The sequence below is a fragment of the Leptospira terpstrae serovar Hualin str. LT 11-33 = ATCC 700639 genome (assembly GCF_000332495.1).
Classification (GTDB): domain Bacteria; phylum Spirochaetota; class Leptospiria; order Leptospirales; family Leptospiraceae; genus Leptospira_A; species Leptospira_A terpstrae.
Genome location: NZ_AOGW02000004.1, coordinates 57,672 through 99,999, shown reverse-complemented (window position 1 = coordinate 99,999; position 42,328 = coordinate 57,672). Strand labels below are relative to the sequence as shown.

Here is a 42,328-nt window from a genome sequence, read left to right as displayed (position 1 = left end):
AGAGACACAACAAAAAGCATTTCGAGATTTTCAGAAAGAATTCAATTACCTAAGACCACATGAAGGAATTCAAAATTCTTTTCCTGCTAACCATTACCAAAAGTCGAAAAGGAAATTCCCAAAACGGATTGTAAAAGCTTCTTATCCAACAAACATCATGATTGGAGAAATCAATGACATAGGGAATCTTCATATTGAAGGCCATCGGATCTTTCTATCTTCCGCGTTAGCAGATGAAGAAGTTGGTTTAGAGGAAATCTCGGACAGGCATGTAAAGATTCATTTTTATGGAGTTAGCCTTGGTGTGATCGATTTGTATACGGGAAAGTTGTTGCATTTTAAAAATCCAATGCAATCCTCATTACCGTCTGAATCAGGATTTTAATGCATCTTTATGTAAAGTATGTATTGAGACAAAACTGTAAAGGATGTACGAGTACACTCACCCGACGAAAGGTAATCGAAAATAAATAAATTCCATTTTCCGAGACTATGAAGTTCAGATACTGCTGTTGCCATGGGAATGTTTAATTGATAAATCAAAAGTCCTAGAGCAAAAAATCCACCAAAGATATAAATAAACCATTGGAGCACATCGGTAAATACAATGGCACGGAATCCACCTACCACAGAGTAGATGATGGTGACAATACTGAGTGTTGTGAGTGCGATCATTCCCAAAATATCAGAAGAAAGATTGAATCCCATCCTTTCCAATAGAAAGGCAATGGGTAAAGAACTGACATATAAGCGAATTCCATCTCCCAATAATCTTGAGATAGTAAATACTAAAGAGATTGTCTTTTGAGGAGATTTGCCAAATCGATTTCCAACATACTCGTAGACGGAAATGGTATTTCCAGAAAAATAAGAGGGTAATAAATAAAAGGCCACAATGGTTCTACCGATCACATACCCGAGGGCAATTTCCAAAAACCGGTAGTCCCCTTTAAAAGATAGGGATGGTATACTTAAAAACGTTAAACTTGAAGTCTCTGTTGCAACTAAGGACAACAATAAAAAGATCCAATGAATTTCTTTTTTAGCAAGATAGAAGTCTTCTTCTTTCTGGTTGTTCTTTGCGAAATGAAATCCAAAATAAAAAACGATGAGAAAATAAAAAATAAGAACTAATAAATCCCAGACCATACAACTCCCTTAAGCAATGATATTCAGATTTGGATACTTAAGTAACAAACGAAGTAAATCCGACCTTGTGACCATACCAATAGGTTGATTATCGTCATTTACCACTGGAATACATCCAATTCTTTCTTCTAAAAGAACTTGGGTGACACCTCTAATTTCCGATCCAGGTGAACCAACTAATACGCGTTTGATCATAATATCGGAAACAGGCCAATCTCTTTCGTAAGATTTGCTTTTTTCTAAGATATCGCGATCGGAAACAAAACCGACAAGGATTCCCGATTCATTGGTAATCGGGAGGTGGCGGATTTGTTTTTCCAACATAAAATCCAAGCAAGTTTCAATGGTTTCCGTGGACTTTTGCATTAGGGCAGGAGTGGACATGATTTCGTGGAGGAAGTAGACCGTTTTTTCTGTCTGGCCAGCGGATTCTTCGTAAACATCCGAAGGAGAACGGTGTAAAAAAGAAGCTGTGTTAGTACTTTTGGTTTCCTCACCTTCCCCAGTAATAGGGGCTGATTTCCCCCCTGGATGGATTTTGTGAACCCGATCTGCGTAAGTGGGGGGCGGATTCGGTAAAATGCGCCCATCATGTATCCAAAAGAACATAGTTATGCCCTACCTTTCCGAAAAGTTTGTCAAAAAGAAGAAAAAACTTGCAAAAAACGAACAGTGGTTTTTTATCCATCCTACATTTCTGTAAAGAATCCATACGAAAAGGCAAACCCCATGATCCTAAACTACGAAAACCTCTACCAAGCATTGGCTCACGTCGCAGAAACTCTACCGAACAAAGTCTCCTTTCGGAAAAGAAAATCGGCCACGGAATTCCCTGGGATCAGTTTTGGAGATTTGAAACAGTTTGTCGACCACTTGACTTTGGGTTTTATCGATCTCGGTGTTGAAGTGGGAGATCGTATTGGTTTTTTTTGTGATGCCACAGTCAATTGGCTTCGCACTGACATTGCTATCTTGACTGCGGGTGCCGTTGTGGTCCCTCGGGGAACAGACATTGTCCGAGAAGAGATACTCTATATTTTGAATCATTCGGAAGCCAAATACCTTGTGGTGCAAAAACCAAAAGATAAAAAACGCATCGATGATCTTTTAGGTGAGCTCACCCATTTAAAACAAATTTTTATTTTAGAAACTGACCAAGGCGAATTGTATGAAGGTGAAAATTCCATCCTTTCCATTGTAAAAAGAGGAAAGGACAGGTGGAATCAAAACGGCAAACAAATGTTAGAAGCTAGAATCAAACAAACCGATCCTGATTCTCTCGCCACTCTGATTTATACATCAGGCACCACTGGTAGTCCGAAAGGAGTTATGTTATCTCAAAAAGGTTGGATCACTGCCATTCAAAATACAATTTCCAGACTGGATATGAATTCTAATGACAACGCTGTGAGTTTACTTCCTCCTTGGCATGCGTTTGAAAGAGCCATTGAATACGCAGGAATTTTTCTAGGTATCGACTTTTTAGTATCGAATATGTCATCCCTTAAAGATGACCTAAGAGATTTTCGACCTACTATATTTCCTTCGGTACCGCGTATTTGGGAATCGGTTTATAATGGAATCATTGCCAAAGTAGCCAAAGAAGGCGGATTTAAAGAAAAATTATTTCATTTCTTTTTGAAAGTAGGATCTACATGGGCTCATTATTATGCCATGTGTTTTGGGTTTGAATTCGAAATCAAAAAACCAAATCTTTTAGTCTCTATTGTAAAAAGAACCTATGCTTTTTTGATTTTGACCTTACTTTCTCCTTTGAAACTTTTAAGCATAAAAATATTTTCGGCAATCCATAAAGCGTTAGGTGGTAGAATTCGCATTTGTATTTCGGCAGGTTCTGCCCTTCCTAGTGTTGTGGATGGATTTTTGTCTGCTATTGGACTCAAAGTTTTAGAAGGTTACGGGATGACAGAAACTTCTGCTGTGGTTTCTATTCGTTCCAACACAAAACCAACCAAAGGTACTGTTGGCATTCCCATTGATGGTTACCAAATCCGTTTGAAAGATGACACAGGAAAGGTGGTGACTACTGTCGGTGCTAAAGGAACTCTTTGGATCAAGTCCAAACAAATCCTAAAAGGGTATTACAAACGTCCGGAACTTAACCAAGTTGTTTTTGATACGGAAGGTTTCTTTGATACGGGAGATCTAATGATGATTTCTCACAGAAATGAATTGGTTTTTGCAGGTCGCTCTAAAGATACGATTGCGCTCATCGGGGGAGAAAACGTAGAGCCAATTCCGATTGAAGACAAACTCCTTACTTCTCCTTTCATTGACCAAGTGATGGTAGTTGGTCATGATAAAAAAACTCTTGGAGCACTGATTGTTCCTAACTTCGAAGCAGTAGAAACAAAAATTTCAGGAATTTCCAAGGAAAAAGCTGGGGAATGGAATCTCCACCCCAAAGTTCGGGAATTGTATCGAGCTGAAATCTCACGCATTATTTCTCGCGAAAACGGATTCAAAGGTTTCGAGATGATACCGGCTAACAATTTTTATGTGGCAGCTCGTCCCTTTGATCCCGATACCGAAATGACACGGACTTTAAAAATGAAGAGAAATGTCATTTCGGAAGTATTCTCAAAACAAATTGAAGGAATTTACCAATGATACATCCGAAACTGAATCCCTATCTGAACGAGGAGGAAAGAAGTTTTTATAATACAGTATTCCAATTTTCGGAAGAAAAAGTGTTTCCATCAGCTGAAGAAAGGGATGAAAAAGAAATTTGGTCAGACGAATTATGGAAAGAGTTTAGCAAAGCGGGACTCACAGGACTCACGATTCCTTCTGAATATGGTGGAGAAGGCGCCAGTTGTTTGCAATGTTCGATAGCCACAGATGCTTTTGCATCGGGATGTTTAGATGGAGGAATGGGACTTTCTTGGGTGGCACATTTAGTCATTGGCACTATGCCCATTATTTTTCAAGGAACGAAGGAACAAAAATCCAAATACCTACCTAAACTTTCTACAGGAGAATGGATGGCTGGTTTTGCTTTAACAGAACCTGCTTCTGGATCCGATGCAGCCTCTCTTTTAACGAAAGCCGAAGAAGTAGAAGGTGGCTGGAAATTAAACGGAACCAAAATGTACATTACAAATGGTCCCGTAGGACAGGTGTTTGTTGTTATGGCGAGAACTTCCGAAAAAGGAAGAGGACCCATGGGGATTTCAGCTTTCATCGTAGAAAGTAATACCCCTGGATTTAAAGTTAGTAAAGTGTTAAAAAAATTGGGTCACCATACTTCTATGACCGCCGAACTTGTGTTTGAAGACATGGTCATTCCCAAAGAAAATTTACTTGGGCCTCTGAATACTGGCTTTATGAGAATTGGAAAAGAAACATTGGAATGGGAACGGACAGTATTTGTTGCCGGTCTTGCAGGTGCCATGGAGTTCTGTTTTCGAAAAGGACTTCGTTATGCTAATGAAAGAATACAATTCGGAAAACCAATTTCTAGTTTTTATGGAATGCGTGATATTCTTATTCGAAACTGGGTGTACATCCAAGCGGCGAGAAGATTAATTTATTGGGTGGCAGAAAGAAAGGATCGTGGAGTTCCTTCACCTTTGGAAAGTAGTTTGGGAAAACTCATTACCTCAGAAATTGCCGAAGATGTAGCCAAGGATTCTGTACAGTTGTTTGGCGGATACGGATACATGAAGGAATACTCGGTCGAACGTTTTTACCGAGATGTGAAGTTAGGGACAATTGGTGGAGGAACAAGCGAAATCCAACGTTCGATTATCTCTTCTTTATATTCAGGAAAAGAAAAGTTTCAGAAAGAATTCTCTAAATTGGAAAAAGAGTCAACACTCACTGACAAAATTCAAAATGTACTCTTCGATATCATCATTTCCATGGATGCAGAACCGAACCGTAAAAAGTTACAATCGGTTGAATTTGCCTTTGCGGATGTATTATCTATTTTTGTGATTCTTTCTTTGTCAGAAATTGACATACATAAATCGACGGAATACTATTCTCCTGATGAAAAATTGATGGATCGAAAGTTACTTTCGTATTATCTTGTGGGGAAGTATCTTATGTCATTCACTAGACTTTCAAACTATGTTCCAGGAGAACTCGGCCAATTGTGGGAACACTATTCCCAATTGGGGAATTCTATTGAGGATACTGTGCAAACTCGTTTCCAATCACTTCAGGAACTATTGTAGTCAATGAAAGCAGCGGGCCGGATAGCATTTTTCTATTTGTTATTCGGCTACGTTTGGATTTATTTTTCAGATTATACAATTTCTCTTATATTTGAATCTACAGAAGACATTCGAGAAATCCAGAGCCTAAAGGGTTGGGGATTTGTCACTGTATCTGCGGTGATTATCTTTGTCCTTTTGGTTCGAGAATTACAAAGACAAAAACGAGTGTTATTTGAAAAAATCGAGTCTGACCAACTTTTCCAAGTAATTTTAGAGCGAATCGAAGATGCTGTCATCGTATTCAATTTAGATACTTGGAAAATTGATTTTTTGAGTGAACAAGTCTCTAGACTTTTTGATATTCCAACTAAAGAAATTCTAAACCATCCTGAACTTCTGATCGAACGAGTACATGAATCCGATAGGGAACGGATGTCCCAAATTTGGATGAACCAATTAAGGGAAAACCATACGGGTCTTTTGTATCGCATTCGTATGTTAGATGGGAAAATTAATTGGGCATTAGAACATAGACTCTTTATCCCTACTAAAGAAGGAAGTGCCAATAAGGCAGTAGCTGTCATAACTGATATGACGAGTTATATGGAAAATCAATCCAAACTCGAAAGGTCTTTACGAGAAAATGAAACTTTACTTACCGAAGTCCACCACCGAGTTAAAAATAATTTAGCAGTCATAATTTCGTTTTTACAATTGCAAGTTTATTCCTCTCCACCTGAAACGGCTGATATTTTGGAACAAAGTATTGTTCGTATCAAGGCTATTGCTTTAGTTCATGAAAAGTTATATAGTAGTAAAAATCTATCTGGCCTTAGCTCTATAGATTATATCACAAGTCTTGTTGAAAATATAAAACTCATGTACATGAGAACAGATATCCTCATTGAATTGGATGTCCAACAACTAGAGTTTAACATTGTAGATGCCATTCCCATGGGTCTTATGATTACAGAGTTGTTAACCAATAGTTTTCGACATGCTTTTACCAATGGCAAATCCGATGCTTTGATTAAAATAGATTTTATCGTTACAGATAAATACAATTATGAATTAAAATACAGAGATAATGGAGTTGGATTCCCTCCAGGACTAAACTACAAAAAAGCAGAGTCAATTGGTTTATCTGTAATTTTTTCCTTATGTAGTCAGATGAATGGACGTGAGGTAGAATGCTCCTCTTCGCCTAACAAAGGTGTGTTCTATCATTTTGCCTTCTCCCCAAAAAAAGTAATTCCTAAGGATGATTCGAATGTATCAAAAAGGTAAAAGTTTTTTAGAAATCCAAGTTGGGGATTCTGCATCCTTTACAAAAACAATCACAGAAACAGATGTGTATTTATTTGCAGGAATTAGTGGGGATTTTAATCCTTTGCATGTAGACGAAGAATATGCAAAAACAACTAGTTTTGGAACAAGGATAGCTCACGGAGGTCTCGCTGCATCCTTACTGGCACCAGTTCTTGGAATGAAATTACCGGGTCTTGGAACTGTCGCATTAGAAACTACTACCAAATTTAGGAAACCTGTGTATTTTGGGGACACGATCACTTGTTTGGTGGAAGTTGTGGAAAAAGTAGAAAGGCTGAAAGCAGTAAAAATGAAAATTGTTTGGACCAATCAAAAATCAGAAGTGGTTAGTAAAGGGGAAACTCTTGTCATTCCTCCCGGTTAAGAAATTGTCCTAAGAGTCCAATTTCATCTTCGACATATTCACGTATTTCTTCTAATTCGTCCTCATCTAAGATCTCTTCTAAAATTTCTTCTCCAGACTCGTCTTGTCCAATCCGCATTACGATATAACCTGGTACATCAGAATCCGGATCATCCATTTCTACATTTACAAACTGGAATTCTTGCTCTGTAGCTGGAAGAAAAACAAGGTAATCATTTCCCATTTGGGAAAAGGAATAAAACACTTCCCATTGATAACTGTTTCCCTTTTCATCTACGAGATCGATTTCTTCGGTGGCACGACTAGGGAGAAAGTCATCCCCCTGGAATCCTAAGTCTTTCATGTCCATTAGGTAAAGAACTCCTTCTCAAAAGGAAGGCTATGTTTTTTTTTGAAATTACATTCTTTGCAAGCTGGAACCAAATTTGCTTTTACAGATTTTCCTCCTCGGATAAGAGGAATTAGGTGGTCCATTGTGATTTCTTCCACTTTGAATTTTTTTCCACAATAATGGCAAATTCCAGAAGATCGTTTGTTCTTCCACCAGGCACTGTTTTTTAGTTCTTTGGCTTTCCTTCTTTCCCGAGCGATTTCTTCATCGCTAACGTCGGAAAAAAATGATTCGGAGGGAGTTTCCGTCATAGTTTAAAAAAATCTGTTTTTTTCCCTTCGTCAAGAAAAAGATGGAGGAATGGGAAGACTGGTTTACCTAGACAATTTAAGATCCTTTGCACTTTTACTCGGAATTATTTTCCATGCGGCCATTGTTTATGCCTCAGACATTAAATACGCCATTCAGGACGAAGACCGGAGTGATGTTCTATCCTATTTTTGTTATTGGATTCATAGTTATCGGATGCCTATGTTTTATATGATTTCAGGTTTTTTCTCAGCAATGGTTTGGGAAAAAAAAGGAAGAAGTTTTTATTTGGAAGCTCGGTTCAAACGAGTTCTTATCCCAACTATTTTTGGACTTCTATTCCTTGCGCCCATCCAATATTATCTTACCGAACGAATCAAAACCCCAAAGTTAGATCTTTTATCTTTTCTGGAATATTTTTTTACAAAGGATCATTTCCAACACTCACACATCTGGTTTTTAGTAGATTTGTTTTGTTTTAGTATCTTATACAGTTTGATTCCTAAATCTTTTTTTACTACAAAACTTTGGAATCTAATTCCCAAGTGGATTTCGAAGTACATAGTGCTTGTTAGTTTTTGTTTTCTTGTTGTTTTTTTATTCCATACACAAATTTCAAAAGGAGAATCCTATTATGGCATTTTTAAGTTAACCTTTATATTTCAGTTTTCCTTTTTTCTTTCAGGTGTATTTTGTTTTCACTGGAGAAGTATTCTTTTACCGAAATCCCATTCTTTTATGAAAATCATGGCAGTTTTTGTCTGGGGAGTTTTGGTTTACCTTGTCTTTAAGGAATTGGAAATTGAAGATCCACTCTGGATCTATTTTCAGTATGTGAATGGATGGGTGAGAGCATCCCATGTTTTTTTATGGGTTCTTGCTCCGTTTTTATGGACTAGTTTTCTTGTTTCGATTTTCCAATCCTATGGAAATCAAGAAGGTAAGTTGGGAACTTATTTAATTGAGGCAAGCCTTCCCATTTATTTAGTCCACCACCCCATATCTTTATTTTTTGCCTATTGGGTAAAGGATATGGAATGGGGATTATGGTTAAAATTTATCTTCCATATCTTTGTTGTACTGGCAGCAAGTTTTATCTTGTACGAATTTTTAATCCGGAAGACGAAACCACTTCGGTTTCTCTTCGGACTAAAAAGTAAATAAACTATGTTTTGCTTATAGCTTGGATTGCGGAGGCAACTGCAGAATCCATACTTCCCGTATGAAATGCTAAATGTTCTCCTGCAAAAAAAACTCTTTCGAAAGGTTCTGCCCAGACATCTTTAATTCCAAAACTACCCGGAGGGAATAAGGAAACAAAGCCTGCGCGACCCGTTGTTTTTTGGAAACTATGAAAAACAAAAGGAGATTCTAGGATCAATTCCAAATCACCAACTTCTTCCAAAGAAGATGTCATCAGATTTTTTTTCTGACGTTCACTTCCTTTTTCAAATAAAGAAGCTCTATCTCCCGTTGAAATGGAGGTAACGGCCGTTATATTTGTGCCAACAGCAGATTCTGAAACATATAAAGTTTCTGCGGCAGTATTTGTTGATAGAAAAAATTTTGATAATGATTCTTTAGATTTTACTAAACTCAAATTTTTAGAGATTTTACCTGTTTGCATCCTTAAAGCGGAGTAAATTAAATCTTTAGGAAGGCCCGGTGTCCATTTGATATCAAGAACTGCGGCAGCAGGTAGGGAACAAATAACCAAACTTCCTTTGATTGATCTTCCTGAAGATAAATCTACCGTAACTTGATTTTTTTGTTGGGAAACTTTTGTTACAGTTTCTCCTAAAAGTATCTCCTGGTTACGAAGAGAGTTTGCGAGTTCTTTTATGATTCGTTCAGCTCCTCCTCGGACTTGGTATTTCGGTTTAAGTGCCGATTGTAATGCGGAAAGATCATCTAATACCGATTCGCTTGAGATTTGGTTTAGGTCGGCCCCAAGGATCACTCGGTATAAATCGTTCATAGAACGAATTTCTTCTTCCGTTAACCCTTGGTAACGGGCGTAAGACGAAAAGTTGATTTTGTCTAAACCTTGTTTTTGTGTGTTACCTAAAGATTTATGTAGATCGATTACTTTGTCCAATGTGTCAATAGAGGTGGGCGATATTTTTAATTGGTCGCTGTTCGATTTTTGAAGTGAAAAACGATCAGAAATATTGGAAGATACTAAATCTAAATTTAATTGTTTTACCAAACTTTTGATATCAGTTTGTCCTTCGCCAATCCATTCACCACCTAAATCTTGTAAGATTCCTAGTTCAGGATTTTCATAAGTGGAAATCCTACCTCCTAGTTTGTCCCCACGTTCAATGACCGTGACATCATATCCTGTTTGTTTTAAAAGGTAAGCTGAGTAGAGACCCGAAAGCCCTCCACCGAGGACAATCGCCTTTTTTCCACCGCTAGACTTTGGTTTGGTTTCGGCACTCGTAATTGTTGTGGATTGTCCGAATGATTTTTTAGGAAGTACTAACCCTGCCCCTAAGGTAACAGCGCTCATCTTTTGTAGGAAACTTTTTCGATTCATAGAACTTTCCCCTATTTTAACATTAGAAACAAAAAAGGCTAGAAAAATTAGAAAAATACAATCTAGTAACTTTGTCTTTTTAAGCGAATTGGGAGATCACTACCTTTGTTTTTCCACCATGTAAAATATTTTTTTCTTATCCTACTCTTGGTTTTGCCTGGAATTTTGTTTTCGGAGTCTGCCATCCCACTGAGTTCCGAAATCGTTGGAAAACCCATCTGGCAGGAAGTAATGGTTTTGGAAGACAAAGACCAATCAATAAAAGAAGAAGGTATCACGAATGGATCTTTGGATTCAAAATTTCAAAAAATAACCTCTCCCAATTTAGGTTTTTCTAAATCTACGTTTTGGATTCGCATCCAAATTAAAAATCCTACTGCAAATTTAATCCGTTGGAATTTGGTTTTTGATTTCCCACTACTGGATGAAATCCAAATTTACGGAAATTCTCTGCCAAAAAATTTGATCCATACATTAGGGGACCGCCATCCTTTTTCCGAAAGAAATTTAGATTATAGAAATCCTGCATATCCCTTAGAAACTCCTGCTGGTGTTTCTGCGACATATTATTTAAGAGTTCAATCTGAATCCACTATTCCTTTAACGCTCGCTATATGGACTGAGCGTGAATTTTATGATCAGTTGAACAAAGAACAAATGATCTTTGGTTTATTTTACGGAATTTTATTTGTTATGGTAGCATATAACTTTTTTATCTATATCTTTACTTACGAAAAAAGTTACCTTTTTTATTTGTTTTTTATTAGTTCCATCTTTTTCTTTCATTTAATCAATAACGGTTTTGCCTTTCAGTATCTTTGGCCCAATTGGATTTTTTGGGCTAATTATTCGCTTCCATTCTTTATTTCTGTTTCTTGTATTACTGGAATTTCATTCACAAACAATTACCTTAGTTTAAAAAAACATTTGCCGAAGATATCCCGATTGATGTGGATTTGGGTGGGATTTTTGTTTATGTTCTCCGTGATCACATTTTTTTTAAGTTACCGGACAGCCATGGTGATCTCCATTTTACTAACGGTTCCTACAGCTCTTATTATGGTATTTAGTGGGACTTCTACATACCTTACCAATGTACGTCCTGCACGTTATTATTTGATTTCTTGGTCCTTTTTTCTTTTGGGTGTATTATTGTATTCTTTAAAGAGTTTGGGTTTTTTGCCAGACAACCAAATCACTCGTTGGACCATCCAAATTGGTACTGCCTTACAAACCATTTTGTTGTCTCTAGGACTTGCAGACAGAATCAACTTTCTCACACGAAGCCTTAGAGAACATATTAGAGAATTATCTCATGCTAAATTAAAAATCGAAGAGTCTGAAAAGAGGTTTAGAGAAATTTTCCAAGGTTCTGATGAAGTAATTTTGATGATGAATGAAAACTTCGAAGTGATCAATGCAAACCGTGCGTTATCGAAACATATGGGTTTTCGATTGGATGATCTAAGAGGAAAAAAAATCACCGAATTTTTATACACTGGCAGAGACAAAAAATCTGATTATAATGTAATGTATGTGAATGATAAACTCACTGATTTGAAAATGACTGGTTCCATCATTAATTTCAAAACAGAATTTGAACAAAAATATGTAAAAGAACCTAAAGAGATGTATTGTCGATTGCAATACATTGACTTCGATGAAACAAGAGAAATCCTTGCCACTATGTCTTCTCAATTTGAAGACACAATCATTCAACTCATAGAATCCGAAAAGATTGAACTTTCTATGAATAATTATTTAAGAAATGCTGAACTTGTATCTCAAAAAATTACCTCTCAACTTTCTAAGTATCTTTCCAATGTAGAACAAACGGAAGTGAGATCTTCTGTCCGTGAAATTATTATTAATGCGGTAGAACATGGAAATTTAAACATCAGTTTTGATGAAAAATCCAAGGCCCTTATCGAAGGGAATTATTTGGAGTTTTTACAAAAACGACAAGAGGATCCAAGATATAGTCAAAAGAGGGTAAAAATCGAATATTCTTTCACAAGAGAATTTGTGGCCTATCGAATCACTGATGAAGGTAGAGGGTTTGATCATAAGAAACATATGGAAAAATCGATTGAGGAAATGAATGAAGCTCACATTCAACATGGCCGAGGAATTCTTATGACTAAATCTGTATTTGATCGAATTGAATACAATGATCGTGGTAACCAGGTGAGCCTGATAAAGTATTTGAATAAGGACTAATTACGTAACCAGTCCAAAACCCACCACTCATTCCATTCTTTAGAATAAAGGAGTTTTCCTGGTAAATGGCTTTGTAATAATCCAAGAAACTGGTCTTTTTTGTCTGTGATGATTCCAGAAAAAATAATTCTAGGGGCTTCGATTTTTGCCAAGTGACGGATGTTTTGCGATAAAACTGCGTAAGTGATATTGGCAATGGCTAAATCATATTTTGTATTGGATAACTTAGGATTGTCAATTCCTGATTCTTCTACACTGAATTGAAATCCTTTTGGATATTCATTTTCAGTCCAATTGGACCAAGCGGCCTTCACTGCATTGGGATCAATATCCAAAGCAAAAATTTTGGAGACACCGAATTTCGCAAGTCCGATGGAAAGAATACCTGAACCTGTGCCCACATCGCAAGCTGATAAAAATGGGAATTTACCTCTATCATACAATTCATCCAAATGTTCTAATATCAGTTTGGTGGTTTCATGATGACCTGTTCCAAAAGCAACACCTGGATTGATAAAGAGTGGTATTCCGCCATTTGGTTTCCAAAGTTGGATAGTCTCCGGTTCATTTTTTTCCCAAGTAGGGATCACCCAAATTTTTTTCCCAATGGAGAATGGTTTGTAATATTCTTTATAAGCTTCTTCGTAATCACGAGTTTCAATATTGCGTGATTCCGTATTGGAATTGCTCGGTGCATGAATCTTTAAAAAAATAAGAATTTTTAGTTCTTTATCAATTTCATCAGTCTGTAAATAGATTCGAATGTTTGTATTGTCTCTGATGAGACCTTGGTCTTTTTCTTTGGGTGCTTCCCCATCAAAGAGAATTTCGTAATAACCTGCACATTGGAGTGTATCCAACAGTTCGTAAAAACTGTCAGATAATTCTTTAGGTAGATTGACTTTGAGTTCTCTGTATTCCAATCTTAACCTATTTCGTCCGTATAATCCATAACCAAGTACATTAAAGTTTCTTGGTCTGTTGGATTGGAATACTCATGCGAAACATCAGCTTTAAAAAATACAGAATCTTTTGGTTCAAGTTCTACAACTTTTTCACCAACGCGTAACCGCAGTTTGCCGGAAACAACAACCAGATTTTCTGTGGTTCCTGTTTTGTGGGGTTCGGCAACTTCATGTCCACCTGGTTTTAGTATCAGTTCATAGAATTCCGTTTTGCGGTTTCCAAGAAAAGGGAAAAGGGCGCGACTGGCAAAGACTTTGGAATTGGAGTAAAGAACTTTGGAGTTTTCTACTTTGAGGATATGGATTCCATCTTGGTTTTTTTCTTTGAGCAGTTCTGAAAAGGGAACATTGAGTCCGTTTGCAATTTTCCACAAAACGGAGATCGTGGGAACGGACTTCCCTTGTTCAATTTGCGATAACATCGCTCGGCTCACACCACATCGGTTTGCGAGTTTGTCCAAAGAAAAACCTTTCGTATGACGGATGAGTTTCAGATTCTCTTTGACGACATCTGTTATATAATCGCCAGATTCTGAAATTAATTGGTCTATTCCGTCAGTCGGTTGCTCTACTTTACTTACCATTGTCCAAGCGTCCAATATAACAGAGGTACTGTCAACAAACTAACGTTTCGACCTTTCTTTTTTCTCTTCAATGACAAAGACCGGAGGGAGTTTTAGGCCAGGGGGAAACTTTTTGTGTATTTCTTTGGCCAAACCACGATAGCTCGTTTCGCTTGCCATCGAGATTCCGAGGGCGAGGTAGATTTGGCGGTCTCCCGGTAGGATTTTTGCTAAGGTTTCTAGGCAGTGTTTGGCCCGGTATGCTGTCTCATAGAAGGCGATGGTTATGCCGAGTCCTATGTATTGTTTGAGTGTCCTCTCCCTTTCTTTTTCTTCTCTGGGTAAAAATCCCAAAAAAAGAAAGGGAGAAGTGGCAAACCCAGAACTTGTGAGTGCTGCAATGAGGGCAGTGGGGCCAGGTGCAGATCTCACTTCGATACCCATTTCCCAAGCCAAGGGAACAAGCCATTTGCCGGGATCTTCCAGGCCAGGGCTTCCTGAATCTGATATCAGACAGGTCCGTTTGGTGGTCGCTAGTTTCATAGCGATTTCATCCATATCTTTACGGGAGGAATGTTCATTCAAAAGATCAAAGGGTTTTGTGATTCCTAACTTTTTTAAAAATGTAGAAGTAGTTCTTTGTTCTTCGCCCAAGATCCAGTCCGCTTCCTCTAACAAGGTTTTGGTGCGTGGTGGGATATCGGCATCGTTTCCAATTGAATTGGATACTAAATAAAGTCGGTTCATCTTGGTACTGGTTGGTAAGTAAAGTAGGGTTGGATAAAAATTCCTTTTGCAGAACAGGCAGAGGCAAATTCTGGATTGTCTCTGTTAATGGCAACAGCCATTTGTGTTGCCCGACAAAGCATAGGATAATCATTAAAAGAATCTCCAAACGCAAGGTCTGGATAAACTCCGATTCTTTCTTCGATGGCTTTGACTTTCCCTTCTCCATAAGTATACGGTTCAATCAATCGGTGAGTAAACTTCCCATCTCCACCTAACTCCTGTCTCATTCCAATGACCTTGGATTCCTCAACGGGAAATAGGTGGGCAATGGCAGCAATTCCCGGCTCTGGAGATGCGGTCACAATGTACACAGTCCAATCATGATGGTTTAAGTAGGCAATTAAGTCTTTCATTTCTACTTGGGGAAACACACCGGAATCTCTATCAAGTATATTGACTCTCTCCCAAGCACGACGGGAAACTTCGTAGTATTCCTCTTTGTTCATACCTTGGAAAATAAAACTCGTCCAACGGTATCCTCTTTCAATTCCGTATTCTTTTAGCTGGTAGGAATACTCTTCCCAAATCAGACGTTCTTTTTCTGTTGTTTGAATTGCGGTATGGTCTTTCCAAAGCTCTTTATCGCGAAAAAAATCGGATAAATCTTTTGGCACAAACTTTAGTCCCTCATGAAGGAGTTCTTCCATGATTTTTTCACCAAAGTCGTTGCGAATGAGAGTGTTATCAAAATCAAAACAAACAATGCCTGGTTTTTCTGGTATGATGGTAGTCAGACGGTCGTAAATTTGATCCGTCCAACTGTTCTTTGTCAGGTTAGTCACTAATACTTAGTCTGCAAATCCGACTATGCTTGTGGCAACTCCTTCTTCGTAGGGAGTGAGAAAGTTTTCAGGATTTAAATACACATTATGAAATCGGACTTCGAAATGAACATGAGGTCCTGTCGACTTTCCAGTGTTTCCAGAAAAAGCAATGATTTGCCCTTTTCTTACCACATCTCCTGGCTTTACGAGTAACTCTTGGTTGTGTCCGTAAACGGTATGGAAGTGGTTCATGTCGTGGTGGTAAATTTTGACCGCAAGACCATAGTCACCACCTCGGCCCGCTTCTTCCACTACGCCATCAGCTGCGGCAAGAACGATGGAATTTTTAGGAATAGCGATGTCGAGACCTGTGTGCCAGGTGTTCCAGCGCCTTCCAATCCGGGAAGAAATTCTAGATTTATGATTCGGTAGTACTGGCCAAATGAATTGGTCAATGGGTGACTCGACAGTTTCGCGAAAGAGTTCCTTTTCTTGGAGCCCTCGCATGTATTCTGCAGAATAAGGAAAGAAAATGGAGCGTTTCAAACGGCCAAGATCGGATTCTTTCAGTTGGTTGATCTCCATCACCTCTTGGGCTAGGATTCCAAACTCAGAAGCCTTCTCAAGAAGGCTTTTTTTCTCGGCATTTAGGTCTACCCAAAGACCCCACTGTTCATTGTAACGTTGGAAGACATGGTTGTCCAAAAAAACAGGACCATTTTTTTGCTTCTGGTAGGCCGCAAAGGCGGAGTAGGTCACTACAAACAGGATTAGGACTAGAATGATATAGTAACTTCGGTTTCGCTTCATCTCATTTCGCCTCAAAAACTCTGGTGCAATGCCAAATTCTCACGGGACCTCGTCCGGTCAAGGGGAACGATCGGGGAATCTGCCCCATTCATGGCATTTATGTGACATAACACTGAGAATGGTTTTCAGGTCATCCGTTTTTCTTTTGGTAAAATCATTAGAGAACAGGGTTTAGTGGGAAGAGAGAAGACCTACTAGAAGGATTCTAGTAGGTCCATGGGATTTGCTTAGGCAAATTCGTCGTAATTTCGGTTTAGACTACTTGCGTTTTTTGGCCATTCGTGCGGTAGAGGTAGATTCCGGCGACGAGTAGGCAAACAATTCCTATCGCATAGTAAGCCCAACCTACATCAAAGTAAGCGATCACTAGAAAACCAAAGAGAAGTCGCCCGATTTCCATCGCACCCGCCCAGGACTTTCCTTCAATGAGGGCATTGATTGCTAATAGAGAAAATGTCACCCAAAGTGTCACGAGGACTTGGGAAATGAGAGAGAACTTTGCCACAAATAGGAGGAAGGAAAAAGACAAAAGGAGAACCAAAACAAACCAAGTGGTAGTATACGTTCTCACTTCTGGTTGGGGTTTGGGATCATACTTATGGAAGGTCTCTGGACGCACTTCCGGGATGGGTAAAAATCCAGCTGGTTTGGAACCTTCTCTAGGATACCATCCGGGTGGTTTAAAAAAGACCCGAATTTTATCTAAGAAATAGGGAGCATTCGCGGCCTGTTTCAAAAGTTCCCAATAATAATGGAAATTGGCATACACAGGATTGAAACTACGGAGGGGTTTGACTGTTCCATAAACACAAGGTTCTGTTTCTTCTCGGAAAGTTCCAAACATCCGGTCAAAGAGGATAAAGATTCCGCCATGGTTTTTATCAATGTAGATAGGATTGATCGCATGGTGTACTCTGTGGTGGGAGGGAGTAGATAATATGTATTCTCCAATCTTTCCAATTTTCCCTACCGCTTTGGTATGCACCCAAAATTGGTAGACCAGGTTGATTTGTCCACTGGCCAGATACATCCAAGGATGAAATCCCACTAGAGCCAAAGGAACATAGAAGATCCAAGTCACAATTCCTCCGAGTCCGGTTTGTCTCAGAGCCACTACCAAATTGTATTCTTCACTGTGGTGGTGGATGACATGTCCTGCCCAAAGGATATTCACTTCATGGGCAAGTCGATGTGACCAGTAGTAACAAAAGTCTTGGCCCACGATGCAAAGGATCCAAGCCCAAGGGTTTGTCATCGCAAATTCAAAAAATCGAAAGTGTTCGTAAATATAGAAATAAGCAAAGAGTCCAATTCCCTTCTGGAAGAGGCCCCAAATTTGCGAAATGATTCCCGTACTTAGGTCGGCAATGGAATCGTTTAGCCTGTAGAGGGCTTTATTTTTACGGTAACCAATGTAGACTTCGATTCCAATGAGAAGGAAGAATACAGGGATGGCATAGGTGACAATGGGCGGAGGTGTAAAATTCTCGAACATGGCGGAATAAATTTGACATCATTTTGACAAATAGTCAAGTAAATGTTGACCCAAAGTCAGAAATTGTTCTCGGTTCAATTCTTCTGGTCTGGCCGTAGGGGGAACCCCCGCCGATTGGATGGCCTTGCCCAAAGCTTCCCGAAATTCTGGATCCTCTGAAAAGGGAGATTCTCTGAGGCTTACTTGGATTTGTTTTCGTTTTCCCCAAAATAGTGTACGTAACATCCGAGACCAAAGCTCCACTTCCATGTCGGTTTTCAGTTTCCACCGGTTTGGAGTTTCCTTTTTGGGACTCAGCAAGATGAGAGCGGAATGGATTTTGGGGATGGGAAAAAAACAGTTTTTATGGACGGTTTTTAAATACTTCACTTCACAAAAAGCAGAGAGAAAGACAGATAAGGAGGAAGTTTCTTTTACAAGTCTTTCGGCAAATTCCTTTTGCACCATAAAAATTCCCCCTTGGAAATTTCTACAATGAATGACTAAGGTGTTAATGATTTCTGTAGTTAGGTGGTAAGGCAAATTTCCATATACAAATACATTTTCATTATAGATATGGAATAAATTTTCTAAGGCATCTCCTTCCAAGAGAACGGCCTTTGGAAACTTTGGTAAAATTTCTTCTTTCGTCAGTTCGATGTAGGCATTATCGATTTCGAAAAGATAGGTCTTTTTGTCTAAACTAAGGACGGGGTAGGTTAAGGTACCAAGACCAATCCCAATTTCTGCAAGGACAATAGATTTATCAATTAACAAAGGTTCTGTGGAATTTACGATAAAGTTGACTATGTTTTGGTCGATAAGGAAGTTTTGGCCAAATTTCTTCTGAGCTCGAATCCCTTTGGCTTCAAAGAAGGTTTGTATGTTGGAGATAGTCGCGTAAGGGGATTTCAAAAGTTTCCTCAACGAGTATCATTTTCCAGGCAGTAGAAATCCCAAGTAGTTTTTGGTATTGGATCCATTCTTTCGCTTCCTTTTTTTTCCAAGGGGGAAAGTCCAAAAGAAGGATTCCCTTCCATCGGGAGTTGATTCTGGACTTGTCTGCCTGTTTTGACCGTTGTAAAAACCATTCTACCTCATTAGGATTCCCATCAAATCGAATGATGGAAAATAGTGGATTCATACCCGCACCTAAAATCTCTGTTTCTTTGGATTTTATGGGAAGTTTGAATTTTGAAATCCAATTTAGAGAATTTTTTGTCCCATGCCAATAAACATCTGTTATTTGGTATTTTTTCATTGAGGCTAATATTCCTTTAAGACAGGATTCCGATTCAAAGGAAATTGATTTTGGTGGGGGAAGGCCTGGTGTGAGCTCAGTCATTCCTTTCGAATCACAAGATCCGAATAAATACAGATGATCGCCGTGCCAAATAGATAGATTTCTTTTTCGGACTTTGGTTTGTAAAAAAGGAAAGCTAGGCATTGGGAAACAATAGGAAACAATCAAAAAGAAAGTTGGTAGAATGTAGAGAGGAAATTTTATATAGGGAAATTTCAACAAACGAAGTTTTGGATAAAAGGTGAAAAGAATGGTTATTAGAATTGAAACTATGAAAAATTCTACCGGAGTGCTGACCCAAGTTTTATAACCCCGACCCATATTTCCTAATTCATGAAATAATTTTAGAAAAATAGACAATTCAAAAGAAGCGGGAAGCCAAATCCACGAGGAGAGTGTGGTCATTAAAAACTTTGGAACAAGGGATTGGAGAAAGAAACTAAGGTAGAGAGTGGGAAGAAGGATTCCTGCCATAGGAACCAAAAGAAAATTGATCCAAATTCCGCCAAAAGAAAAAGAACGGAAGTAATAAACTAAAACCGGGAAACTGCAGATAGAACAAGCAAGTGTTAAGTGGAAGTTTTCTTTTATAAAAGATTTTGATTTGGGAAGAAGGATTTGGTCAAAACTTGGTTTTAGAAAAAAAATACCATACACTGCTCCAAAAGATAATAAAAATCCGATGCTTAAAAAATCATAGAAGAGAAAAAAAGCAATACAACCCGAAGAGATTGCAAGTAAATCAGAAGGCCCAATCTTTCTATAAAATAGAGAGGCTACGAGGGATAAAAAAACAAAGAGATAGGCTCGTAAAAAAGAAACTGGAAAGTCTAGTGCGACCAAGTAGAGAAAACCAACACCTAACGAAAGTAAAAGTGAAATCCATTTCCTTTTTCGAAAACAGAGGTTCCCAAAACATTGTAAGGAACCAATAAAAATTCCTAAATGGAGACCCGAGGCTGCAAATAGATGCAGGATTCCTGATTCCTTAGCTATGTCTTTGAAATTTCCAGGAATTTCTTTTGTGGATCCCGTGACAAAACCCATAACAATTCTAGATTCAAATTTTGTGAGCGGCGAATGTTTCAATTGAGTTTCTAAGTAAGAACGAAAGAGGGGATGGATGGTTTTCTTGCGAGGGCCCGAATGAACATTGGCAAATAATAAAAATAGAATCGATGCCGAAAGAGAGAAATAGAGCCTTTTATCGATGTTACGCGGTATGGTTTTGGGAAGGAAGGAATAGAGAATCAGTAAAAGGAGTGAGAATAAAATAAGAATCGAGTGAAACCCGGGAACTTTGAGTCCCAGTTTTAGAAGGAAGGCAGTTCCGCAAATTCCCAAACAGAACCAACTGAAGTCAGCTCTAGGGAGAAGAAAGATCTCCTGTTTCATACAGGATTAGGTAGAAAATCGTGAACTTTGGTTCTTTAGAAATTAAAAAGGATAGATCCCTAAGATTTTTCGGATATCCTCGATTTTTTTCTGTGCCACTGCTTTTGCCTTTTCTTTACCTTCTTTTAGAACTTGGTGCACATAATCTATGTTTTGTGTCAGTTCTTCTCTTTTGGCCCGGTAAGGTGCAAAATGACCTAGGATGGAATCCAAAAGATCTTTTTTTAAATCTCCGTATCCAGACCCACCTTTTTTGTATTTTTCGATTTGTGCGGACTTTTCATCAGCAGATAAAAATAACGAATGGATTTGGAAGATAACAGATGTTTCTGGGTCTTTTGGTTCTTCTACTGCCCGAGAATCACTCACAATAGACATTACTTTTTTTTTGATCTCTTTTTCCGTTCCAAAGAAGTCAATTGTGTTCTTGTAAGATTTGGACATCTTAGCCCCGTCCACTCCAGGAACTGTGGCTGTGTTTTCATCGATATCTGGTTCTGGAATGGTAAGAGCCGGTCCAAATTGAGCATTGAATCTTTCGGCAATGTCTCGTGCAAATTCCAAATGTTGTTTTTGGTCTTTTCCAACGGGGACTTTTTCTGCTGAAAAAAGTAGGATGTCACTGGCCATAAGCACAGGATAAGTAAAAAGTCCAGCCCCAGGAACAAATCCTTTGGCAACTTTGTCTTTAAAGGAATGAGCCAGTTGTAATTGAGATACAGTGATGGATTGTGATAAATACCAAGTGAGCTCTGTAACTTCGGGAACATCACTTTGAACCCAAAAAACGGATTTTTTGGGATCTACACCTAGCGCTAATAAGTCGATCGCGCATTCTATAGTAAAATCTTTTAATTCTTCTTTAGATCGAAAGGTGGTGAGAGCATGTAGGTTTGCAATGAACAGAAACAAGTCTTCTGTAGATTGGTAGTCCAAGATTTTTTTGATCGCAGAAAAGTAATTACCTAAGTGGAGTTTACCTGAGGGTTGTAAACCAGTAAGGACTCTCATGATTCTCCTTCTGTATCTGAAAGATCAATAGGATCTGAAGTATTTTGATTTTCGGAGGATTCAGAATTTTCACTATTACTTCCTGTTTCTTTATGAAAGGTAGAATAGGTGAGTCTTTCGTATTCTTTGTTTAATTTGATCAGTTCTTGTTCGATTTTACGGTGTGCCGTAAGTTTAGACGTGGTAGCTGGATCTTTAAAAATGACTGCGTAGTTATAAAGGTATCTTGTGAATTGAATGAAAACATCCTCTACCTTCATTCCATTGATTCTTTCTTTAGCGACTACAGATTTATCAAAATGAGGGATGAATCTTTGGGCAATTTTTACTTCTTCAATGACTTTGTCTTTGGTCGATGCAATTTTATCATTGGTTTTTCCTTTGGATTCGGTGACTTGAGCCATCAAATGGTTTTCCACAATGATATTGAGTTTACCCGCAAAACTTCCAAAAAATTCAGAAGCCTCTTGTAGGGCTTGGACAATTGTTCCCGCGATTTGGTCATTGGCCGCATTACCCGTGCTATAGTCCATTCCATACTGTTGAAAACTGTATTGGAAACTTGGAAATTTTTTATTGAAATTGTCTATGGTTCGAACTAAAGAATTGAGTTGGTCAATTTCATTTCGAAAAAGGCCTGGCTGGATAAGGAGGAGTTCTTGGTTTTGGTTTTTGTCACCAAGACGCACATAACCTTCAATAAGGTTGATGTATACAGTTTGTAAATCACGAAGTAATAAATAAACTAGTCGATGAGGTTGAGATTTATAACTATTTTTAACAGTTTGGCTTTTTGCTGACTCTGGCATGTGGTGAGCCATAAAATCATCTACAACAACATTCAAAAAATCAAAACTAATCTTTCCTTTGTCATCTATAGAGAAATACCTAGACCGAAGATTTTGCAGCTCTTCTTTTTTGAAGGATCTGGTGTTTATATCGTCAGAAAGTTTTGCGACAGTGATCTCCACTTCCTTTTGGATTTCCCGCGCTGCTTGGAATTTATGTTCTTGGATGGCAGGAACACGTAAGTCTGCAACAATCTCTGGCCAAGTGAACATTTTTTTCTTTGCCACAATATAAAATGCGGTAATGGCTTCGGATAACTTGGGTTTTGTGTTTTCTAAATTGAGTGCGTAATTCACACCTTCCATGATTTTACTCAGTTTTGGAGTGAGTTTTTCATCCATCTTCACGATGTCAGGAAGATTCGAAAGGATGATGTCATTTGCATCGTTTCTTTGGAGAAAACGTACATAAAACATTTGCATCTTTAAGGAACGTTCCAAAAAGATATCAGCAGAAATTTTATCTAAAATCAATGCATCTAATGATGCAAAGGCATTATAAAATTTATTAAAGTTATTGATGATATTGTAAACAAGGGGAGTCCAAATCCTCCAACCTTGCTGTTCTGAAACACGTAAAGCTTGGATGGTAGGAATGAGTACATCTTCCTTCATTCCACGAAAAAGTTTTTCCACATTATTGGAAATGGTTGGGTTTCTACCGAAAAGGCCAATGTCTATGGTTCCCGTGTCTTTACCAAATTTACTGATAGAATTATTTACGCTTCCAGCACCACCACCAAAAAGACCCGCAAGAAGACCACCACCTTGCCTTGGTTCGATGACTCTTTTTTTTGCCGGGTTTTGTTTTTGTTTGGCACTATCAACAGTAACCAGATCACTCGATCGTTTTGGTTTTGGATCCGGTGCGGAGGTCACATACGGCTTTGGATTTTCCCTTCGAAATTGTTCTCTCTCTGGCAAACCACGGTCTCGGCCATCTTCTTTTTTTGGTTTGTTTTTTGATTCGTAGTCTTCATCCACTTTTCGGATCAGATCAATCCGGATAAATACATCGTTCGATTTTAAAATGGCCTCATCAATCAGTTGTTGGTGTTCCGGCGTACGAGTTTTACGATACAAATCGGCAAATACGCGGTGTGCTTCTGTACGAGAGACCGGGGTCACAAATTACTCCTTTTGGTTGAGAGGGTTCTCAACAATTTGTGAGCTTGTGGGTGGTTGGAAGTTGAATAGTCCAGTTCCGAGACCAATATTAGTAGCGATTCCTGAGAAAGCCACTTCAGTAATTTCTTCGTCGGAACGTTTCATTTTGAGTACACGAGGGAGGTCGTTATCGGAAACAACCAAGATAATTTCATTATATCGTTTCGTATTAGAAGTAAGACGAAAAGTTTTGCCACTTACTGACACATTTTCATAGCCAGAGAGTAGACCGCCAAGTCCGCCAGAAACACCTTTTAGGTCCTGTTTGCCGGCAATCGATGAGTCAGGATTGTAAAACCACAGAATCCTTCCATTAGAAGAAATGATTCTACCATCGCTGAAACGTACATGGAGTTGGTTGGGACTTTTGAAAGAAACGACTCCAGTGAGTCCACCGTTGATGGTGACTGAGGCTCGAAAACTTTCGAGAGAATACATTTTGCCGATGACGGCATTCAGACGATCTCTTCCTTCCTCTGCCCAAAGGTAACCCGTTTGGACAAAGAAAAGAACAACAATCGAAAATTTTGGAAGGAAATTCCTCAAAGGACGAATGTTCGTATTGGGAATTAACCCAATACTTTTTTGAACTCAGAAGTAAGTGCAGGCACTACTTCAAATAGGTCAGCTACCACACCGTAAGTTGCTACTTTGAAAATAGGAGCATCTCCATCTTTGTTGATGGCAACGATGTATTTGGAAGATCCCATACCTGCTAAGTGTTGGATGGCTCCGGAGATACCACAAGCAATGTAACAGTTAGGGGAGACAGTTTTACCTGTTTGTCCTACTTGGTGAGAGTGAGAAATCCATCCTGCATCTACAGTGGCACGGGAAGCACCAAGTGCTGCACCGAGTGTGTCTGCGAGGTCTTGGATGATAGGCCAGTTTTCAGGTCCTTTGATTCCGCGTCCGCCAGATACAATGATAGAAGCATCAGCAAGTTGCACTTTGTTTCCACCAGAAAGATCTTTAGAAAGTGACTTAGTTCTTACTTCGCCAGCGGAAGCTCCAGATTTTTCTACAGCACCCGCTCCGTCTTTTGGAGTTACTTCTTGGGAGTTTGCACGTACTGTAAAGATTTGGATGTCAGAAGTTACTTTGAAATTTGCATACGCTTTTCCAGAGTAAATCGGTTTCTTTGCTACTACTTTTCCACCGTCAACAGAAAGACCCACTGCATCAGCAACAATACCAGCGTTTGCTTTGATCGCTACTCTTGCAGAGTATTCTTTTCCTTGTGCAGAGTGTGGGATTAGAACTACTGCTGGTTTTTTCTCTTGGATGATTGCAAAAATTCCATTTGCATATCCTTCAGGAGAAAATTCACCAAGGTTTGCACCGATGACTGTATCAGCACCAACCGCTTTCAAATCACCGGCAAACGCATCTACGTTGTCAGTAATGATTACTGTATGAACTTTACCACCAATGGAGTCCGCGATTTTGCGACCTGCAGAAGTTAGTTCTTTTGAGATTTTTTTAAGTTCGCCGTTTTTTAATTCACCAACTACTAAAACATCAGCCATGTTCGTCTCCTTAGATGACCTTCGCTTCTTCGCGAAGAGCTTTTACAAGTTGAGATGCAAAACCTTGTGCATCTGCCGCTTCCAGTTTTCGACCAGCGATACGTGGAGGAGGTGGTTCAAGAGATACTACTTCGAGTTTAGATCCTGTTGCTCCGAGTTCTTCCGGTTTTTTTACATCTACCGGTTTTTTCTTCGCAGACATGATCCCTTTTAAACTTGGGTATCTTGGTTCATTCAAACCTTTTTGAGCAGTCACTGCTAGAGGAGCTGTAGTTTCTACAACTTCAGTTCCACCTTCGATTTCTCGAGTTGCAGTTACTTTGTTTCCGTCAAACTCAAGTTTGAGGGCCATAGCTACGTGAGGAACATTTAATCTCTCAGCAATTTGAACAACAACTTGTGAGCTGTCAGTGTCGATTGATTGACGACCACCGATGACTACATCTGCGTTTTCTGCTTTAATGAGATTCGCAAGAAGTTCGGAAGTGTATGTAGAATCAAAAGTTACATAGTCATCCACTTTTACATGAACGGCTCTGTCTACACCCATAGCGTAGGCAGTACGAAGTGCCTCTACTGCACGGTCTGGACCGAGGGACACTGCGATGACTTCTCCACCGCTTTTTTCACGAATTCTGATTCCCTCTTCGATTGCAAATTCATCATAAGGAGAGATGATCCATTTTACGCCAGCTTCGTTGATCGATTTGTCACCGACCTTGATATTGGTTTCCGTATCCGGAACCTGCTTTACTAGAACAACAATTTTCATTCCTTAACCCCGTTATCGTGGATTACCTAAGACCAGAAAACGGGAGCGAAGTCATAAGGGAAGTAAATTATTCTCTCCAGAACGTGTATTTACTCCAATTGTAGGCCCAAATGATCCAAACGATGACGACAACGACGTTTGCATCAGTCTTGAGGTAAAAGGTAAATCCCAAGGTCAGTGGGAGGAGGAGAAAGAGGGCAAAACTGATGAGTAGAACCAAGTGGTGAGTGGATTTCCAGTCTTTGGTGGCCGCTTGGATTTGTAGGAGGATATTTTGTTCGGGATTTGGCACTAATTTTCGAAATCGGAAAGCGTAGAGGAGGACAAAAGTGAAAAGTGCAAGCGCATGGATGATGAGTAACCACATAAACCCACCCTAATTTTTAAGGAAGTAGGGAGAAGAAAAAAAAGATCTGGGGTAAAAACATCGGTAGGTAGGAAAGTTCGCAGAGGGACTTAAATCCGTAGCCTTTTTCCCTTTGCAAACTACAAACCCCAAGCCAGAGATAAGTTAGCCCCATCCCCAACAGAAATTCACCTGAGTGGTTTTGAAAAATCCCAATGCATAGTAGAAATGAAATCCCCAGTCCCCAAAGGCAAAGCACAGCCATTTGTATCGTTTTTGGTTTCCCAAATTGAATTAAGGTAAAGGTTCCTTGTGATTGGTCAAATTCGCGGTCAGTATTGTAGGTAAGAAGGACATTGGCAAAAACATGGAGAAAAAAAATACAAACCATTGGGTCAAAACCGCCAAACAAAGGAAAGGGGAGAAGCAATCCCCATGTGTAAAATCCTGCTACCAAAATTTCTTTGGGAACTGGGGAACGTTTGGTCACAGTTAAAACCAAAAACAAAACAAAGGAAAGTAAAACGGGAAGGTGGTTCCAAAGAAAAACGAACTCAAAAGAAAGACCAGTGATTAGGGAAACTAACGATGAGAACCCAAACAAACTAACAATGACCAAACGCTTTTGTAAATAAAATGCGGCTCGTTCCGAGAGAGGTTCTTTTTCTCGGAAGGCGTCCCATAAATGATCAGCCAAATAGAGGGCCCAAACAGAACTTAAATAAAAGAAAAACAAAGTAGGCCGGATTTTTTCGTTCGAATACAGGGAAAAAAAAGAAAGGTTTGCAGAAAGGGAGAAGAGAACATCCAAAGCAAGGAAGGATATTAGTTTTCCGATAGGTAACAAAAACCCTTTTTGGAACATCATTCATTGAAACTGTAAGGTTTCAAAATTGGCAAAAAGAAAATTCCCTTGCCAATAAATCTTTCCATGATCAAATGCCTGCCTATGTTCCATTCCCTTGTTAAGGCCATTCGATCTGTCTACTGTATCCGAGACCAGTTTCCCCGCTATATGTCGGAACTTTTATTCCAAGAAGAACAAATGGGCGCATTATTTGCCGTTCGGTTTCGGTATGTGATTGGAGTGGCTCTTTTGGCGAGTGCCATAGCCAATTTGAGTAATATCGATTCGGTTTTTGGTTACTTAACCAACTTTGTTGCGATCACCTTTTACTTTATCAATACTTTTGTCCATTCTCAAATTTTAAAAAAAAGTAAAGGACATTGGAAAACAAAATATGATTACATTAGTTTGTTTATCGATAACCTTCTCATCTCCATTACTATTTTTAATTGGTATATTTTGAAAGGACAAGGAAATCCCAACTTCCTCGTTAAAACTCCCTTAGTTGTCTTTTATCTACTTCCATTGTCACTTTGTTTGTTCCAATATCGATTTTCTCTCGTAAACTTTTCCTTTGTTTGTTTTCTGATTAGTTATTATGGTTTCATCTTGTTTACGTTAGTTGATTCTCATTCCGTGATTGGATATGATTGGCACCAGTATGTTTTAGGAAATGAAATCATTCTGTCCGATGCACTTGTATCAAAACCTGCAGTTTATCTTATTTTAGTTTTTGCTATCTCTTATGCTATTTTTCGTAGCCTAAGAATGTTACTTAAATTTGCTTCCGCAGAATCTCAAAAAATCACATTATCACGTTATTTTTCCCCGGATTTAGTAGCTGAAATTGTTTCGGAACCTGAAGTGATTGCCAAGGGTAAAAGACAGAAGGTAACAGTTCTCTTTAGTGATATCCGCGGGTTTACTCAATTTTCGGAACCAATGGATCCAGAAGAACTTTCTATTTTCTTAACAGAATTTCGTCGTCGTATGGTGCGAGCGATATTTCAATACAAGGGAAGTTTAGACAAATTCATTGGGGATGCCGTGATGGCAACTTTTGGAACACCTTCAGCTTCGGAAACTGAAGGAGAAGATTCAAAAAATGCAGTTCTTGCCGCAAAGTCTATGTTAAACGAATTGGACCAATGGAATCAAGAACGAGTCGCAGAAGGTTTAAAAGAAATTAAAATTGGAATTGGGATCCATACTGGAGAAGTGTTTTGCGGAAGTATAGGTTCGGAAGATAGGATGGAATACACGGTGATTGGTGATACCGTCAACACAGCCTCTCGAATTGAATCCGCTTGCAAAGACCTAGGAGTTTCATTTTTGATTTCCGAAGCAGTTTGGATGGAAACAGGTTCGCCGGTCGGTTGGGATAAAAAAGAGTCTGTGACACTACCTGGAAGAGAACAAAAGATTAATCTTTATGCACCAAACATGGCTTAAGATGCCATGTTGATTTTGTAAATGGCTTCGTGTAATGCCGGATTTAATTCTGGGTCTATGATATAAATCACTCTGGTGGTTCCCGCTTGTAATGCAAGGTCCATAATAGCCTTTCTACGGTCAATTTTGATACTATGCAAATCGAAGTCAGCAATTTTGAATTTGTTTCCCTTTTGGAAAACAGGATTGATGCTACAAATTCTTTGGAGTTTTGGGCGTGTTTGGTAACGACCAACATCGAGAACAATACAAACATCGAAATGGGCACGTCTTTCTGAATCCACAGAAGCTGTAATGACAAAGTCACCAAAGTTGACGATGTTTTCATTGTTCGTGAGAGAACTGCCAACATAGTCTAACAGATGCCTGATGTTTTTGTTACTATAAGAAAAAAACGAATCATTTAAAATCATTTTTAATGCAGTGGATGATTTGAATGCAGGTCTCCAAGGTTGATTGGAAGTGAGTGATGCATATTCACTTGCAAGGGAAAGTATGGCAATGTCTTCTTCGAAACTAGAGGATGTGACATTGTTTTCTTGTAAATGGAGTTGGAGTTCGATATCTTGAGTGATCCTTTCCTTACCCACTTCTTTATTGTATTTATCACGAACAGACATTAGTTTTGTAAAGAGTGATCTTGGATCTGGAAAGTTGTTGTTCACTCCATTCCCTCGATAAGGTCTGTGATGGTTTAAAATAAGTGTGCGTACATGAGAATCAATTTCTGGTGCGGGTAGGGTCATCAAATAACTGATGATAGGGTGTTGTTGGACAACAGCATACTCTTCTTTTGTGAGTTTTGGATTGTTTTTGATGTCGAGTCTTGAGTATCCGACATCAGCCAAATAACTAGCCATCATAAGACTCAGGTGGTCTTTTTTATTCGACTCTTCTTTTCCTTCGTTGACAATCTTTCTTGTTCGAACTTTCATCCCCATGGCAACGACAGTGCGTTTGGTCATAAGCTCTGATTCTACAGAAACACCGGCCACACCTAGAATTTCTAAAATATTAAAGATACCAAGTTCGAAATCGGGATTACTTGTGAAGTCGGTGAGTAGTTCGTTCACTGAGTTCTGAACAAAAACAGCCTGGTCAGACGAGAAAGAAGTTTTGCGGAGGTCTTCTATCAGAGCCTGTGACTGTTTGGCGAAACGAGCGGTTTTTTCCTGATCAAATAATTTAGTCGTGCGACCTGGCTCTAAAAATGCCTTATCATTCCCATTGGTTTTGGTTTTCTTTAATTCTGAAATAAGAAAGTATAACCCTTGCATTTCGAATTTAAGGAGTTTACCAAAATCCGCTTCTGTAGGGTTCCTTTTTTTATGGATTAGGATTTGTCCGTCTTTATTGTAGAGATCAAGTGGAATGTTTTTATTTTTGCGGAAACTATTTAGGGACTCTTCAGTTAACTCAAATTTGGCGAGCTTTTCTCTGGGTACTATGTTTGTATCGTTAGTGCTCATTGTAATTTCGATTGATTTGACGAAAGATATTTCATTTGTTATGGTGATGTTTGTATAGAATGATAAAAATGTAAATCGATTCCCGTATTTGATTATTACTTTTTATTACATAGGTATTTCCTCATAGGATAATCACTAGTTGTAAGTAGTTATTCTGTTGGTGGATGTAGTTTTTGTTTTATCTTATTGTAAGTTGTGTCACTTCATATGTCTAAAATAACTTTCGTTAGTGTATAATTAAAACTTCTTTCTACAAGGAATTTCTAAGATATGAAAAATTGTTCGTTTTTGTAGCGAATTCAATATTTGGGTCGCAATCTGCCATGGTTTTTTCGTTTACAGGCTCAGGAAAAGTACGGAAAAATTATCGCATGAGTACGTTATCGACAAAAAAATCATCACTAGATTTATTCAATCCAACAGAAGACCATTTGGCACTAAGAGAATCCGTGGCATCATTTGCAGAACGAGAAATGGATGAACAAGCAAAGGAAAATGATGAAAAAGAAACATTCAATACGATGCTTTTCAAACGGCTCGGTTCGGAACTTGGAATTTTTGGAATCACTGTTCCTGAGGCCGATGGAGGTCATGGACTGGATCCACTTGCCTCTGTCATCATCCACGAAGAAATGTCAAGATTTGATCCTGGGTTTACTCTTTCTTACTTAGCTCACGAAGTTTTATTTGTGAATAATTTTTTCTATAGTTCTAACCCTTCGCAGCGGGCTCGTTATTTAAGTAAGGTAATTACTGGGGAATGGATTGGCGGTATGGGAATGACGGAACCTGGTGCGGGAACCGATGTTCTTGGAATGACAACTCATGCAGTGAAGAAGGGAGATCGTTATATCATCAACGGTGTCAAACAATACATTACCAACGGATCCATCGGACAAGTTTTTGTTCTTTATACTAAGTTAGAAAAAAATGGAAAAAAGATGACCTCCTTTGTAATCGAGTCGTCTTACAAAGGTTTTTCGGTAGGAAAAAAAGAAGAAAAAATGGGGATGCGTTCTTCACCCACTACTCAACTTGTTTTCGAAGATATGGAAGTTCCAGAAGAGAATTTGCTCGGCGTAGAGAATGGTGCTGTCACTCATATGATGCGCAATTTAGAAATTGAAAGGGTAACACTTGCGGCTCAATCACTTGGAATTGCTCGTCGTTGTATCGATATCATGTGTGATTATACCATTCGTCATAGAGAAGCCTTTGGTAAAAAACTGATGGAGTTTGGTCAAATCCAAAGGATGGTTGCTGAGTCTTATGCTGATTACCAAGCGGCACGAGCTCTCGTTTATCATGTGGCAAGTGAACTTGGACCCGATGTACGTAACTCACTTGGTGCAGCATCCGCAAAACTTGTGGCAACTCAAATGGCGGAACGTGTTTCAAGGAATGCCATTCAGGTTTTAGGTGGGTATGGGTATTGCCGGGAATATCCTGTGGAACGTTTGCATAGAGATGCCATTTTACTTAGCATTGGTGGTGGAACAAACGAAGCGATGCAAAAGAACATTGCCAGTGATTTAAAAAAACTTTGGTCGGAATGAAGGGTTCTTTTTAAATTTTATCCATCCTCGTTAGAAAGCCTGTCTACAGGAGGATGGATACGATTTGGGATGTGGTGGTTGTCGGATCAGGACTTGGCGCTCTCAGTGCCGCTCTATCATTTTCTGAAAAAGGCAAACGAGTTTTGATTTTAGAAAAAGGCACCTCTCCTGGTGGATGTGCTTCTAGTTTCCAAAAGAATGGCTTTGTATTTGAATCAGGGGCAACAACTCTTGTTGGTTTTGAACCGGGCCTTCCTTTAGATAAACTTTGCAAAGAATTTCAAATCCAATTCCCAGTTTTCCCTTTGGACCGTTCTCTTGTGGTTCATATGGATGGCAAAACGATCGAAAGATACAAAGACCGTTCGCAGTGGATTATGGAAGTGAAACGTGTATTTGGCGGAGGGTTCCGAATGGAATTGTTTTGGAAACTTTGTTATTTCCTATCGGATTCGCTTTGGAGTTTATCTGCAAGATACAAATTTTTTCCCTTCCAAAATCTTTCTGATCTAGGAAAAACAATTTTACAGTTTCAATTTCGTGATTTGATTCCTTTTGTATTTTCCTTTGTGTCCGTACGTTTTGTCCTGCAAGTTTTCAGACTTATTCAAAACAAAGAGTGGATTCGGTTCTTAGACGAACAACTTCTCATTACCAACCAAACTACCACAAAAACTGCCCCCTTTGTGATGGCGGCCGCTGGACTCACTTATCCACAATTACAAAATTATGTGGTAGAAGGGGGAATGGTCTCGCTTTCACATTCTCTACTTAAGAAAATAGAAACAAAGGGAGGAAGGATTCTTTACAAACAAAATGTTATTCAAATTAATAAAGTGGCAGAGTCAGAAGGAGGAAAAAAAAATCTTTGGGAAATCCAAACCAAAAATAGAGAACAGTTTCGTTTTTTGGGTAAAGTGGTGGTCTCGAATCTTCCCGTTTGGAATCTCACTGAAATCACGGAAGACCTACCTAAACTAAAAACCAAAGTCAAAAAAATGGAAAAAGGAATTTGGGGTGCCTTTACTTTGGGTATCGCTATCCAAACAGATCCTTCGGAGGAATCTATCCGATCGGAATGTTTACATCATCAAATCCATCTGAAGAAAACATTACCTTATGGTGGTGGAAATTCCATTTTCCTTTCTCTATCTCATCCCGAAGATCCCATTCGTTCGCCAAACGGTATTCGGATCCTATCGCTTTCAACTCATATCGAAAATCCAGAGTTATGGGTTCGTGATGGATCGTATCAGAAAAAAAAGAAAGAATTAGAATCCATCCTTTTACAAACTTTGGAGGAGGAGTTTTTTTGGTTTCAAAAAGACAAGATTCAGTTCCAACATTCTGCAACGCCTGTTACATGGCAAACTTGGACTGGTCGGAAATGGGGAAGAGTGGGCGGGATCCCCAGTTCCTATTTTTTTAATCCTTTCCGAATGATCAGTAACCGTTCGGAAGATCCAGACTTTCTTCTCACGGGAGATACTGTCTATCCTGGCCAGGGAATTCCTGCGGTGGTTCTCGGTGGGCTTCATGTGGTAGAACAATTCTTTGCAAGAAAGAGAGGTTGATTTTGGAAACCAGTCTTAGAGCCTGGGCGAAACGATGATTCGCCTTCCTAAGATTTTGATCCAAGTGCCCGGAACTTCCGCCAACTTGGGACCTGGTTTTGACCTTATGGGTCTTGCTCTTGATCTTCGTAATGAATTTGAATTTAGTTTTTCCAAAGAAATTACCAAATCAATCACAGAACTCAAAAACGGTAAACCATTACCGTTTTCAGAAAAAGAAGATTTGGTTTATCAGTCTTATTTATCCTATTTTAAAAAGTTTTTACCGAATACAACTCCACCACCTTACCACTGTAAGATGAGTTTGTCTTTGCCTTTAAAAGGTGGGCTTGGGTCTAGTGCTTCGGCGATTGTAGCAGGGCTTTCTTTGGCAAGAGAAGTGCACAAACGTTTAGAACCGGCAACTCTACCAACAGAACCAGACTTCACACAGTATTTGGCAGAATTTGAAGGCCATCCTGACAATACGTTACCTGCCTATTTGGGTGGCTTTGTTTTCGCCTATTCTACGTTTGGTGAGCGTTTGCGTTATTTTCGTAAAAAGTTTCCTTCTTCTGTGGCTATTTTTGTTCTCACACCGGAGTTTCATGTGTCCACTGAGGAATCAAGGAAAGCACTTCCGAAAACCTATGCCACAGCCGATGTAATTTTTAATTTGTCACGCATTGGGGCGTGGATGCATTTTTTAGACAAACGTAAGTTTGGTGACTTACTCGTAGGATTGGAAGATAAAATGCACACTCCCTACCGTATTCCCAAGTCTTCTCCCTTATTTCCTTTGGCTGAAACATTTACGGAAAGTGGGATTGGTTATTGTTTGTCTGGTTCTGGACCAAGTTTACTTGTGTTTTTAGAACGAAAATCAGTCAAAAGCAAACAGGCTGATTTAGAAGAAAAAATATCGCAGATAATGGGTATAGCAAAGATTGCGTATTCTTTCAAACGTGTTAAACCGGATGGACTTGGGGTTCGCATCCAAACAAAATAATTTAGTCTTCTTCTGATCCTTCTTCTTTTCCGAATCCATAAACATCACCGCGAAACCTTGCCTTTCTGTTGATCCCCGGTTGGATTTTTCCGACTTCAAAGGTAAATTTCATTCGTTCTTTTCCAGACCTATTGAAGTAAAAAGAAGAGGTGAGAGAAACTTCAATATAGTTTACCATCCGCTCTTTTGCAATTTTATCAGAGATACGAAATTCTGCCGGATGTCCTATGATTTCATAGGATTCAAAACTTTCTTTGGATTCCATCTTTCCATAATGTTCCATACGTGGTGGTTTGTAGAAAGTGGGTCCGTTTTTTAAAACCGTAATCGTATAGTCTTCGCTATCACGACTTTTTTTGAATTGGAAGATCAGGTGGTCTTCTGAGATCGCATTACAACGAGTAGCAAGTTGCCCGGTTTTACAGCCAATTTGGAAGGTAGCAAACCGGCTAAGTTCGTCCACAACCAGATCGTATTTGTCTCCGGTTTGGACGGGGATAAAGCGGTCTGACTCTTTTCTAGAAATTACTGGGTGGATGAACTGGTTGTACACAACAAGTCCTAGTCCCAAAACGGAAATGGTCAAAACTCCGCTAAGAACTAGGAGGAAGCTGTCAAGAATGGCAATGCTAAGGAACAAACTTACCTTTTCGTATCTACCTTATGACTTTTTGGGGACGGTAGGGGAGTTCGCGTCACTAATGAAAGTAAGTCTTTCACTTCCTCTGGAGAAATGATTTGGTTTAGTTTTTCTTCCAGAGAAGCAGGTGTTGGTTTTAAAACCAAATCTTCTGGTTTTAACTTAGATTCGTTTTCCGACTCCACTTTTTTGGTAGTACGTAAGTGAAGCGACTTTTCTGGAAGGGATTCCTTTCCTTCCTCCGATTGTTTCCCAGTTTGGGTGGGAATCGTGGGGGGGACCGAAACGTGCGAGTTTCCTTGAATATTAATTGTGTTCATTTTTCCCAAACCTCCGTGTTCAGGATCAGCTCTCTTGAGAAAAAATATCCTTTTCCCTCACTCAGATTTTCGGATATTTCGTGGTAGGCTTTAGCGAAAAACGATTATTTTTTTCAGTTTTTTCCGTTTGATTGCCCGCTTTATGGCCGGGAACCTGGCAGGGATGGAAAATATTTTTAAAAAGTGGATGGAAAACCCCATCTCCAAAATCGTCCTAGCGACTAACCTCGTTTTCGCCCTTCTCTTTATCGTCAGTGTTCCTTCTTTTGTTCGGGAATACATTACCCAAGATGCTGTCAGTATCGGCGGAAAAAAATATGACCTTAGCGATGTGAAAGAAACTTCTCCTATTGCTTATTCTAAATTTCAATCGGAATACAAGGGTCTTATCAAAAACACACTGGGTGAATTTGCTCAGGACAAACTCTTTGAACTAGTTGCCAAAGACAAAAATATCAAACCATCGGAAGTATTAACCCAAGGGTTTACTCCGAGAGAACCATCAGAAGAAGATATATTGAATGTTTATATGTCCAATAAAGCTCAGTTAGGTGGAAAATCTTTAAACGAGACAAAAGACAAAATTATAGGTTTTTTAAAAAACCAACAAGAACAAGAACACAGCCGCACGGTTTATCGCGATATCGTTACTAAATACCCAGTTGAGTTTTTGATTAAAGAACCGGCTGCAGTGAGAGTTACGGTGGAAGAAAAAAATAACCCATCCATTGGTCCGAAAGACGCAAAAATCACCATTGTAGAATTCTCTGATTTTGAATGTCCATTCTGCAAAAGAAGCCAAGATGTGAACCAAAAACTTCGCGAAAAATACAAAGGACAAATCCGCTGGGTTTTCCGCGATTTCCCACTTCCTTTCCACCAAGATGCAATGTATGCTCATATGGCTGCCAATTGTTCCATAACAGAAGGAAAGTATTGGGATGTGTTCAATCTGTTTTTTGAAAACAGCGGGAACTTAGGAAAATCCAATGTAGATGCTCTCATTGTCAAAGCGGGTATCCCCAAAGACAAATACCAGGCTTGTATGAAAAATGCAGTAAGTCTTAAAGCAGAGATTGATGCCGATATTCAAGACGGACAAAAAGTAGGTGTGAGCGGAACTCCTGCATTCTTTATCAATGGGATCTTTGTTTCGGGAGCATTACCTTTCGAAAACTTCGATGAGATCATCCAAAAAGAATTAAAACAATAATAGATTATAAACTAAAAAGGAAAATTTATATGAGCAAAAAAGTAAAAGTTGCTGTTACTGGTGCTGCCGGACAAATCGGATACGCACTACTATTTCGTATCGCTTCAGGACAAATGTTTGGACCTGACACTGCAGTGGAACTCCAATTGTTAGAACTGGAACAAGCACTTCCTGCTGCAAAAGGTGTCATTATGGAATTAGACGACTGTGCATTTCCTCTTTTGGAAAAAGTATCTGTTTCTTCTAACATTGATGAGGCGTTCCGTGACATCAACTGGGCTCTGCTTGTTGGTTCTGTTCCTAGAAAAGCAGGAATGGAAAGAGGGGATCTACTCAAAATCAACGGTGGGATTTTTACAACACAAGGGAAAGCAATCGAAAAGAATGCTGCTAGTGATGTAAGAGTTCTTGTTGTTGGTAACCCTTGTAATACAAATGCTCTCATTGCAATGAACAATGCAAAAGGTGTTCCGTCTGACAGATGGTTTGCGATGACAGGTCTTGATGAAAACCGTGCTAAAACACAATTGGCTCAAAAAGCGGGAGTTCTTGTAAAAGATGTTTCCAATGTTGCGATTTGGGGAAACCACTCTGCCACTCAATACCCAGACTTTTACAATGCTAAAATCAACGGAAAAATTGCTACTGATGTGATCAGTGACCATGACTGGTTGAAAGGTGATTTTATCTCTACCGTACAAAAACGGGGAGCTGCCATCATTGCCGCTCGCGGTGCTTCTTCTGCGGCTTCTGCAGCAAATGCAGTTGTCGACACAGTGCATAACATTGTGACTCCTACAAAAGCAGGTGACTGGTTCAGTGCTGCTTGCCACTCGAATGGAGAGTATGGTGTAGACAAAGGTCTTATCTTTGGATACCCACTTAAGTCTGATGGCAAAAAATTAGAGATCGTAACCGGTCTAGAAATCAATGCTTTTGGTAAGGAAAAATTTGATATCACTCACAACGAATTGAAAGAAGAAAGAAACGAAGTTAAAGACATGCTTGGTTAATGCACTCTACATGATTTGTGGAAAAGACCCGCTTACCGAAAGGGAGCGGGTTTTTTTGTTACTTACTGTCCAACCAGTTTTTAAACTGTTTTAAAAATTCATCTGGTCTTTCTAAAAAAGGTAAGTGGCTACTTTTCTCGATCACAGTCATTTTTACTTGGGGAAACTTTTTTAATATCGATTCCCAAGTGTAATAAGGTGCAACTTGGAAGTCTTCCTTTCCCATAGAGATCCATACAGGAACCGAAACTTCATTTAAATATTCGGAAACATCAATGTCCCGAAACACTTCTCCAAAAAGATAATCAAAACCTAATTTGTTTGTGTGGATACCTTCCCAAAACTTACGGGATGGAAAAGGAATTTCGTAAAAACCTTTGGCTTCTTGGCTCACACAGAAATGAATAAAAAAATCTGCAGGTGATTCTTCTATATTCTTTTGGAACCGAATCTGGTTTGCGGTATGCGCCGACTTACGTAAGTCAGATGCATTTTTTTGGAAGTAATCCTCTGCCTCTAACATATGACTCCCATGACTCGGCCCTGTAGAAACCATACAAAGTTTTGATACCCTGTTTGGAAATTTAGCCGCATAAGCTAGAGCCATATACCCATGACCCGAATGGCCAATCACCGGACAAGTGGGGATTTTGAGTTCTGATTGAATGAAAGCAAAATCCTCGAGTAGTTTTTCTAAATCATAATCAACTTTTGTGTCAGGCTTCGACTTGGTTCGTTTGGCAAACCCTCTTTGGTCGACGATTGTGATTTGGTATTGGTCTGCCATTTGTTTTGGGATCACACGAGGATAATACAAAGAGCTGCCGATCCAAAATAGATGCGGTCCTTCTGTTCTATTTTTTGCCACTTGGAGAGCAAAACCCTCTCTTTCTATTGTTTGGTATGTCCAACTCATACTCTCCACCTCCAGGAAATTTTGGATCGAAATTACTTTAGTTGCACAATACAACTATATAGTTGCTTTTTGCAACTAAAAAAGACTTGAAGGATCCAAATAAAATGCGATAACTGGAATTGTGAAAGGAATCTCTAACTATTTGGGAATTTATATGAGTGAAACCCTGCTTCTAATGCGGCGCTATCTCGCGTATGAATTTGCAAAAAAAGGAATCGGGATGCAGTTTGATGAGTGGATGCAGCTTCTTCCTTTGGTAGAATCTGAAACTATGAGCCAGAAGGACTTAAGCGACCGACTCGTAAAAGACAAAACGACAATATCTCGGCTTGTGGATGGTTGGGTCAAAAAAACATGGGTGAAACGAGAAGTTTCCGCAACGGACAAACGGTTGTATCGTTTGCGGTTTACCAAAAAAGGAAAAGAGATTTGGGAAAAAGGTCTCCCCATCATTGCCTCTGCAGACGAGGTGTTCCGAAAGGATTTAAGTGATACGAACGAAAAAGATTTATACCTGCTTCTTTTTAAAATCCAGTCAGCCGTACAAATTGCTAGGCAATGAAAAATATATTTTTAAGACAGAGAAGGGGCTTCGGCAAAAAAGAAACGTTCCTTTTTGGAACTGTCTAAAATTCTCATACGCGAAAGAAACCCTAGTTCCTCTGCCAGTGATTCCAACTTATCCATATACAAAGGGTGAGTTTCCATCATCAACTTACCACCAGGTTTTAATTTAGACTTCATTGCAGTTAACAATCGTTTGTGGAATTCTTTAAAGTCCGACACAAAGAGGGCCAAGTGAGGTTCATACTCTAAAACATCTGGCATAATCTCTGGTTTTTCTGATTCCGGGATATAAGGGGGATTGGAAACAATCAAATCAAATTGTAATTCTTTAGGAAGAGACAAATCCAAATCAGAAACAAAAAAATGTGTTCTGTCTGTTAGGTTGTATTTCTCTGCATTTTGTTTACTCACTTCGATTGCTTTTTCTGAAAAATCAGAGAGAGTCACCACACTAGATTCTATAAGTTGGGCAAGGCTTAAACCAATGCAACCACTCCCAGAACATAAATCCCAGATTTGGATTTCGCCGCTTTCGTTTTTTGGTAATTGTTCTTTTGCTTTCCAGAGGTAATCCACAAGTTCTTCTGTTTCTGGTCTTGGGATGAGGACATCTTCAGAAACTAGGTATTCAAATTTATGAAATCCTTTTTTGCCAGTGATGTATGCAACGGGTTTTCTTTTGCTCCGTTCGAGAATTCGTTCTCTGTACAGATCAATTTCTTTTTGGCCGAGAGGCATCTCAAACTGTGCATACAGTTTGATTCGAGGAAGGCCGAGTAGATCCGAAAGTAGCCATTCTGCGTCCACACGTGGGTTTGGAATTTCCTTTTTCTCCAGAAATTCTGTAGACCGTTTTAAATAATAAAGTAGGGTTCCTGGTAGTTCCGCCATATCTTATGCCCCCAACAGGATTCGAACCTGTGTCCCCAGTTTAGGAAACTAGTGCTCTATCCACCTGAGCTATGGGAGCTTTTACGTTGGTTTACGTTTCTGATTCACTATCCTTTGGAAATCGGAGATATTGTGAATAACAATTTTATCCGGATAGAGATCAAGTTTCCCTGTTTTTACATACTGCATTAGCACCTTTTGGACTTCTCCCACAGGTTGGGCGCACCAATTGGCAATGTCGTCTACAGTAGCAGAAAGGATAATTTCATTATATACATCGTTGTTATACTGTTTTTCGTATAACATAACAAAGACGTCGCAAACTTTACCAATAATATCATCCATAAGTAGGATCATCAAGCGTCGTTTTTGGTCATAAATACGAAAGGAAAAAATATGAAGGAGTTTCATTGCTAATGCCGGGTTTTTGGTCATAAGCATTTCAAAATTGGCGCGGTTAAAATTGAGTGCTTTCACTTCCGTGACAGCAATGGCTGTGGCAGAACGTGGTTGTTCTTCTAAAATTGCCATTTCTCCCAAGATATCACCCGATTCTAAAACATCTAAGGTTTTGATACTTGTTCCAATGGTTTTTGTAATTTTGACTTTCCCTTCTTTGATTAGGTAAAAGTCGTTTCCTGGCTCATATTCACAAAACAATACTTCGTTTGGCTGGAATACTTTTCCAAACTTTCCAAACATGGCTTCCAACATTTGGTCGTTCACTATTTGCCTCCTTTGAGTTTGGATTTAGCATCTTCAGAGATACTATCATCCAAAGGTGGCATTTGAGTAACCTTTTGGAATAATTGTTTGGATTTTTCTTTATCACCGGATGCTTCTGTAGCAAGTGCTAGGTGATACAAATTTTCTTTGAGCAAAAGACCTTTGGGATATTTTTTAATAAAATTAGAGAAATGTGTTATGGCACTAGGATAGTCTTTTGCTTTGAAACTTGACTTACCCATATAAAATAAAGAATTTTCGACAAATTGTTCCTCTTCTTGGGTAACAGAATCTGTTCTTTCTGAAACGAGTTTAAACAGGTCGATTGCGTCTGCATACTTTCCTGCATTCATTAAAGTAGATGCTTTGTCGTATTGGGAAAGGATGGAGTTTGGATCTACGCTTGAGGTGGAGTTTTGCGTTGGAACTGCCATCGTTTTTAACATCTCTTGCAGTTTACCAGATTGTGCCCCAGGCTCCGGTTTATACACTAACTCTTGTATGGTGAGCGGGAAGGGAGTTTTTTTGCGAGCTAAATCCACAAGTTGTCTGGCTCTGTCTACGTACATTCCGTCCGGGTAGTGTTGTAAATACTTCTCAAAAGCGTAAGCCGCATGTTCAAAGTTCCCATTTTTATAAAAAACTTCGGCCACGTTCATTAGTTCGAATGCAGGGTTCTTTGCTTCCCCTTGTCCGAGGATTTCCCTAACTTGGCGGTGGACTTGCCGGAGTTGGCTTGAGAACACCTTTAGCATTTTGATGATTAAATGGGTTTTGTCTGATACAAATTTCTCGAATTCGGGGACTTTGAAGACAAGAACTGTAGCGGCTCCAATGACTTGTGCCGTTTCCTCTCTGGGGTAACGACCGATGGCACTCTTAACTCCGAAAAACTCACCGAGTTTTACATCCTCTTTCAGCTCCACACCGTTGATATTCGTGTAAGTTAGTACAACACGACCTTTTTGTAGTACAAAGATATCCTCCGCCTTGTCTTTCTCGAAGTAGACGATGGAACCTCCTTTGTAATTACGTACTATGGGACCTGACAACTCATGCCTCGCTTGCGCTTCATTTTCAAAAATTAGGTAAAAAAGCCAAACTCTTTTTGTAACCGACACTGTCAGAAACTTGTTTCAAGAGTTTTTTTGGTGAACCAGCAACCAACTTGGTTTTACCTTCAATGGAAAATTCTTCTGTTTCTAAACCGAAATGAACAAAGAGTGACTTGTATTCTAATGACCCATAAATTGGATACCCATCAATCACAACTAAATCAATGTGTTTCCAGGAAAGATCTGATACATTGATATCTTTTGTATTTTTATCGTCGTTTACTATAAGTAAATCTGCAGAAAGACCTGGCATCAATGCATTAGGATTTCCTAATCTAAATGCTTTTCTTGGATTTTCTGTGACCATTTTCAAAAGAGTTGATTCTTCTAACTCTTCCCCATACAAACCGAAGTAGATAGATTTAGCTGTTTTTAATTCTTCCAGTAAATGTAAAGATCCGCTGGGTGAATAATCTGTCCCCAAACATACATTAACTCCCATATCCAAAAAGAGTTTGATATTGGTTGTTTTACCAAAGATATGAAGGTTAGAAGTAGGGCACCAAACGACAGACGCTCCCTTTTCCAAAATTTTTTCGACTTCTTTTTGTCCAAAAGGCAAACAATGTACAAGTACAGAGTGTTCGCCTAAAGCATCCATTTTTTCTAAAAGCCGAAGTGATTGTTTGGAATCATCGTCAATTCCTTCTGCAAGATGAGTCACAAAAGGAAGTCCCGCATGTTCTGCCATTCGGTATTCTAAAGCCACTCCCTCACCCCAACCCAAACTATAATTTCCCACAGAGTGTGCGAGAGTATATTCGGAAATCAGTTTTACTGGTAAAATTCCTCGGAACGAATTTTGTACATGATGGGGAATATGATCAAATACAGTGGTGACACCCGCAAAAAGATTTTTATAAGCTCCAAGATAATA

Annotated in this window: 41 protein-coding genes, 1 tRNA gene and 1 pseudogene (1 of these 43 running past the window's edge); 14 read left to right on the top strand and 29 right to left on the bottom strand. The window is 39.1% G+C overall.

Going from position 1 to position 42,328, the window contains the following annotated elements:
* Positions 1 to 385, top strand: a pseudogene (locus LEP1GSC203_RS01890) (IS481 family transposase); the annotation flags it as partial.
* Here the strand turns inward: LEP1GSC203_RS01890 and LEP1GSC203_RS01885 are convergent.
* Positions 382 to 1,149, bottom strand: coding sequence for a sodium:solute symporter family transporter (locus LEP1GSC203_RS01885; RefSeq protein WP_002972061.1), 768 nt, complete (start codon positions 1,147 to 1,149; stop codon positions 382 to 384). The pseudogene LEP1GSC203_RS01890 and the gene LEP1GSC203_RS01885 overlap by 4 nt on opposite strands.
* 9 nt (positions 1,150 to 1,158) lie before the next feature.
* The gene (locus LEP1GSC203_RS01880; protein WP_002972045.1) at positions 1,159 to 1,758 is read right to left on the bottom strand and encodes a CBS domain-containing protein; all 600 of its coding nucleotides are present in this window, start codon (positions 1,756 to 1,758) and stop codon (positions 1,159 to 1,161) included.
* A gap of 120 nt (positions 1,759 to 1,878) precedes the next feature.
* On the opposite strand from LEP1GSC203_RS01880, the gene LEP1GSC203_RS01875 reads away from it, so the two are divergent.
* From LEP1GSC203_RS01875 to LEP1GSC203_RS01860, 4 genes are read left to right on the top strand one after another with little or no spacing between them, the layout of a single operon-like run.
* The gene (locus LEP1GSC203_RS01875) at positions 1,879 to 3,780 is read left to right on the top strand and encodes an AMP-dependent synthetase/ligase (protein WP_002971959.1); all 1,902 of its coding nucleotides are present in this window, start codon (positions 1,879 to 1,881) and stop codon (positions 3,778 to 3,780) included.
* Positions 3,777 to 5,351: an acyl-CoA dehydrogenase family protein gene (locus LEP1GSC203_RS01870; protein WP_002971974.1), complete on the top strand. Its 1,575-nt coding sequence runs from the start codon at positions 3,777 to 3,779 to the stop codon at positions 5,349 to 5,351. The genes LEP1GSC203_RS01875 and LEP1GSC203_RS01870 overlap by 4 nt, the downstream gene beginning before the upstream one ends.
* A gap of 3 nt (positions 5,352 to 5,354) precedes the next feature.
* A complete protein-coding gene (locus LEP1GSC203_RS01865) occupies positions 5,355 to 6,620 on the top strand; it encodes a sensor histidine kinase (RefSeq protein WP_002972073.1) in 1,266 nt (421 codons plus the stop codon).
* The gene (locus LEP1GSC203_RS01860) at positions 6,604 to 7,026 is read left to right on the top strand and encodes a MaoC family dehydratase (protein WP_002971961.1); all 423 of its coding nucleotides are present in this window, start codon (positions 6,604 to 6,606) and stop codon (positions 7,024 to 7,026) included. The genes LEP1GSC203_RS01865 and LEP1GSC203_RS01860 overlap by 17 nt, the downstream gene beginning before the upstream one ends.
* Here the strand turns inward: LEP1GSC203_RS01860 and LEP1GSC203_RS01855 are convergent.
* Complete coding sequence (locus LEP1GSC203_RS01855) at positions 7,010 to 7,375, bottom strand: DUF1292 domain-containing protein (protein WP_002972009.1); 366 nt, start codon at positions 7,373 to 7,375, stop codon at positions 7,010 to 7,012. The genes LEP1GSC203_RS01860 and LEP1GSC203_RS01855 overlap by 17 nt on opposite strands.
* Positions 7,375 to 7,668, bottom strand: a complete 294-nt coding sequence (locus LEP1GSC203_RS01850; RefSeq protein ID WP_002972063.1) for an HNH endonuclease — start codon at positions 7,666 to 7,668, stop codon at positions 7,375 to 7,377. Before LEP1GSC203_RS01850 ends, LEP1GSC203_RS01855 begins: the two co-directional genes overlap by 1 nt.
* 49 nt (positions 7,669 to 7,717) lie before the next feature.
* Here LEP1GSC203_RS01850 and LEP1GSC203_RS01845 point away from each other — a divergent pair, with 49 nt between their 5' ends.
* The gene (locus tag LEP1GSC203_RS01845) at positions 7,718 to 8,830 is read left to right on the top strand and encodes an acyltransferase family protein (RefSeq protein WP_002972053.1); all 1,113 of its coding nucleotides are present in this window, start codon (positions 7,718 to 7,720) and stop codon (positions 8,828 to 8,830) included.
* A gap of 1 nt (position 8,831) precedes the next feature.
* Here the strand turns inward: LEP1GSC203_RS01845 and LEP1GSC203_RS01840 are convergent, their stop codons facing one another.
* Positions 8,832 to 10,208: a flavin monoamine oxidase family protein gene (locus tag LEP1GSC203_RS01840; RefSeq protein ID WP_002971995.1), complete on the bottom strand. Its 1,377-nt coding sequence runs from the start codon at positions 10,206 to 10,208 to the stop codon at positions 8,832 to 8,834.
* 105 nt (positions 10,209 to 10,313) lie between these two features.
* On the opposite strand from LEP1GSC203_RS01840, the gene LEP1GSC203_RS01835 reads away from it, so the two are divergent.
* A complete protein-coding gene (locus LEP1GSC203_RS01835; RefSeq protein ID WP_002972065.1) occupies positions 10,314 to 12,428 on the top strand; it encodes a 7TM diverse intracellular signaling domain-containing protein in 2,115 nt (704 codons plus the stop codon).
* Here LEP1GSC203_RS01835 and LEP1GSC203_RS01830 read toward each other — a convergent pair.
* The 15 genes from LEP1GSC203_RS01830 to LEP1GSC203_RS01760 form a co-directional block, all read right to left on the bottom strand.
* Positions 12,425 to 13,351 (bottom strand): 50S ribosomal protein L11 methyltransferase, encoded by a 927-nt coding sequence (locus tag LEP1GSC203_RS01830; RefSeq protein ID WP_002971964.1) that lies wholly within the window; start codon positions 13,349 to 13,351, stop codon positions 12,425 to 12,427. The two genes, LEP1GSC203_RS01835 and LEP1GSC203_RS01830, sit on opposite strands and share 4 nt — an antisense overlap.
* Before the next feature lie 2 nt (positions 13,352 to 13,353).
* A complete protein-coding gene (locus tag LEP1GSC203_RS01825) occupies positions 13,354 to 13,977 on the bottom strand; it encodes a helix-turn-helix domain-containing protein (RefSeq protein WP_002972047.1) in 624 nt (207 codons plus the stop codon).
* A 39-nt stretch (positions 13,978 to 14,016) separates the two neighbouring features.
* Positions 14,017 to 14,703 carry a 16S rRNA (cytidine(1402)-2'-O)-methyltransferase gene (gene rsmI, locus LEP1GSC203_RS01820; RefSeq protein ID WP_002972078.1) on the bottom strand — a complete coding sequence of 229 codons (687 nt, stop codon included), beginning with the start codon at positions 14,701 to 14,703 and terminating at the stop codon, positions 14,017 to 14,019.
* A complete protein-coding gene (locus LEP1GSC203_RS01815; protein ID WP_002971998.1) occupies positions 14,700 to 15,527 on the bottom strand; it encodes an HAD family hydrolase in 828 nt (275 codons plus the stop codon). The genes rsmI and LEP1GSC203_RS01815 overlap by 4 nt, the downstream gene beginning before the upstream one ends.
* A 6-nt stretch (positions 15,528 to 15,533) precedes the next feature.
* Positions 15,534 to 16,319 carry a M23 family metallopeptidase gene (locus LEP1GSC203_RS01810; RefSeq protein WP_002971971.1) on the bottom strand — a complete coding sequence of 262 codons (786 nt, stop codon included), beginning with the start codon at positions 16,317 to 16,319 and terminating at the stop codon, positions 15,534 to 15,536.
* Positions 16,320 to 16,572: 253 nt separating this feature from the next.
* Complete coding sequence (locus LEP1GSC203_RS01805; protein ID WP_002972058.1) at positions 16,573 to 17,814, bottom strand: sterol desaturase family protein; 1,242 nt, start codon at positions 17,812 to 17,814, stop codon at positions 16,573 to 16,575.
* 18 nt (positions 17,815 to 17,832) lie between these two features.
* Positions 17,833 to 18,708, bottom strand: coding sequence for a 16S rRNA (adenine(1518)-N(6)/adenine(1519)-N(6))-dimethyltransferase RsmA (gene rsmA, locus LEP1GSC203_RS01800; protein WP_002971963.1), 876 nt, complete (start codon positions 18,706 to 18,708; stop codon positions 17,833 to 17,835).
* Positions 18,662 to 20,491: a ComEC/Rec2 family competence protein gene (locus LEP1GSC203_RS01795; protein WP_039936937.1), complete on the bottom strand. Its 1,830-nt coding sequence runs from the start codon at positions 20,489 to 20,491 to the stop codon at positions 18,662 to 18,664. The genes rsmA and LEP1GSC203_RS01795 overlap by 47 nt, the downstream gene beginning before the upstream one ends.
* 42 nt (positions 20,492 to 20,533) lie before the next feature.
* The gene (trpS, locus tag LEP1GSC203_RS01790; RefSeq protein WP_002972007.1) at positions 20,534 to 21,502 is read right to left on the bottom strand and encodes a tryptophan--tRNA ligase; all 969 of its coding nucleotides are present in this window, start codon (positions 21,500 to 21,502) and stop codon (positions 20,534 to 20,536) included.
* On the bottom strand, positions 21,499 to 23,478 hold the full coding sequence (locus LEP1GSC203_RS01785) for a hypothetical protein (RefSeq protein WP_002972079.1): 1,980 nt from the start codon (positions 23,476 to 23,478) through the stop codon (positions 21,499 to 21,501). The genes trpS and LEP1GSC203_RS01785 overlap by 4 nt, the downstream gene beginning before the upstream one ends.
* A 3-nt stretch (positions 23,479 to 23,481) precedes the next feature.
* A complete protein-coding gene (locus LEP1GSC203_RS01780) occupies positions 23,482 to 24,063 on the bottom strand; it encodes a LolA family protein (RefSeq protein ID WP_002971983.1) in 582 nt (193 codons plus the stop codon).
* 23 nt (positions 24,064 to 24,086) lie between these two features.
* Complete coding sequence (locus LEP1GSC203_RS01775) at positions 24,087 to 25,046, bottom strand: electron transfer flavoprotein subunit alpha/FixB family protein (protein WP_002972057.1); 960 nt, start codon at positions 25,044 to 25,046, stop codon at positions 24,087 to 24,089.
* Between the two features lie 10 nt (positions 25,047 to 25,056).
* Positions 25,057 to 25,818: an electron transfer flavoprotein subunit beta/FixA family protein gene (locus LEP1GSC203_RS01770; protein ID WP_002971965.1), complete on the bottom strand. Its 762-nt coding sequence runs from the start codon at positions 25,816 to 25,818 to the stop codon at positions 25,057 to 25,059.
* Between the two features lie 67 nt (positions 25,819 to 25,885).
* Positions 25,886 to 26,185, bottom strand: coding sequence for an LIC10362 family protein (locus LEP1GSC203_RS01765; RefSeq protein ID WP_002972082.1), 300 nt, complete (start codon positions 26,183 to 26,185; stop codon positions 25,886 to 25,888).
* Positions 26,186 to 26,201: 16 nt separating this feature from the next.
* Entirely contained in the window at positions 26,202 to 27,032 is an 831-nt protein-coding gene (locus tag LEP1GSC203_RS01760) for a hypothetical protein (protein WP_232225728.1), read from the bottom strand.
* Between the two features lie 81 nt (positions 27,033 to 27,113).
* Here LEP1GSC203_RS01760 and LEP1GSC203_RS01755 point away from each other — a divergent pair, with 81 nt between their 5' ends.
* Complete coding sequence (locus LEP1GSC203_RS01755) at positions 27,114 to 28,463, top strand: adenylate/guanylate cyclase domain-containing protein (RefSeq protein WP_002972032.1); 1,350 nt, start codon at positions 27,114 to 27,116, stop codon at positions 28,461 to 28,463.
* Here LEP1GSC203_RS01755 and LEP1GSC203_RS01750 read toward each other — a convergent pair.
* A complete protein-coding gene (locus LEP1GSC203_RS01750; protein WP_002972010.1) occupies positions 28,460 to 29,932 on the bottom strand; it encodes an HD-GYP domain-containing protein in 1,473 nt (490 codons plus the stop codon). The two genes, LEP1GSC203_RS01755 and LEP1GSC203_RS01750, sit on opposite strands and share 4 nt — an antisense overlap.
* Positions 29,933 to 30,303: 371 nt before the next feature.
* Here LEP1GSC203_RS01750 and LEP1GSC203_RS01745 point away from each other — a divergent pair, with 371 nt between their 5' ends.
* The 3 genes from LEP1GSC203_RS01745 to thrB are packed head-to-tail and all read left to right on the top strand — an operon-like array spanning position 30,304 to position 34,050.
* Positions 30,304 to 31,488, top strand: a complete 1,185-nt coding sequence (locus LEP1GSC203_RS01745) for an acyl-CoA dehydrogenase family protein (RefSeq protein ID WP_002971953.1) — start codon at positions 30,304 to 30,306, stop codon at positions 31,486 to 31,488.
* Positions 31,489 to 31,541: 53 nt separating this feature from the next.
* Positions 31,542 to 33,062, top strand: coding sequence for a phytoene desaturase family protein (locus tag LEP1GSC203_RS01740; protein WP_002972074.1), 1,521 nt, complete (start codon positions 31,542 to 31,544; stop codon positions 33,060 to 33,062).
* A gap of 34 nt (positions 33,063 to 33,096) precedes the next feature.
* Positions 33,097 to 34,050 carry a homoserine kinase gene (thrB, locus tag LEP1GSC203_RS01735; RefSeq protein WP_002971949.1) on the top strand — a complete coding sequence of 318 codons (954 nt, stop codon included), beginning with the start codon at positions 33,097 to 33,099 and terminating at the stop codon, positions 34,048 to 34,050.
* Position 34,051: 1 nt separating this feature from the next.
* Here thrB and LEP1GSC203_RS01730 read toward each other — a convergent pair whose 3' ends face one another.
* Together LEP1GSC203_RS01730 and LEP1GSC203_RS01725 are read right to left on the bottom strand one after the other, a co-directional pair.
* Positions 34,052 to 34,690 carry a hypothetical protein gene (locus tag LEP1GSC203_RS01730; RefSeq protein ID WP_002972080.1) on the bottom strand — a complete coding sequence of 213 codons (639 nt, stop codon included), beginning with the start codon at positions 34,688 to 34,690 and terminating at the stop codon, positions 34,052 to 34,054.
* Positions 34,691 to 34,692: 2 nt separating this feature from the next.
* Positions 34,693 to 35,010: a hypothetical protein gene (locus tag LEP1GSC203_RS01725; RefSeq protein ID WP_002972055.1), complete on the bottom strand. Its 318-nt coding sequence runs from the start codon at positions 35,008 to 35,010 to the stop codon at positions 34,693 to 34,695.
* A 163-nt stretch (positions 35,011 to 35,173) separates the two neighbouring features.
* On the opposite strand from LEP1GSC203_RS01725, the gene LEP1GSC203_RS01720 reads away from it, so the two are divergent.
* Together LEP1GSC203_RS01720 and LEP1GSC203_RS01715 are read left to right on the top strand one after the other, a co-directional pair.
* Positions 35,174 to 36,223 carry a DsbA family protein gene (locus LEP1GSC203_RS01720; protein WP_002971960.1) on the top strand — a complete coding sequence of 350 codons (1,050 nt, stop codon included), beginning with the start codon at positions 35,174 to 35,176 and terminating at the stop codon, positions 36,221 to 36,223.
* Positions 36,224 to 36,252: 29 nt separating this feature from the next.
* Positions 36,253 to 37,236, top strand: a complete 984-nt coding sequence (locus tag LEP1GSC203_RS01715; protein ID WP_002972029.1) for a malate dehydrogenase — start codon at positions 36,253 to 36,255, stop codon at positions 37,234 to 37,236.
* 58 nt (positions 37,237 to 37,294) lie between these two features.
* Here LEP1GSC203_RS01715 and LEP1GSC203_RS01710 read toward each other — a convergent pair whose 3' ends face one another.
* On the bottom strand, positions 37,295 to 38,152 hold the full coding sequence (locus tag LEP1GSC203_RS01710; protein WP_002972044.1) for an alpha/beta fold hydrolase: 858 nt from the start codon (positions 38,150 to 38,152) through the stop codon (positions 37,295 to 37,297).
* 154 nt (positions 38,153 to 38,306) lie between these two features.
* Between LEP1GSC203_RS01710 and LEP1GSC203_RS01705 the strand changes: the two genes are divergently transcribed.
* Positions 38,307 to 38,714 carry a MarR family winged helix-turn-helix transcriptional regulator gene (locus LEP1GSC203_RS01705; protein ID WP_051064130.1) on the top strand — a complete coding sequence of 136 codons (408 nt, stop codon included), beginning with the start codon at positions 38,307 to 38,309 and terminating at the stop codon, positions 38,712 to 38,714.
* A gap of 11 nt (positions 38,715 to 38,725) precedes the next feature.
* On the opposite strand, the gene prmC is transcribed toward LEP1GSC203_RS01705, so the two are convergent.
* From prmC to LEP1GSC203_RS01680, 5 genes are all read right to left on the bottom strand, one after another.
* The gene (gene prmC / locus LEP1GSC203_RS01700; RefSeq protein ID WP_002972026.1) at positions 38,726 to 39,610 is read right to left on the bottom strand and encodes a peptide chain release factor N(5)-glutamine methyltransferase; all 885 of its coding nucleotides are present in this window, start codon (positions 39,608 to 39,610) and stop codon (positions 38,726 to 38,728) included.
* Between the two features lie 6 nt (positions 39,611 to 39,616).
* Positions 39,617 to 39,689, bottom strand: a tRNA-Arg gene (locus LEP1GSC203_RS01695).
* Between the two features lie 2 nt (positions 39,690 to 39,691).
* Positions 39,692 to 40,324 (bottom strand): Crp/Fnr family transcriptional regulator, encoded by a 633-nt coding sequence (locus LEP1GSC203_RS01690; RefSeq protein WP_039936944.1) that lies wholly within the window; start codon positions 40,322 to 40,324, stop codon positions 39,692 to 39,694.
* Between the two features lie 11 nt (positions 40,325 to 40,335).
* Positions 40,336 to 41,388 carry a tetratricopeptide repeat protein gene (locus LEP1GSC203_RS01685; RefSeq protein ID WP_039936941.1) on the bottom strand — a complete coding sequence of 351 codons (1,053 nt, stop codon included), beginning with the start codon at positions 41,386 to 41,388 and terminating at the stop codon, positions 40,336 to 40,338.
* A 25-nt stretch (positions 41,389 to 41,413) separates the two neighbouring features.
* Positions 41,414 to 42,328, bottom strand: partial view of an amidohydrolase family protein gene (locus tag LEP1GSC203_RS01680; RefSeq protein ID WP_002972040.1) — the 3' portion only. The gene runs 315 nt beyond the window's last position; 915 of the gene's 1,230 nt are visible here — the last part of the coding sequence; its start codon lies beyond the right edge, outside the window — the gene reads right to left on this strand; its stop codon occupies positions 41,414 to 41,416.

Excerpts from the sequence above, each read along its gene's own strand:
- LEP1GSC203_RS01765 (WP_002972082.1), bottom strand. The coding sequence starts at position 26,185 with ATGTGGTTACTCATCATCCATGCGCTTGCACTTTTCACTTTTGTCCTC.
- LEP1GSC203_RS01755 (WP_002972032.1), top strand. The coding sequence starts at position 27,114 with ATGTTCCATTCCCTTGTTAAGGCCATTCGATCTGTCTACTGTATCCGA.
- LEP1GSC203_RS01885 (WP_002972061.1), bottom strand. The coding sequence starts at position 1,149 with ATGGTCTGGGATTTATTAGTTCTTATTTTTTATTTTCTCATCGTTTTT.
- LEP1GSC203_RS01740 (WP_002972074.1), top strand. The coding sequence starts at position 31,542 with ATGGATACGATTTGGGATGTGGTGGTTGTCGGATCAGGACTTGGCGCT.
- LEP1GSC203_RS01725 (WP_002972055.1), bottom strand. The coding sequence starts at position 35,010 with ATGAACACAATTAATATTCAAGGAAACTCGCACGTTTCGGTCCCCCCC.
- LEP1GSC203_RS01715 (WP_002972029.1), top strand. The coding sequence starts at position 36,253 with ATGAGCAAAAAAGTAAAAGTTGCTGTTACTGGTGCTGCCGGACAAATC.
- LEP1GSC203_RS01825 (WP_002972047.1), bottom strand. The coding sequence starts at position 13,977 with ATGGTAAGTAAAGTAGAGCAACCGACTGACGGAATAGACCAATTAATT.
- prmC (WP_002972026.1), bottom strand. The coding sequence starts at position 39,610 with ATGGCGGAACTACCAGGAACCCTACTTTATTATTTAAAACGGTCTACA.
- trpS (WP_002972007.1), bottom strand. The coding sequence starts at position 21,502 with ATGAGAGTCCTTACTGGTTTACAACCCTCAGGTAAACTCCACTTAGGT.
- LEP1GSC203_RS01690 (WP_039936944.1), bottom strand. The coding sequence starts at position 40,324 with ATGTTGGAAGCCATGTTTGGAAAGTTTGGAAAAGTATTCCAGCCAAAC.
- LEP1GSC203_RS01805 (WP_002972058.1), bottom strand. The coding sequence starts at position 17,814 with ATGTTCGAGAATTTTACACCTCCGCCCATTGTCACCTATGCCATCCCT.
- LEP1GSC203_RS01705 (WP_051064130.1), top strand. The coding sequence starts at position 38,307 with ATGAGTGAAACCCTGCTTCTAATGCGGCGCTATCTCGCGTATGAATTT.
- LEP1GSC203_RS01865 (WP_002972073.1), top strand. The coding sequence starts at position 5,355 with ATGAAAGCAGCGGGCCGGATAGCATTTTTCTATTTGTTATTCGGCTAC.
- LEP1GSC203_RS01720 (WP_002971960.1), top strand. The coding sequence starts at position 35,174 with ATGGAAAATATTTTTAAAAAGTGGATGGAAAACCCCATCTCCAAAATC.
- LEP1GSC203_RS01870 (WP_002971974.1), top strand. The coding sequence starts at position 3,777 with ATGATACATCCGAAACTGAATCCCTATCTGAACGAGGAGGAAAGAAGT.
- LEP1GSC203_RS01840 (WP_002971995.1), bottom strand. The coding sequence starts at position 10,208 with ATGAATCGAAAAAGTTTCCTACAAAAGATGAGCGCTGTTACCTTAGGG.
- LEP1GSC203_RS01795 (WP_039936937.1), bottom strand. The coding sequence starts at position 20,491 with ATGAAACAGGAGATCTTTCTTCTCCCTAGAGCTGACTTCAGTTGGTTC.
- LEP1GSC203_RS01855 (WP_002972009.1), bottom strand. The coding sequence starts at position 7,375 with ATGGACATGAAAGACTTAGGATTCCAGGGGGATGACTTTCTCCCTAGT.
- LEP1GSC203_RS01710 (WP_002972044.1), bottom strand. The coding sequence starts at position 38,152 with ATGAGTTGGACATACCAAACAATAGAAAGAGAGGGTTTTGCTCTCCAA.
- thrB (WP_002971949.1), top strand. The coding sequence starts at position 33,097 with ATGATTCGCCTTCCTAAGATTTTGATCCAAGTGCCCGGAACTTCCGCC.
- LEP1GSC203_RS01875 (WP_002971959.1), top strand. The coding sequence starts at position 1,879 with ATGATCCTAAACTACGAAAACCTCTACCAAGCATTGGCTCACGTCGCA.
- LEP1GSC203_RS01770 (WP_002971965.1), bottom strand. The coding sequence starts at position 25,818 with ATGAAAATTGTTGTTCTAGTAAAGCAGGTTCCGGATACGGAAACCAAT.
- LEP1GSC203_RS01850 (WP_002972063.1), bottom strand. The coding sequence starts at position 7,668 with ATGACGGAAACTCCCTCCGAATCATTTTTTTCCGACGTTAGCGATGAA.
- LEP1GSC203_RS01860 (WP_002971961.1), top strand. The coding sequence starts at position 6,604 with ATGTATCAAAAAGGTAAAAGTTTTTTAGAAATCCAAGTTGGGGATTCT.
- LEP1GSC203_RS01760 (WP_232225728.1), bottom strand. The coding sequence starts at position 27,032 with ATGATGTTCCAAAAAGGGTTTTTGTTACCTATCGGAAAACTAATATCC.
- LEP1GSC203_RS01810 (WP_002971971.1), bottom strand. The coding sequence starts at position 16,319 with ATGAAGCGAAACCGAAGTTACTATATCATTCTAGTCCTAATCCTGTTT.
- LEP1GSC203_RS01775 (WP_002972057.1), bottom strand. The coding sequence starts at position 25,046 with ATGGCTGATGTTTTAGTAGTTGGTGAATTAAAAAACGGCGAACTTAAA.
- LEP1GSC203_RS01880 (WP_002972045.1), bottom strand. The coding sequence starts at position 1,758 with ATGTTCTTTTGGATACATGATGGGCGCATTTTACCGAATCCGCCCCCC.
- LEP1GSC203_RS01750 (WP_002972010.1), bottom strand. The coding sequence starts at position 29,932 with ATGAGCACTAACGATACAAACATAGTACCCAGAGAAAAGCTCGCCAAA.
- LEP1GSC203_RS01845 (WP_002972053.1), top strand. The coding sequence starts at position 7,718 with ATGGGAAGACTGGTTTACCTAGACAATTTAAGATCCTTTGCACTTTTA.
- LEP1GSC203_RS01745 (WP_002971953.1), top strand. The coding sequence starts at position 30,304 with ATGAGTACGTTATCGACAAAAAAATCATCACTAGATTTATTCAATCCA.
- rsmI (WP_002972078.1), bottom strand. The coding sequence starts at position 14,703 with ATGAACCGACTTTATTTAGTATCCAATTCAATTGGAAACGATGCCGAT.